The sequence below is a fragment of the Wenyingzhuangia sp. 2_MG-2023 genome (assembly GCF_030548295.1).
Classification (GTDB): Bacteria; Bacteroidota; Bacteroidia; order Flavobacteriales; family Flavobacteriaceae; genus Wenyingzhuangia.
On sequence record NZ_JAUOSB010000001.1, the window covers coordinates 403,699 to 461,369 of the forward strand.

A 57,671-nucleotide genomic window follows, 5' to 3' on the forward strand; every position below is an offset into this window, starting at 1 on the left:
ACAAAGGTGATTTTACCTTTCAGACATCGAATTAAAAAAGTAACTTTGCCCCTTTAAATTGAAGCACAACATGTACAGAAGTCATACAAACGGAGAATTAAGAATTGAAAATGCAAACCAAGAAGTTACCTTATCAGGTTGGGTTCAAAAATCCAGAGATAAAGGATTTATGGTTTGGGTAGATTTACGTGATAGATACGGAATTACACAACTTATTTTTGATGAAGACAGAACTCCCAAAGAAATTCTTGACAAAGCTAAAACATTAGGTAGAGAGTTTGTGATTCAAGTACAAGGTACGGTAATAGAACGTGAAGCAAAAAACAAAAATATAGCTACGGGTGAAATTGAAGTTTTAGTAAAAGAACTAACTATTTTAAACGAGGCTAAACTTCCTCCTTTTACCATAGAAGATGAAACAGACGGAGGTGAAGACATCCGTATGAAATACAGATACTTAGACATTCGTAGAAATCCGGTAAAAAACAACCTGATTTTTAGAAGTAAAGTTGCTCAAGAAGTTCGTAACTACTTATCTAATCAAGATTTTATTGAGGTAGAAACTCCTTATTTAATCAAATCTACTCCAGAAGGAGCACGTGATTTTGTTGTACCTTCTAGAATGAATCAAGGGGAGTTTTACGCATTACCACAATCTCCACAAACTTTTAAACAATTGTTGATGGTAGGTGGAATGGATAAATACTTTCAGATTGTAAAGTGTTTCCGTGATGAAGATTTACGTGCTGACAGACAACCAGAATTCACACAAATTGACTGTGAATTAGCTTTTGTAGAGCAAGAAGATATTTTAAACATTTTTGAAGGAATGACTCGTCACTTACTAAAAAAAGTGAACAATGTAGAAATTGGAGACTTCCCTAGAATGACGTTTGAACATGCCATGAAAACTTATGGTAATGACAAACCAGACATCCGTTTTGGAATGGAGTTTGGAGAATTAAACACCGTGGCACAACACAAAGAATTCAAAGTATTTAACGATGCTGAATTGGTGGTGGGTATTGCTGTTCCAGGAGGAGAAAAATATACTCGTAAAGAAATTGACAAATTAATTGAATGGGTAAAACGTCCACAAGTAGGTGCTTTAGGAATGGTCTACGTAAAATGCAATCAAGATGGTTCTTTTAAATCGTCTGTAGATAAATTTTACGATCAAGAAGATTTGGCTGCTTGGGCAAAAGCTACAGGAGCTAAACCAGGAGATTTAATTTGTGTATTGTCTGGACCTGCAAACAAAACTAGAGCACAGCTTTCTGCATTACGTATGGAATTAGCAGAACGTTTGGAATTGAGAAAATCTAACGAATTTGCTCCTTTATGGGTCATAGATTTTCCATTATTAGAATGGGACGAAGATTCTGAAAGATTCCATGCCATGCACCACCCTTTTACTAGCCCTAAAAAAGAGGACATGGCTTTGTTAGATACCGATCCTGGAAAAGTAAGAGCTAATGCTTATGATTTGGTTTTAAACGGAAACGAAATTGGAGGAGGATCTATTAGAATATATGATAGAACTACACAAGAAATGATGTTTAAACATTTAGGATTTACTCCAGAAGAAGCAAAAGAACAGTTTGGATTCTTAATGAATGCTTTTGAATATGGAGCACCACCACATGGAGGTTTGGCTTTTGGATTAGATAGATTGGTTGCTATATTAGGAGGTCAAGAAACTATTCGTGATTTTATTGCCTTTCCTAAAAACAATTCAGGTAGAGATGTAATGATTAACGCACCTGCAACAGTTACCAATGAAGTTTTATCAGAACTAAATATAAATATTACAGTTCCAAAGGTATAAGTTGTAATAAAACTTATAGTTCCTTAATTTTATAAAATTCTTTAAAAGCAATTGGATCTTATATTTTCAAGAAATAAGTAAGATTTTAAATTTGCTTTTAAAGAATTTTTCATCCCATAAAACACGAAGATTATGTTATCAGAAACTATAGAAAAAGCACTAAACAAACAAATACAATTAGAAGCCAATGCCTCAATGAAGTATTTAGCTATGGCCACTTGGGCAGAAGTAATTGGTTACAATGGTGTTGCTGGCTTTTTTTACAAGCAGTCCGAAGAAGAAAGAATCCACATGCTAAAATTGGTGAAATTTGTTAACGAACGTGGAGGTACTGCTAACATCCCTAGTTTAGACGCACCTAAAAGCACTTTTAATGATTTACACGACCTTTTCACTATATTCCTAGAAAGTGAAGAACAAGTTACAGAAAGTATCAATCATTTAGTTTTTCAAACCTTAGAAGAAAAAAACTATACTGTTCATAATTTTTTACAATGGTACGTAGCTGAGCAAGCAGAAGAAGAATCTTTAGCTAGAACTATTTTAGATAAATTAAAAATTATTGGAGACGATAAAAGTGGTACTTATTTATTTGATAAAGACATTGAAAGTATTGTTGCTCAAACAGAAATTAACGCCAAAAACGAATAGTTAATTTAGATTTACTTAAAATAAAACATATATTTGCGCTGATTTTAAGACAGTTAATCAGTGCAAATTATGTTAGATAAAAGAATTGAAAAGGTTATAACCCCAGAATATACGGGATGTTGCTTTGCATATTTAGCAAAAGACAAAAAGAAGAAGTGCTGCAAAAAATATAAAAAAAAGGGCAAAGACCACTGTAAAAAATGCCCTATACAAGCATAAAGTAGTTTGTCTTTGTTCGAGTTATAAATACTATCTTAGCCCACCGAAAAAAACAAAGGCCATGCCTAAAAAAAAGAATATATTAAATCAATTTTTGATTTGGAAGTATAAACACATTTCTCCAGAAAACTTTTTATACATTCTTAGTGTAGTTGTTGGTTTTTTAGCGGGTATAGGTGCAGTTACACTTAAAAACTTAACTCACTTTATTTTTGTGTCTTTAGAGACTGGGTTTATCAAAGAAATCCACATTGGTTTTTATTTCATTTTTCCGATTATTGGACTGTCTCTTACCTTATTAGTCATCAAATTCATCATTCGCAAAAAAATAGGTCACGGTATTCCTTCCACATTGTACGCAATATCCAAAAGGGAATCTATCATGTACCGTTATCAAATGTGGGCATCTATCCTAACCGCTCCACTAACCGTAGGGTTTGGAGGATCTGTAGGTTTAGAGGGACCTACCGTAGCAACGGGTTCTGCTTTAGGATCTAACTTTGCAAGATTGTTCCATTTAGACCAACGCTCTAGAACTTTACTTGTAGGTTGTGCAGCAGCCGGTGCTATGTCTTCCATTTTTAAAGCTCCCATTGCAGCTATTGTATTTGCTGTAGAAATATTTAGTTTGGAACTGACCATGATTTCTATGATTCCTTTGCTATTGGCTTCTATTTCAGCAGTAATTACTTCTTATTTATTTTTAGGTGATGAGGTGTTATTACACTTTGAAATTAAAGATAGTTTTGAATTGAATGACATTGGCTTTTACATTCTTCTAGGAGTTGGATGTTCTTTAATTTCCATCTACTTTACCAAGGTTTACTTTTGGGTTCATGATTTCTTTAAAAAAATAGAAAACCCCTGGTACAAACTACTCTTAGGAGGAAGTTTAATTGGGGTAATTGTCTTTTTTATTCCCCCACTATTTGGTGAGGGTTTTGAAACTATCAACGCAGTTTTAAGAGGAGATGCTTCGCATATTTTAAAAAACAACATTTTTAACACCAACGCAGATACCATTTGGATGGTTGTTGGTTTGCTTATAGGGCTTATTATTTTTAAAGTAATTGCTATGGCTCTAACATTTGGGGCAGGAGGAATTGGAGGTGTTTTTGCTCCAACACTATTTATTGGTAGTGTTACAGGTTATGTGGTTGCAACCATTGTAAATCAATTTAAGATGGTAAGTCACACGGTTTCATCTAGCAACTTTGCCATGGTAGGTATGGCTGGCTTGATGGCAGGTGTGTTGCATGCTCCACTAACAGCTATTTTCTTAATTGCTGAAATTACAGGAGGTTATGAATTGTTTGTTCCTTTAATGATTGTATCTTCTATCTCATTTCTAGTTACCAAAAAATTTATTCCTTTTAACATTTATACAGCAGAATTGGCTAAAAAAGGACAATTGATGACTCATGATAAAGACAAAAATGTCTTGATGATGATGGATATTGACAAAGTTGTAGAAACTGATTTTATTTTAACCAACCCTAAAATGACTTTAGGACAACTCGTTCACAAAGCAATTGTAAAATCGAAACGAAACAACTTTCCTGTAGTCAACAAACACAAAGAGTTGGTTGGAGTTTTACACATGGATGACATTCGCCCAATCATGTTCAATACTGAATTATACGAAACCACTTTTGTTTCAGATTTAATGACTACTCCATTAGATGTAATCAATTACGATCAAGATTCTATGGAAGTTATTATGGATAAATTTAAAATAACCTCAGCGTGGAATTTACCAATCATCAAAGACGGAAAATACCACGGATTTATTTCAAAATCAAGATTGTTAAACGCTTACAGAAGAAAATTAATCATGGCAAGTGATTCTATTTCTTAAAATAATCAACCGCTAAGTCTGGGTGATCTGTAAAAACCCCATCCAGATGCAGTGTAGTTGCCACCTCTAACAATTCCTCAAAAGAAGAAAAATCGACCAAATCATCGGCTCTAAAAGTAAAAGCATGTACTTTTAAATTCTGCTGATGTGCCAATGTCACTATTTTGTGAAAGTCTGGAATCTTTACCTTGTCTTTTCCATCAATGATTTGCTTGTACCAAGGACCTATTCCATCAGCATATACAGCAATTTCTTTGATCATTTGCTGTGGTGTTTTGTCTTTAAAAGCTTCATCCAGATAACCTATTTCAAGCAATTGCACTAAAAACAAATCTGACTTGTATTCCTGCCTGATTTTTTTCAATTCTATCGCATCAAAACATTGCAATATACAGTTGTCTTTTCTAGTTGTATATCCATAAGTCTCCAACACACTCAACACTATTTCAGAAAGATTTTTTCCTTCATTTTCATGAAACTGAGGTTCTTTTATTTCTACGTAAATTCCAACATTTTTTCTCATTGACTTGTTCAATCCTTGAATCATTTCTATTTCATCTTGCAGCCTATGAAGCTTGAATGTTGATGTATGTATCGGAAATCTATCATCAAAAACTGCTTCCTGAGTCTTTGTATTGAATCTCTCTGTCACTTGTAACGTTTCTAATTCTTTCCAGGTAAAATCTATCACATAAAATTTTCCATCTTCTCTTTTTCTATCTGGAAAAGCATGAGCAACATTGGTCGTAGTTTCTAAATGAATATCATGAATTACCACAGGCACATTGTCTTTTGACAACACTACATCTTGTTCTAAAAAATCAGGTTGCATTCCATAAGCCAATGCTTTTGCAGGCAATGTATGTTCTGGCAAATAAGCAGATGCACCTCTGTGCGCAATAACAATCATATTAGATTTATTTTTTGTTTGACGACAAGACATTAACCCTCCTAAAATAGCCAAAATAGAAACACACAAACTAACTTTAAACTTCATTTCTTCTGTATCTTTACATTGCGAGTTAAATTAGCTAATTTCACAAACAATTGTAACACTACTACATGAAGATTCTATTAAAAATACTGCTTATTTTGGTGATTGTACTTTGGACTTCTGGTGCTTTTTTTCATTTAACAGGTAACCCCTTAAGCTCAAAATTTATTGGTTTTGGAGTTATTGTATTGACCTTAATCCTAATGCCTTTGTTTATTTACCATAGATACAACGGAAGAGATTTGACCAAATATTCACTTAAGCACAACGACCCAAACGCCAGCAGAATTGACGATTAATTTTTATTTCTTTTAGATAAAAAAAAGTCCATTAACAACTGTGCACATTCTTCTTCTCTAACTCCAGAAATAATTTTTGTTTTAGGATGCAATTTGGTGTTTAGTTTTGTAAAACCTCTCTCCTTATCAGTCGCTCCAAATACAATTTTTCCAATCTGTGCCCAATAACTTGCTCCAGCACACATCTGGCAAGGCTCCAACGTTACATACAAAACACATTCTTGTAAATATTTCCCTCCTAAAAAACTTGAAGCTGCTGTAAAAGCTTGCATTTCTGCATGTGCTGTAACATCGTTTAGCTGCTCAGTCAAGTTGTGTCCTCTAGCAATGATTTGGTCATTCATCACAATAACAGCTCCCACAGGAACTTCTCCCTTTTCCATAGCAAACGAAGCTTCTTCTAAAGCTTTTTTCATAAAATAATCATCATCAAAAGGGCGTATCATAAAAATCCTAAAAAGATTGTGTGGAACGAAGCTACTTTATTCAAACATAAGTTGCAAGGACAATTCTCAAAATCGTAATTTTGTTGTCGTGAAAGAAATCCTAAACGCCATAAATTCCCCCAAAGACTTAAAAAGTCTTAGCCTCCTTGAGTTAGAACTATTAGCTCAAGAATTAAGAGATTTTATCATCAATATTGTCTCTACTAAAGAAGGGCATCTTGGTGCTAGTTTGGGTGTGGTAGAGTTGACCATTGCATTGCATTATGTATTCAACACTCCCAAAGACAAATTAATTTGGGATGTAGGTCATCAAGCTTACGGACATAAAATTCTTACCGGGAGAAGAGCACAATTTCACACCAACAGGCGTTTGAAAGGAATTGCAGGTTTTCCAAATATTTCTGAAAGTGAATACGATGCCTTTGGAACGGGACATTCCTCCACTTCTATTTCTGCTGCTTTAGGAATGGCTATGGCTGCACAAATTCAAGGCAATACTGAGCAACAACACATTGCTGTTATTGGAGATGCCTCTATTGCTTCTGGAATGGCCTTTGAAGCATTGAACCACGCGGGAGTTACGAATGCCAATCTTTTGGTAATTTTAAACGACAATGCCATCGGTATAGATCCTAGTATTGGTGCTTTAAAAGATTACTTTACACAAACAAAAAACGGAAAATCACCTAAAAAAGACAATATTTTTGAAGCTTTGAACTTTGATTATTCTGGCCCTATTGACGGACATGATTTGTCTAAAATAATTGCTGAATTTGAAAGACTCAAAAACATCAAAGGTCCAAAATTTTTACATCTAGTTACCACCAAAGGAAAAGGATTAAAAAAAGCTGAAGAAGATCAAATTACATATCATGCACCAGGAAAATTTGATGCTCTAACAGGAGATAGAATAGCTTTAGCTCAAGAAAACACCCCTCCAAAATACCAAGATGTTTTTGGTTATACCATTATAGAACTGGCAGAACAAAATGATAAAATAGTAGGAATTACACCTGCCATGCCTACAGGAAGCTCTTTAAAATATATGATTGCCAAAATGCCCAATAGGGCTTTTGATGTAGGAATTGCAGAACAACATGCTGTTACATTAGCAGCAGGAATGGCCAAAGAAGGACTCATCCCTTTTTGCAATATTTACTCTACCTTTTTACAAAGAGCTTACGACCAAGTGATTCACGATGTTGCTTTGCAAAAACTGCCTGTTGTTTTTTGTTTGGACAGAGCGGGTTTGGTAGGACAAGACGGAGCCACACATCATGGGGTTTTTGATATTGCTTACTTGCGCTGTATTCCAAATTTAATTCTCTACGCTCCTATGAATGAGATAGATTTAAGAAACATTATGTATACTGCTCAAAAAGGCTTGAAGCTCCCTATCGCCATCCGTTACCCTAGAGGAAATGGTGAAACTATCAACTGGAAACAACCTTTTGAAGAACTTATTATAGGAAAAGGAAAAATCCTAAAAAAAGGCTCTAAAACTGCCATTCTAAGTATTGGTACAATTGGAAATCATGTTAACTTAGCCATTGATAAATTACCAGAGGAAAAAAAAGCAGAGATAGGACACTACAATATGCAATTTATAAAACCGTTAGATACTAAATTAGTACAAAGTATACTCAACCAATATCAAACAATTATCACTTATGAAGATGGTGTTGTTAGCGGAGGTTTTGGATCTAGTATTATTGAATATGCAGTGCTCAACAACTTTAAAAACAACATTATTATTAAAGGAATTGAAGATGTTTTTGTAGAACATGGTAAAACCCAAGAGTTAAGAGTGCAAACACAGATTGATGAACTATCTATACTAAACACCATATTATTTACTTTATAAAAATGAAAATTATTTTTACAAGGCATTTACCATTCCATTCTATTAGCAAAGTAAATATTTACGCTCTGCTTTTTATTTTATTTGTTAGCAACTCTTCTTTTGCTGCACATACTTATCATCAACCAGACACCGTACCAGTACCTCAGACAATTACAAACATCAAAAAGAATATTAAAAAAGTCTTTTCAAAACAGAAAAAAGATTCACTAGCAATTGTCAAAAAAGATACGATTAAAAATATTTTAAAGGAAAGTGTAAAAACAAATTATTGGACAAAAACAAACAAACCAAGTATTCTTTTTACCCAAACTTCTTTTCTAAACTGGATCAAAGGAGGTAACAATACCATTGCTGGTATTGCGTCTTTTGCTGGTGACTATAATTATAAAAAAGGACAACTTTTTTGGAAAAATGGTGTTTTGATAAAATACGGTTTGAGTAAAGAAAATGATTTGGATCATTCTTTAAAAACAGACGATATAATCGATATTAAATCTGCTGTCGGATATAAAAAGAATATTGAATCTAAGTGGTATTATTCCGGAGATTTTAACCTTACAACGCAAATAGCAAAAGGATACAATGACAAACTAAAAACAACTGTAATCTCTAACTTCTTTGCCCCTGCTCGTATGCGTTTAGGTGTTGGTGCTGTTTATAACGATGATGAAGACAATTTTAAATTAAACATCTCTCCACTAACAAATCAGGTAACTTTTGTATATGATCAAGACTTGGCAGATAAAGGTTCTTATGGGGTTACACCAGCAGAAAAGGACAGTGATGGAAACATTATTAAAAAAGGAGAAAACATCTACTCAGAATTTGGTACTCTAGTCACTGTAGAATACCAAACTACCGTTATGAAGAATATCAAGTTTCAACTAAAGAGTTCTTTTTATTCAGATTATCTTAATCGATTTGGAAATGTAGATAGTGATGTTCAGATAAATTTAAACATGAAAGTGAACCAATACATTCAATCTACCATAAGCTCTCATTTACTTTACGATGATGATGCTAAAATTCTTCAAGATGATGGTACACAAACAGGTCCTAAAATACAGTTGAAACAAATTTTAGGTGTTGGTGTTACCTACATTTTTTAGTTAACTACAATTATTTTCTTTGTATAAGATTTACCCTCGTTAGTTATTCTAACAATGTACAACCCTGATCGGGAAGGAGCTTCTAACTCTTGAAGAGATCCTTTTTCTGAGTCTAATATATCTTTTGAAATTACTTTTCCCGTAGCATCATATACCACAATATCAATCTCACCTGCCACATTCTGAACAACTACATCTAATTTTCCAGTTTCAATCAGCTCTGTTTTCAAATAAATACTCTTTTCCAAATCTGACTTATCTCCTAAATCTGTTTCCAAACCATCGTCTTCAAAACTAGCTGTAAAAAGTCCTCTACCATAAGTAGATGCTAACAACGTATTGTCTGAAGTACGCATATCAAACTTGGTTACTTTTACATTGGACATTCCATTTTGAGACTGTACCCAATTTGGTGATTCCGAAGAAAAATTAGACGTTCTCCAAACCCCTAAATTGGTACCTATCAACACTTCATCTTCATCAAAAGGATTCATTTTAATTGCCTTTACAGGAATATCTGGAAAATCTCCATCTTTTTCCTGCCAAGTAATTCCACCATCCACTGTGTAATAAATATTGTTGATTCCGTAATTGTGCAAGGTAACCAATATTCTATTTTCATTAACTCCAAAATCAATATCGGAAATAGACCCCACATTAATTTCTTCATCAACATCTATATTTTCCCAAACAGGAACACCTGTATCTATGTTAGAGATTTTTAAAAGAACTCCTGACTCTGTACCCACAATAATTGTAGAAGAAGCTGTTGTATAAGGAGAAACTCTGATCGCTGTTGGATCATCTACCAATTCAGAATTGGTAAAATTCCTTCTAGTTGGGGAAGTTGTTAAATTTGTAAATCTTGAAATTCTAGGTGTAGAACTTGTACTACCATCCGTATATAAAATATCTAGATTGTCATCTAAATCTGCAATATTATCAAAGCTACCACTTTCATCATCTTCAGCAATCTCAACAACCTCACTTGAATTCCTTAAAGGCAGCGTATACGCTCCATAAGTATTGTAAACATAGGATACTATTAGATACGCTCCATCTTTGTCTATAAAACTCTGCACTCCATCTCCTCCATAAATATCCTGAAAAGAATTGATTCCCGAACTTGCACTGGAAACAAACAAAGAACCGTTGTCTTGTGCTCCTCCTAAAAACATTTCGTTGTCTTCATCTTGCCCTATAGCTCCTGAATAAAACTGGGTGATGTTGTAATTATTGTTTCTACTAACTATTGCCGTTGTGCTTGTTGGAGCAGAACTTAGATTTGAACAATAATAAATACCTCCGTCATTGGCAAAAACTCCTTTATTAGCATCCAAAGGACTAAAAGCAACCGCATGATGATCTGCATGCACAAGCGAAATGTCAAAATCAGCCAAATCGTTATTATTAGACCATTTCGAGATTTGTGACCAAGAAGTTCCTCCATTGTTAGATCGGAACAAGTCAATACCTCCTGCATAAACTACGGCATTGTTTGTAGGATCTACTTCTATTGTTAAATTGTAAAAAGCTTGATCTCTAGCAAAATCATTGGCAGAAATATCAGCATCTACATCGTTAGGTTTTCCAATGCTTACAAAATTAGTTCCATCCGTAGTTTTTACCAACTCTACACCATTACCAACAATTTCTGCCAAAACATATACAATATTTGCATCCGTTTTAGAAACCGCCAATTCTACCCTACCTCCATTTGAAAAAGAATATTTTTCTGTAAAATTTTCTCCATCTGTAGTTCTAAAAACCTTTCCTCCACCATTTCCATAAGGATTGATTTTAGTTGCACACCATAAGGAATTATCCGCAGCAATTTCTACATCGCTAAAAACATAAGGAGACGTATTATCTCTACTTGGACTTGCATCACTATCAGGAGCATTAAAAGACAATCTCTCAACCCTATTGCCTGTAAGTTTCCACCAGCCTGACAATTGGTAACCAACATTATCGTAATCAAATCCACCATCTACAGAAAAAAACAACTCCGTTGTTCCTCCATTGTTCCAAGCTACAATCTGATTGAAAAAATAAGGTCTACTTGCTTCTGCAGGAACCGTTGAGTCTGGTTCTATTTCTGCATCCAAATCAACCGTCCATAATTTAGACCAAGTACTACCTCCATTGGTTGTGTACCAAACTCCATTTCCTGTACCATCATTTCCTGTATAAGCTTCTCCCGTACCAACGTACCATGTATTAGAATCATTGGGATCTATAGCATAACACGATACTGACAAATTCTCATCTATCCCCACTTGAGACCACATCGAATTTGCATTCGTAATATCATCATTTACCCACAAACCTCCAGAAACTCCACCCGCAAACACTCTTTTACCTGATGTATCATTTGGATCGTAAAAAACTACTCTTGTTCTTCCTCCAATATTATTTGGACCTCTCTCTATCCATTTGTTTTCTGAATCTTGACCAGGCACCGCAGAAAAACGAGCTACAGTCTTCTTTTGATTTTTAATTTCTTCCAAATTTTCAGGATACGTTTTTCCTGTGTATGGATTCATTTCTAACAAATACTGAAGGTCGAAATAGCGATTGGGAGGAATTCCTCTTTTTTTTCGTTCTTTTTTAGATAGTTTTAACCTTTGTTGAACTGGGTGATTTTCAATAAGCTCTCTAAATTCACGTTTACTTACATGTTTTGCATCATACACAACAAATGCCACGGAAACAACAATAAGAAATGATAATGTGTAAAGTAGTCTTTTTTTCATACGAGGAATGTTGCGAACATGTTGTTTTTAAACAATAACTCCGCTAATTTTTTTATGGATTAAAATAGCAAAACTATCAGACATACTTGCTACATAAGAACAAATATTCATAATACGTTCGTAAAGACTATCGGATTGGTTTTTAAACTCCTGAGGCAACATTATTAAAATTAACTTATCGTAGCTAGATTCTTTTCCCAAATAATAACGATGCACTGCGTTGATGAATACATCCAACAAATCTGCAATAACCTTGTAACCAGCAACTTCTTTTTCTATCACACTACGACTGTTGTAAATTTTATCAACACTCAGTTTGATGATGTCATTTATTTGAGCTTCATATTTACACTTATCTAACAACGATTTGTCAAAAGTTCCATTTAGAATAGCCTCTTCATTTTCAATAAAAATAGTAGCAGCTTCTGTAATGAGCGTGCTTATTGCCAAAGCTCTTAAATAACTTACTCTATCTTTTTTCAACTCAAGAGAGTTGTATTTTTTCTTGTCAATTTTATCTTGAACAATCTTAATCATATACTCCAAGGCAAATTCCTCATCTACCAAACCTAAATTGATTCCATCTTCAAAATCGATAATGGTGTAACAGATATCATCCGCTGCCTCTACCAAATAAGCCAAAGGGTGACGGTAATAAGAAATGTCTTTTCCCTCTCGCATTCTTTTCAAACCCAACGTTTCTGCTACATCTACAAACTTCTCTTTTTCTGATTGAAAAAAACCGTATTTTTTATCTACAATATGCTTGGTTTCTTTTTTAGGCAATGATTCTTTGGGATATTTCATAAAAGCACCCAAGGTTGCATAAGACAATCTTAATCCATCTTTTACACCGCCAACATCTTGCGTTAAAATTCTAAATCCATTAGCATTCCCTTCAAAATCGATCAAATCTTGCCACTCTTTTGGAGTCAAAGCTTCTTTGTATTTTTGGCCGTTTCCTGTATTAAAATATTCACCTATAGACTTTTCTCCACTGTGTCCAAATGGAGGATTCCCAATATCGTGAGACAAGGCTGCTGCTGCCACAATAGTTCCAAAGTCGTTGAATGTGTATCCTAATTGTTTTAAATAGGGATGTTTTTCCAACAATTGCTGTCCTACAATTCTTCCCAAAGAACGTCCTACCACAGAAACCTCCATACTGTGAGTCAATCGTGTGTGTACAAAATCCGTATCAGAAAGTGGAATTACTTGTGTTTTATCTTGTAGACTTCGGAATGCAGATGAGAAGACAATTCTATCAAAATCTACTTCAAACCCCAACCTTAATTCATCTTGATCTTTTCTAAAACGACCATCTATATCGCCTGCTCTCTTAAGAGATAATAATTGTTCCCAGTGCATGTTTAAAATTTGTATGAAAGTCCTCCCAAAGCTTGAAAACCTTGAACTTGATAATTTATATAAGATTCATAATTATTACTCAAAAGATTGTAAACATTTACGTGTACATTCAACTTGTCGTTAATTTTATAAGCGGTTTTTAGATTGATATCTACAAATCCATCTACATCTACTTTTTCTAATTCCACAAAATCTTTTCTTCCTCCAACAAAATTAAGTCCCAACTGTCCAAAAAACTTTCCTTTGGTGTAATTTGCGTAGGTCTCTACTGTAAAGTTAGGCAAATTCCATGCTTCATCTTCTTGATCTAAACTGTAGGAATTAAAAACTCCTGTAACTCCTCCGGTAAAAGCTTCATAAAATTTAGACTCTATGGTTCCTTTAAAAGAAAACACATTTACATCGTCATAAATAGCACGAAAGCTATTTCCCATTTGATACGCCAACACAGAACCACTTACATCATTATTATGCACAAATAACACTTTGTCTTTTGTTTGTTGATAACTGATTTCTGTATTGTAAGACACCGTTTTGGTCAGTTTTCCTTCCAATCCTAAAAATACATCAACAGGTGTTTGAGACGTTTTTATTGTTTGCGTAGGTGAAATCCATGGATTTTGTTTGACCAAACTTGCGTATGAATTTTGATTCAATTCACTACGGATTCCCGCATGCATTGTCATGATATTTTCTAACAGTAAGATATCCGTTTGGATGTTTGGCAAAAATATAAAATTAGATTTTGATGCTTCTTGATCTATATTGGCAAACAAACCTAAAGCCGCACGCAATTGAAAACTCTTCGCTTGGTATTCATATTTTGGAGTCAATCCTACATTGATAAAACTATAATTTACGGCAGCATCCCCAGCATAATTCTGATCAAAACTTCCGTTCAAATATTCTAAATCTACTTGTAATTCTATAAAATCTTTGAACAAAGATTTGTCTAAAACCGTACCTATGCCCAATTTAATTTCAGAACTATTGTAGTCATCCGAAAAAAACTGAATGGAAGGTGTTACACTTTTCACTGCTGCTTTGTTAAAGGACAATGCTCCAGAAAAATCAACCGTATTGTACAATTGCATTACCTCTTGATTTTCGTAAATACTTGCTAAAATATTTTCATCCAATCCGTACCAATGAATTTGATTTCTATTGTAATTCAACTTCCCTATCCAATCATAATTTCTATCTTCTTTAGCCAAAAACACACCCGCATTTGCATTCCACTGTCCATTATTTACTCTTTCATCTTCTATTCCTTTCTGTGCATTGTAACTAGATAAGTCTACTCCAAAACGATATCCTTTTCTAGAAGTCTCTGGTCTCAACATCAATTCAAATTCACCATTCCCATACAAGCCCGCAGCTCCGTACACATAATTTGCGTAATTGGGTGCTTTGTCATCATCAACTGAAACATAGACTGCTTTCTTAGCTACTGGAACAAAATCCGAAGGAACTTCTTTGGAATTAATTTTATACGTAACTTTTTTCTTTGGAAATTCTTGCGTAGGATTTGGAGTGCTTTTTAATTTAAACACATTAGACAGTGTGGGGCTGAATGAAAATTCTACCACCACATCTTCTTTTTTTATTTCTGTAGATTCTTCTTCTTGGGCAGACATACTTATGGTTCCCAAAAATAGACTCGCTATTAGCAATTGTTTTTTCATCTTAAAATTCATTTGCTGTATCGATTGTAGGTTGACTCTTTGTTTTTACTTCTTCTTTACTTTTTGAAGATTCTGCATTCTTAGTTGCTTTGTATTTTTCTAATAACACGGCAGCCTCATTAATAACATCTTTGTATTCTTCGGCATTTTTAATTACGTTGTTCAAAATAAAATCAGCTTGAAAATCATCTTTCAACTCATGAAAGTTTTTTGCCATCAACAACAAGCCTTTTACTCCCCAATATTTATAAGATTGGTAATTACTAGCTAGCAATTGTACTTGTTCGTTAGACTTTTCATACTTTTTATCTTGATACAACCAAAGCGCTTTGTAATAATGAGCTTCTGCTTTCACCTCTCCTTTACCAATGGTTTCTAATTCTTTATAAAACACTTTAGCTTTGTCATACTGTTTCAAGAAAACGGCACTTCTTGCTCCATACACATACGCATCTGCCACAGCTTCTTTACTACTTTTTGTGTTCTTTAAAACCTTGTCTGTATAGGCTAACACTTGTTGATGTTGTTCTTTTTTGTAATAATACTTCATCAAATTACTTTGTGCATACACAATACTTTCTGTATTGGTTGCCTCATTTTCTATCTGCAACAACAACCTACTTGCTTGCTCCCATTCTTCGTTTTCTAAATAAATTTGAGACAATCTGTTTAACGAAACTTCCGTATACTCATTGGTTTTCACTTTTAAAACCTCTAAATATTCTGGTGCAGCTCTGTCTTTAGCTCCAATATTGTAATACGATTGAGCCAAATAAAAATGAGCCGTCAATGCATAAATTCCGTTCGGGAAATTCACCAAATACTTTCTACAACTAGTGATAGCTCCACCCAAATCATTCGATACATATTTATTTTCAGCAGCTTCAAACATGGTTTTATCAATATCTGAATCCGTAATATTTACAAACTCTAATTGCTTTACCCATGTTGCATATACATCCACTTGATCCATGTCTTTATACACTTGTTCTGCAATTTTCACCGCTTGCACAGCCTCTGCAGTACCCGGATATTGCGCTACCAATTGTTTCAAAACAGCTAAAGAGGCTTCGTTCTCATTCCCATTAAACAACACAATTCCTTTTTTTAATTTTGCTTTGGCTACTAACGGACTCTTTGGATATTTTTTCACCAAATCATCATATGCCTCTATTCCTAATTTGCTTTTATTTTGATTGACATACAAATTCCCCAATTGATAATACGAATCATCCAAATAAGCAGAAGACGTAAAAGTTTGTTGCAATGTTTTTAGTGTTTCTATCTTCTGATCGTTGCGACCTAAAAACCCATATGATAATGCTTTTTGGTACAATGCATAATCCACCTGTTCCTTTTTTTCAGCAATTACTTGATTGTATTTTTCCAAAGCTGGCCAATAAGTTTTACTCACAAAATAACAATCGGCTATTCGTAACAAAGCGTTTCTTCTTTTGGCTTCATCATTTGTAAACTTTAAATATTCTTCAAAATAAACAATGGCTTTTTCATATTTTTTCTGTTGATACGTTGCATAAGCCAAACCATACAATCCATCTGCATATTCAGACAATTCATGATTTCTGGCAGGCCCCACAAAAGTCTGATACGCATACGAAGCATTTTTAAAATCATTCAACTCCGCCAACGTTTCAGCTTTCCAAAACAAGGCTCTACTTTTTAAAACCTCATCAGAATACAAACTTGAGGCTTCAGAAAAATAAGTCAATGCTTTGTTGTATTTCTGTGTATTGAACAATTCAAATCCTTTTTCTAACACCACCAATTGGTAAAGCTCATCTTTCAACAATCTACGTTTCTTATAATAATCAATAGCTCCTTGATAATCTTTAAATTGCAAATAAGCATTCACAATTAATTTTTCCATGTAACTAGTTTCTGCACTATTTGGATAGGCATCTACATAAGCTTGCAAAACGTCCGACGTACTTTGGTAAGGATTTCCAATTTCGTAACTCAATTTGGCATAATTCAAAAAAGCATCTTGTTGTATCTGAACATCAAAAGTCATTTCCGAAGCATTTTTAAACGCATTTAAAGCCTGTGTTTTTTGATTTTTATTTAAATAACAATCTCCCAAATGATAATGAGCGTTTTGAGAAACTGCTGTTTTTTCATCAGTAATTTTGTTAAAGTTTTCAATGGCTTTGTCATAATTTGCTAACTTGTAATAAGCATATCCCAAAAAATAATAATCAACCTCTGTCAATCCTTTTTTAAGATTCCCTCTGTACTGCAACAAATACGTAACTGCTTTTTGATAATCACCTTCGTAAAAATAACTTTCTCCTAAAATTTTAGCCATCTGAGATTGTTCTGTACCTCTAGATCTTTCAAAATTTGATTCTCCTAAAGCAATCGTTTCTTTGTATTTTTTCTGATGGTATAGAATTACCAAGTTCTGGTACGCAATCTCTTTTTTGTATTTTGATTCGTTTTTAATTTTATCAAAATTACCCAAAGCAGTATCGTAATCCTTATTTTCTAAAGCAATGTTTCCCAAATAGTAATAAGCTTCCTTTTGGTAAGCACCACTTTTGGTCATCGGAATTAAATATTGCTTTGCTTTAGAGTAATTTTTACGTTTGTAATTGGCAAAAGCCAACTTGTAATTGTAATTATTTTCCTGACTTGCTGTAAGTGATTTTACATCTATTTTCTCAAACCATTTTAACGCTTTGTCTTCCTGTTTCTTATCAAAATAATAATTAGACAAGCCTAACAAAAGTGCTGTTTTATTGGTAGTAAACGGATGTTCTTTCAAATACATTTCCATTTTGGATCCTGCATCCAAGTTATTCAGTTCCAAACCAATCAACAATTCATATTCTTTTACGGTTGCCAGTTGGTAGTTTTCTACCAAAACTTTTTCAAAATAAGTAGCCGCTAATGTGTAATTTTCGCTATCAAAAGCAAGTAGGGCTTTAGAATACCATTTTAATGATTCTTTTTCTTTGTAACTCTGTTGTGCAAATAAAATGTTGGAGCTCAAAAGCAAAAACCCTAAGTATTGTAAAAGCTGTTTTTTCATAAGTTCTCTCTATTTTCAGTAATTAAAAATAAATAATATCCCTGTTAATTAACGGAATATGCTGTTATTTATTTGAACAAGATAGAAACGTTTCTTAAAACCCTGATTATTTTAGGATTCCCCTATTTTTAAATATGTTTGTAAAAACAAAAAAATCATGTCACAGCCTGTTTTATACCTAAAAGATGCCCATATTTTTCAAGACAGTATATTGATTTTGAAAAATGTAGATTTTGAAATTCAGCCAGGAGAGTTTTTTTATTTGATTGGAAAAACAGGAAGTGGAAAAAGTAGTTTGCTAAAAATTCTATACGGAGATTTGTCTCTAACTAGTGGAATTGGTGAAGTAGTAGGTTACGATTTGCCATCATTAAAAGAAAAGCAAATTCCTTTTTTAAGACGAAAAATTGGAATTGTATTTCAAGACTTCAAATTGCTAAACGATAGAAATATTCACGACAACTTGTTATTTGTTTTAAAAGCCACCGGATGGAAAGACAAAGATAAAATGAAAGCTAAAATTAGTGAAGTTTTAAGCAAAGTTGGTCTAGAAGAAAAAGGATACAAAATGCCCTATCAAGTTTCAGGTGGTGAACAACAACGTATTGCCATTGCAAGAGCTTTGTTAAATGATCCTGAACTAATTATTGCAGATGAGCCTACTGGGAATCTAGATCCAAAAACATCTATGGAAGTAATGGAGTTGCTGAATGATATTCATAAAAGTGGGAAAACTATTTTAATGGCAACGCATGATTATGCTTTGATTTTAAAATATCCTCAACGTACTTTTAAAGTAGAAAACGGAGAAGTTTTTGAAGTTGCACACCAAACACAATCTAACACAACAAATCCATAATTTTTTGTGCGTTTGTCTTGGTGTCAAATATTTTTAAAGCTTCTTTTCTAGCTATTCTTTCTTCATCAGAAAAAGGCAAAGACATGTAAAAATCTAGTTGTTTTTTAATTTCTAAAGTGGTATTTCCTTCAATACACAATGCTTCTAATCCTGTTTGTTTGATGATTTTTTCATTAGCAATGATAAACCTACTTTTAACCAACGTATTCAACAATTTAAGCTTGATTCCCGTTACTTGAAAAGTGAACAATAAATTTACATTTGCCGAAGCCATTAAGGAATCCAGTTCACATTCTGTATTCAAATCATTAAACGTTACATTGTTTAGTTGTTTACAAGCACGAAACACTTCTTCTTCTTTTGTATTGCTTGCAATGATCAGTTTGTGATTTGTGTTTTTTACAATTTCAATAGCCCACAATGCAGACTTTACATTGTCACTCACACGCAAATCTCCATGCCAAAGCACAAAGTCTTTCTGAGGTTTTAAATCACTAAAATGAGTATCTGAAAAAACAGGAATGTAACGACATTTTGTTCCGAACAATTCTGAAAAATAGTTTTGTTCTAATGGTGAAATAGTCAAAATATGATTGCATCTAGACAATACTTCTTGGTGTTTTTTTAATTTGAAAGCCTCTAATTTGAAAAATATTTTTTTAAATAAATTTCTTTCGCTTTCTGCCAAACCATGGTAATAATCATGCTCTATATTATGCATTCGAACCAATGTTTGCACATCAACTTTAGATTGATTTTTAAAAAAAGAAACAGAGTGCAAACCTTCAAAAAGAATAGGAAATTTTGCTTCATCTAATCTTTTCTCTAACAAATGGTGTTCTCTAGATTTTACAATAAATGGAGTGCTAGATAAAAAAGATTTCCAAAAAGATTTTCTAGGATAGTAAAAGACTTCTTCACAATATTTTTCCAATTCAATCTGTTCTCCCCTACCATACTCAAACGTATGCAAATATATTTTTATTCCTAATTCGCTTAATGCCTTTATTTTGTAAAAAACGTCTATCACACCACCGTAATTTGGAGGATAAGGAACATCAAAAGAAACCACATGTAAGGCTTTTGTTTGATTTGTAGATTTGTTTGTGGTAGAATTCAAATACTGTACTTTTAGAAAACTAAGATGGATGTTTTTTTAGAAGGAAACAAACATTTTTTCAGAAAACAGACATCCAAAAAGGGATTCTTTTTTCATACTTTTAATCAAAATATACAATGACTCCTAAAAACAAAAATATTTGCATCATTACTTCGTCTTTAGGTCATGGCGGAGCTGAAAAAGTTGCTGCTTTGCAATCGCAAATGTTACACAATTTAGGTTGCCATGTTTTTGTGGTTTCTATTATGAATCCTATTGAATACAAATATGCAGGAAAACTCTTAAATCTTGGTGCCCTAAAAGACGAAAAGGATGGATTTTTTCACCGAATGAATCGTTTCATCGTCTTTAAAAAGTTCTTGCAAAAAAATCATATCGATTTGATCATAGACCATCGATCTAGAAATTCTCTTGCTCGTGAATTGTTGTTAAAACATCTTGTGTATCAAAATATCAAAACTGTTTTTATGGTGCATAGTCACAACTTGCTAAAGTCTTTTCCTAAAAACAAAATAATTGCAAACTATCTGTATCCTAAAAACACAGCATTTGTTTCCGTATCAAAAGGCATCAAAGAAAAAATTAAATCTAATTATCAATTAGACAATGTAAGCACTATTTACAACTCTTTCCAACTTAGTTCCAATAACAAAGTTGTTGTAAAAACGAATAAGAATTACATTTTATTTTTTGGAAGATTGGATGAGGAAGCCAAAGATTTAACGTTTCTAATTAAAGCTTATCACAAATCTATTTTACCTGCTCAAAACATTCAATTGTATATTTTAGGTGACGGTCCAGATTTGCATAAATTAATTGCTTTGGTTACAACGTTAGAATTGACCCAATACGTAGTTTTTAAATCTGCAACCACCAATCCTTTTCCCATTGTGAAAAGCGCAAAACTCACTGTACTGACAAGTAATTTCGAAGGATTCCCTATGTCTCTGGTTGAATCTTTAGCCTGTGAAACACCTATTATTTCTGTAGATTGTGAATCGGGACCGAGCGAAATTATCATAAACAAGCACAATGGATTGTTGGTCAAAAAAGACCTAGACACTTTTACAAACGCATTAAATCTCATGATTTCTGACAATGAACTTTTAGCTTTTTGCAAAAGCAATTCCTTACAAAGTATTGAGCATTTGTCTTTTGACAACATTCAACAAGAGTGGGCTAAGTTTCTGGAAAGCATTCTGTAAACTACAATTTTTCTTTTATTTTTTTCAATCCTGTAATCACAAAAGAAGGCAACTTTAAAAATATTTTTTTTCTAAAAGACAAATGCTTTCCGTCAATTTTAGCACACAGTATTTTAAATTTCTCCCTCTTCTTATTCTCTTTACAAATCAAAGCCAAAGAATACCTATTCAAGTCTAATATTCTATAAAATGCTTTGTTGTTTGTCTGAACATGATCATAATCTTCAAAAAAACAATAAGAATTTAAACAGACCTTGTTTTTAGACAAACTATTTTCGGCAGCTCTTAGCAACACCGTTCTTTTGCTAGAAAAAACAATGGGGTATTTTAACCCTAATCGAAACCAAAATTCTACGTCTTCATAATTGGTATATCTAATATCAAAACCGCCCAATTGAGAATACAATTCTGCAACTACAACAAAAGAAGAAGGATGTAAAATAGAATGATGCAAACTCGCATTAAAATAATCAACTCTTTTTGCTTGATCATTAGAAACCGCGTACACGTGTTCTATCAACTTCTCTTCTTTCTCGTAAGAAGTTCCCAATGCATAAATAGACTCCTCAGGAAAAAGACAAATCATTTTATGAATTTCTTCCAGATGATTTTCAAGCCAAAGATCATCTCCGTCTAAAAAAGCAATATGTGTTCCTTTTGTTTGTTTTGCTCCAAAATTTCGAGCATTGGAAACTCCTTTATTTTCAATAGTAAAAACACGAATTCTAGCATCATTTACCTTTGTAATTTCTTGTAAAGAATCATCTGTAGAACCATCATTTACCACAATAATTTCAGCAGGCTTTAACAATTGGGCACAAGTACTCTTTAAAGATTCATAAATGTATTTTTCTTTATTATATACCGTAATTACAACAGAAAAAACAACAGGATTTATTTTCATTTACAATGGTATTCAATCTTATATATCTATTTTATCATCTAAAATCTCTATTCCTTTTTGCATGATCAAACTATTTGGAAACGTAATGGTTTGTCCTGTATCTGTTTTTATAAAAAAATAAAACCCTGTAATATCCATCACTTCTCCTATCAACTCAAAATCTTTGTCTAAAATTCTAATTCTACTCCCTATTCTTACAGGATGATTGAAAAATAAAATTACACTGGCTGTAAGATTGGACAATAAAGACCATTGCGCAAAAAAACCTACTCCTAAAACCGCCAAAACGGAAGAAATAAAAATAGACAACCTGTTAAAATCTACTCCCCAAATAATGGCAATTAATGCTCCGAAAAGCACATAAACAATCATATAACTCAGAATAAAAATAACTTTCCTTCTATTGATGTCAATTGCTTTTACAAAGCTAAATTTCTTAATAGCGCTTTGGATAAAAAAACGAACCAACAACATGATTGCAAAAGCAATCAAACTAAGCAACAATTCTTTTTTAAATTCAATAAAATCCTCCATATATCTTATCCTTAATCTATTCGTTTTATTAATTAAACTACTCTATACAATTTTTCAAACAACAAGGTTTTTAACTGCGTATAACTCATCACTTCTTGCAAAGCCTCTACACGTTTTTCTTCGTCTGTAATTTCATGCATCAACTCCTTAACTTTTAAATCTATCAAAACCCTACGCAAGTTCAAAATTACATCTTGCACCAATTTCTGCAACACATCTGTTTTTTGAGCCACTTCTATTTCTTTAGATTCCCAACGGCTCAATGTATAACGTTCATCATCCATTAAAATATGAGTAACTTCTCTAGATATTTCCTGATCCGGATGGCTTGTCAATTGATCCAAAAGCAACTTTTCTTCTTGGTTAATTTGATAACTAATCTCTTTGTATATTTTTTGAAAAATTGGATGTGTAAATTCAATTTCATCGTCTTGCAATTGCAAAAACAATTCATGACAAACCGTATTGGTATACTCTTCTTTTACCATAACTACTTTTCCATTTTTATCATGTTCCTCAATCCAATCTACAAAAGACACTTCATGATTTCCATACAATAGTAAAATTTTAATGATTTCACTTTCGTACAATTCCAATTCATTGGTTTTAGGCAAAGCTTTGGCAGACGCTTGTCCTTTGGTTCCTTTTACACCCGATTCTTGAGCCAGCATCATTTCCTGAAAAGCAGCATCGTCTGGCATATCTCCGGTTGCATTTGATGAAGAAATTCCGCCTGTAACTTTATTCTTATTAGAAGAAGCAATGCTCATTCTTGGCTGTGCAGTACTTGGTTTTCGTTCTGCATCTCTGGATTTTTTATCCATCATTTGAGCCAATTCATTGAACAAAACCGTTTCGGAAATATCCATCATTCGCACACACTCTTGAATGTATATTTCTTGTTTAATGCTGTCTGGAATTTTAGAAATACTCATCACAATATCTCGAATCAATCCTGCTTTTTTAATCGGATCGTTCTTCGCTTCTTCCATCAACAAAGAAACTTTGAAACTGATAAAATCTTGTTGATTGTTTTCTAAATACTCTTTTAATTCTTCTGTTGTTTTTTTCTTAGAAAAAGAATCAGGATCGTCTCCATCAGGAAAAGTCACTACTTTTACGTTCATTCCCTGTTCCAAAATCAAGTCAATTCCTCTAACAGAAGCTCTCAAACCAGCTGCATCTCCATCAAACAGAACCGTCATGTTAGGCGTTAACCTTTTTACCAAACGAATTTGATCAGGAGTCAGAGCAGTTCCTGAAGAAGCCACCACGTTGGTAATTCCTTTTTGATACATGGAAATTACATCCGTATATCCTTCTACTAAGTAACAATTATCTTCTTTAGAAATTGTTTTTTTAGCGTGATAAATACCATACAAAACTTTGCTCTTGTGGTAAATATCGCTTTCGGGTGAGTTTAAATACTTGGCTGCTTTTTTATCGTTGGTTAAAATTCTACCTCCAAACCCCAAAACACGACCACTCATACTATGAATAGGAAACATAACACGACCTTTAAATCGGTCATACTGCTTTCCGTTTTCTTTTACAATGGTAAGTCCTGTACTCTCTAAATATTCTAAATCGTATCCGTTTTTTAGAGCCGTATCTGTAAAAGCAGACCATTCATCTAAACAATACCCTAACTGAAACGTCTCAATGGTTTCATCTGTAAAACCTCGTTCTTTAAAATAACTCAACCCAATTGCTTTTCCTTTTTGGGTATTTTGCATTAAATTGTTAAAATATTCTTGTGCATATTTAGAAACCAAATACATACTTTCTCGCTCATCAGCCGCTTCTTTTTGCTCATCAGACTGTTCCGTTTCCTCAATAGCAATATTGTACTTATCTGCTAAAAATCTAATGGCTTCTGGGTAAGAATAATGTTCGTGTTCCATTAAAAAAGAAATCACATTTCCGCCTTTACCCGTACTAAAATCCTTCCAAATTCCTTTTACAGGAGACACCATAAAAGAAGGTGTTTTTTCATCTACAAAAGGACTCAATCCTTTGTAACTACTTCCTGATTTCTTCAACGTAACAAACTCCCCTATCACCTCCTCTACACGAGCAGTTTCAAATACGCGATCTATGCTTTCTCTTGAAATCATTCTTATGGTGATTTTATGATTTTATTGGATCAAAATCCGATTTCAAAGATAAGAATAACAAATCATTAAAAATCACCCATAATTATTCACCTTATATTAAAAAAAATAAATTAAATTGTAGCTATAAAAACATAAAATTTAAAAAATGAGCAAATTTGATGAGTTATTAGAAGTTTACAAGAGTGAATTTACGAAAACACTAACAGAGCCACTAGATGAAAAATTTTTAGAAAAAGTAACAAAAGGTCTAGGTCCGAGTATCTATAATGTAGATGCAAGCAAAGTATCTAGTTCTGATAAAAAAGAACTTGAAACAGTAAAGAAAAATTTCTTGATTAAAAAATTAGGTCTTGAAGATTCGCCAGCTTTAGACGAAGCTATTGACGAAGTTGTTGAAAAATTAGGTAGTTCTAATAGAAATAAATACAGAGCTATTGTTTATTATTTATTGGCAAAAAAATTCAACAAAGAAGAGATTTACAACTAAAAAAAGCACTTTCTTATGATTGATGGAATTATTGATGCTATAAAAGGACAAGCTCTTGAAGCATTGACCGATAAATTAGGACTTAACGGTCAACAAGTAGACAATGTATTAGACAGTTCAAAAGAAGCTGTTGAAAGCACCGTAGCTGAAGAAGCTAAAAACAATGGAGTTGACACTATGTTAAACCTATTTTCTGGGAATGACAACAGTAGTTCTGCTAACAATTTATTAAGTAGTTTAGGCGGAAACTTAATTTCTAGCTTGACTAAAAATGGCTTTGATTCTAACATGTCTTCTCAAATAAAAGACATTGTTTTGCCAATACTTATGAATTATCTTTCTAGCAAAATTGGTGGTGATTCCTCTAATTTATCTGGAATGCTTGGAGGTCTGTTAGGATCTAATTCTAAATCTGACAGTCTCTTGGGGAGTTTAGGTTCTGGTTTCGCAAAAAACCTATTCAAGTAAAACTAAATAAAAAAGGGCATAAACAATATTGTCTATACCCTCTTTTTATTTTAATGTGTTATCAAGACTACTTATCCTGCTACACTTAGATGATTCAATAACTTCTTATCTAACTTACTATCTATGTAACTTTTTGTTACCTCAAAAGAAGACTCATCAGAACTAGGAAGATCAAACATTGCATCTGTAAAAATTGCTTCACACAAAGAACGCAAACCTCTTGCTCCTAATTTGTATTCTATTGCCTTTTCTACAATAGCATCCAATGCCTCTTCTTGAATTGAAAACTCAATTCCATCCATATCAAACAACTTGGTATATTGCTTGATTAGTGAATTTTTAGGTTCTGTTAGTATTGCTCTTAGAGCTATTTTATCCAAAGGATTCATATAACTCAAAATAGGCAAACGTCCAATAATTTCTGGAATCAACCCAAAACTTTTTAAATCTGTTGGAATGATGTATTGTAATAGATTTTTTTCGTCAACCCTATCTTCACTTAACGAAGCTCCAAAACCAACTGCTTGTCTATTTAGACGCTTGCTAATGTTGCGTTGAATACCCGCAAAAGCTCCACCTGCAATAAACAGAATATCTTTGGTATTTACTTCCGTAAATTTCTGATCTGGATGTTTTCGCCCTCCTTTAGGAGCCACATTTACAACCGTTCCTTCTAACAACTTTAACAAAGCTTGTTGCACTCCCTCTCCAGAAACATCACGTGTAATGGAAGGATTGTCTCCTTTACGAGCTATTTTATCTATTTCATCAATAAAAACAATTCCTCTTTCTGCACTTTCCACATCGTAATCTGCTGCTTGTAACAAACGGCTCAAAATACTCTCTACATCTTCACCCACATAACCTGCTTGTGTCAATACAGTAGCATCAACTATAGCAAACGGTACATTTAACATTTTTGCAATGGTTTTTGCTATCAATGTTTTCCCTGTCCCAGTATCACCTACTAGAATCATGTTACTTTTTTCTATCTCAACCTCTTCTTCTAAAGTATTGGGCTGTGTCAATCTTTTGTAATGATTGTAAACCGCAACAGCCATTGTTCTTTTTGTCTGATCTTGACCAATAATATATTGATCTAAAAAAGCTTTGATTTCTTTGGGTTTTTTAACTTCAAATTTTTCTTTATCATCATCTCCCAATTCATCCTCTACAGCTAGCACTTCCTCAGACAAGATTCCATGAGCTTGCTCCACACAACTATCGCAGATATGTGCATCTACTCCTGCAATCAACAGATTTGTTTCTTCTTTTTTTCTCCCACAAAAAGAGCACTCCATTCCTTCTTTTGACATTTTATCTGCTTTTTTAAGCAATCTGCTCTTTACTTATTTATTTCTTGTAAGAATTTCATCTACCATTCCGTATGCTTTTGCTTCATCAGCTTTCATCCAATAATCTCTATCTGAATCTTGTGATACTTTTTCAAAAGATTGTCCTGAATGATTGGCAATAATGGTATACAATTCTTGCTTTAATTTATTTATCTCTCTTACTGTTATCTCCATATCAGTAGCTTGTCCTTGTGCTCCGCCTAAAGGCTGGTGAATCATGACTCTTGAATGTGGCAAAGCAGAACGTTTTCCTGCAGCTCCAGCACACATTAATACAGCTCCCATACTTGCAGCCATTCCCGTACAAATAGTAGCAACATCTGGTTTGATGAATTGCATTGTATCGTAAATACCCAATCCTGCATACACACCTCCACCTGGAGAATTGATGTATATAGAAATATCTTTGGTAGCATCTACAGACTCTAAAAACAACAATTGTGCTTGAATCACATTTGCTACTTGATCATTAATTCCTGTACCTAGAAAAATAATTCTATCCATCATCAAACGAGAAAAAACATCCATTTGAGTAATGTTTAGTTGACGTTCTTCCATAATGTATGGCGTTAATGAACTAACAATTTTATCGTAATGTGTACTACTAATACCTTGGTCTTTTATCGCAAACTTTTCAAATTCTTTTCCGAAATCCATGTCTTATTTTCTTAATGGTTACAAAGGTAAATATACTAAAGTTAAGTTTAATTCAATTCTTAAAAAAATAGGGCTTTCAAACCCATCTGATTTTACTATTTTTGTTACAATTAGCGATCAAATCCATTTACTCATGAAGTTTTCTCAATCTTATCTGTTATTGTTTCTTTTTTTATTTCTTACATCTCAAAATTCTAACAGTCAAGACAAAACAATTCTAAATCAATTTGATGAACTTTATAAAAAATCTAGTACTTACGAAGATTACAAGGTTGTAAAAATTCAGAAATACAATCAGTTAAAAACTACAGTTGTTGATTCTTTGCAATCTCAACAAACTATCATTTCAGAAAAAAATCAACTCATCAGCAACAACAATCGTCAGATTACAGAGCTAAAACAAAAACTTTCTAATTTAGAAAATGAACTTAACAGTACTCAAGAATTAAAAGACAGTCGCTCTCTGTTCGGTATTCCTGTCAGCAAATTTGCATTCTCTTTAATCCTGTTTTTCTCTCACACTATTTTAATTATTTTGTTAGCTTTCTTTGCTTACAAATACAAAGAGAACTTTAGCGTAACGAGCAAAGCGGTAACAAATTTAAAATCATTAGAAGAAGAATTTGAAGATCATAAAAAATCATCTTTAAAACGTTTTCAAGAAGTAAACAGAAAGCTTCAAGACGAGCTAAACAAACAATGGCGAAAAGAAAAGTAAGCTATTTTACTTACAAATAAATCCTTAAGTCTTGTTTGCCTATCTTTGCAGCTAGAAACTTAGGAAATTATGTCTTTTGAAAATTTAAATCTCAACACTCAACTTCGCAACGCTATAGCAGATTTAGGCTATACGGAACCTACCAAAATACAAGAACAAGCATTTTCTAGCATCATGTCTGGTAGAGATGTTGTAGGTATTGCCCAAACAGGAACGGGAAAAACTTTTGCTTATCTCTTGCCTATTTTGCGCATGTTGCCCTTTTCAGAACAAAAACATCCTAGAGTATTAATTGTAGTGCCTACTCGTGAATTGGTGGTTCAGGTTTTAGATGCTTTGGACAAGCTAACGCCTTACATCAACATTCGCTATGGAGGAATTTATGGTGGAGCCAATCTAAACAAACAAAAAGAAATGATTCACAATGGATTGGATATTTTAGTATCTACTCCAAGACGTGTTATTGATTTAGGAATGGTTGGTGCCTTAAAACTAAAAAACATTCAAAAACTAGTCATTGATGAAGTGGACGAAATTTTTAATCTAGGTTTTAGATTGCAATTGATAGACATTATAGATTTGTTGCCCAAAAAAAAGCAAGCCATCTTGTTTTCTGCAACCATGACCGAGGAAGTTTCTGAATTGATTCAAGAATTTTTCAAAAACCCTATCAATGTAGAATCTGCTGCATCAGGATCTCGTTTGGAAAATATTGAGCAAATTGCTTTTGAAGTTCCTAATTTTTATACCAAAATAAATCTTCTGAATTATTTATTGCAAGAAGACGAAGACATGTCTCGCGTGTTGGTTTTTATAAAACACAAATATTTGGCCGATTTGGTTTTTAACGAAATCCAAGGAATGGCAGAATATCCAGAAGAATCATTTGCTTTGATTCATTCTAACAAAACACAAAATTACCGTTTGCGTTCTGTTGAGAATTTTAAAGAAGGTAAACACCGTGTTTTAATTACAACGGATGTATTGTCTAGAGGTGTAGACATTCCAAATATAACACACGTTATTAATTTTGATTTGCCCAAAGAAGCAGAAGCTTATATGCACCGAATTGGTAGAACAGGTCGTGCTGAAAATGAAGGTTTTGCTCTTTCTTTTATCACTAAAAAAGACGCTGAAATTCTAGAGGAAATAGAAACGTTGATGGATTATGAAATTCCAAAATACGAAATGCCCGAGGAGATTTTTATAGAAAGTAAATTATTAGAGGAAGAGGTGGAAATTGATGAAATTACTGCTTATCAAAAATTAGGATCTAAAGAATTTGCTCCTGGACCAGCTTTCCATGAAAAGAAAGAGAAAAATCAAAAAGTGAATTTAGGAGGTAGTTACCGTAGAATTATTGCTAAAAAATACAAAAAACCACAACGTAGGTATCCTAAAAAATAGCTAGTTGACAAATGAGATTTCTTTTACATCACAAAAGAAATCTCATTTTCTTTACTATTAAACACAAATATAGCTCCTTTCTGTTTTCCTAAAATCAATTTACCAATAGGTGAGTTGATGGAAACCACCATAATGCTTTTTTCTGCAACTACAATTTGACCAACACTTGTAGCTAAAAAGTAATTCAATCCAGAAGTTGTACCAACCAAACTCCCCACTTGCGCTTTCTTTTTTACAGAAACATCTATTTTTTGCAATACATTTTTTTGAGTTAAAACCGTTTGGTATTGTTGACCTAATTTTTCCATCTCCAATTGTAACATGGCTCTTCCTGTTTCATGTTTATCACCGGCGGAGCTTTTGGTTTCACTATTTAAATCTTCTTGATAATCTTGGATTGCATTCTGAATCTGCTGTAATTTTCCATCAATCAACCGAATACATTCTTGTAATATTTCTTGTTTACTCACCTTCATAAATCTAGTTTTAATTGAATGTATTGTTTTATTGTCTTAATTTCTTCATTGTCTAAATTATTGATAGAAATTCCTAAAAGACGAACCGAGTTTTCCAATTCTTGTTGAAACAAAAGTTCTTTTACAATTTCAAAAATCTTGTTTTCATTCTGTACAAAACCTTCCAACGTTTTGCTACGCGTTATTTGCGAAAAATCGCTGTATTTTATTTTCAAGGTAACAGTTCTTCCTTTTACTTGATTTCTCACCAATCTTTTTTCAATTTCTTGAGATAAGATTTTCAATTTCTCTAAAATAAAAATCTCAGAAGTCAAGTTCTCTAAATACGTATGTTCCGCTCCTACAGATTTTCGGGTTCTAGAAGGGCGAACAGGACTGTTGTGAATTCCTCTTACAATATTATAATAATGTTCCGCCGAACTTTTAAAATGCTCCTCTAAAAACTCTATACTTTTACTTTTTAAGTCAGCACCCGTAAAAATTCCCAAACGATACATTTTTTGAGTCGTTACTTTTCCTACTCCATAAAACTTTCCAATCGCTAATTTTTCTAAAAAAGGAACTACCTCGTCTGGTGTAATGGTTTTTTGTCCGTTAGGTTTGTTTACATCCGAAGCTATTTTTGCTACAAATTTGTTGGGAGCAATTCCCGCCGAAGCATTCAAACCTGTTTTTAAAAATATTTCTTGACGAATCAATCTTGCCATTTTACTTGCAGATGTTAGCCCTTTTTTATTCACTGTAACATCCAGATAAGCCTCATCTAGAGACAAAGGTTCTACCAAATCTGTGTATTCATAAAAAACAGCTCTTACCTGATTTGATATTTCTTTATAACGGGCAAAATCAGAATTCACAAAAATCAATTCAGGACACATTTTTTTAGCCAAAGAACCTGGCATTGCAGATTTAACTCCAAATTTCCTAGCTTCATAACTTGCTGCAGATATCACCCCTCTTCTTCCATCACTACCAACAGCAATAGGCTTTCCTCTCAAATCAGGATTGTCCAATTGAGCAACAGAAGCAAAAAAAGCATCCATATCTACATGAATGATTTTACGTGTTTTAGATAATGGATTCTCCAAATATATTACGTTAAATAAGGCTTAGTTTTACAAAAATAAAAAATCCCTAAGAGCATTGTCTGCCATTAGGGATCATTTGTTTAAAAACACAGTGACTATCCTTCTAATTTCTCAGACAATTCAAACCAACGCATTTCTTTAAATTCTATATCGTCTATAATTTTTTGAAGTTCTAATGATTTTTTATCAACAGCATCTCCTTCTATTTTCCCTTCTGCAAACTCCGCTTCAATCAATGCTTTTTTTCGTTGTAGTTTGGCAATATCACTTTCTAAGTTGATGTATTCCTTATTTTCTGCATAACTCAGCTTTGCACCTGTTTTTGGTTTTTCTTTGACTGCTTCTATTTTTGTAGGCACAATTTCTTGTTCTTCTGAGGTATCCGAGTTTTCATAAGCTCTAAAATCTGAATAGTTTCCAGGAAAACTTTCTATCACACCGTTTCCTCTAAAAACAAACAAACTATCTACAATTTTATCCATAAAATAACGGTCGTGAGACACTACTACCAAATTTCCAGGATAATCCAACATAAAACTTTCCAATACATTTAGCGTTACAATATCCAAATCATTTGTAGGCTCATCCAAAATTAAAAAATTAGGATTCTGAATTAAAACGGTACATAAATACAATCGTTTACGCTCTCCACCACTTAATTTTTCTACAAAATCGTATTGTTTCTTTTTGTCAAACAAAAATCTTTCTAGCAATTGACTTGCTGATATTTTTTGTCCTTTTGCCAGAGGAATAAATTCCCCAAACTCTTTGATGACTTCAATAACTTTTTGACCTTCTTTTACCTGAATTCCAGATTGATGGTAATATCCAAATTTAATGGTTTCTCCAACTACAATTTTACCACTATCTACATCCGTATTTCCTGTTAAAACATTTAAGAAAGATGATTTTCCTGTTCCGTTTTTCCCAATAATTCCAATACGTTCTCCACGACCAAAGTTGTAATCAAATTGATCCAACATCACCATGTCTTCCCAAGCTTTAGAAACTTTGTGAAATTCCACAATTTTGTTCCCCAAACGCTCCATATTTATTTCTAACTGCACTTTGTGTTCTGCACGTCTAGCTCTTGCTTTTTCTTTGATGACATAAAAATCATCTTGTCTAGATTTGGATTTTGTGGTACGTGCTTTTGGCTGACGTCTCATCCAATCTAACTCTTTTTTAAATAAATTTTTAGCTTTGGCTTGTACGGTTTGCTCTAGTTCTATTCGCTCTTCTTTCTTTTCTAAATAATACGAATAATTTCCTTTGTAACTATACAACTGCCCATTGTCCATTTCTATAATTTCGTTACAAACACGTTCCAAAAAGTAACGGTCGTGCGTCACCATAAACAAGGTAATTTTTTCTTTGGCAAAGAAAGATTCTAACCATTCAATCATTTCCAAGTCCAAATGGTTGGTTGGCTCATCCAAAATTAGCAAATCAGGTTTGCTAATCAATACGGTTGCCAAAGCCAAACGCTTTCGCTGTCCACCAGACAATCCACTTACTTTTAAATGTAAATTATCTAATTTTAATTTGGTTAAAATTTGTTTGTATTGTGTTTCAAAATCCCAAGCGTTGTATTGATCCATCATGTCAAAAGCCAATTGATATCGGTCTGCATCGTCTGGATTTTCAATAGCCTTTTCGTACTCTTGAACTATTTTTAAAACCTTACTATCCGAAGCAAAAATTACTTCTTCTACTGTTTGATTTTCGTCAAAAGCATCTTCTTGAGAAAGGTACGAAATGTGTAAATCTTTACGAGTTACCACTTGCCCCGTATCCGGAACGTCATTCCCTGCAATAATTTCTAACAAACGAGTTTTTCCTGTACCATTTTTGGCTACAAAGGCTATTTTTTGGTCTTTGTTAATTCCAAATGATAAGTTTTCAAACAATACACGTTCTCCAAAAGCTTTAGAAACGTTTTCTATAGATAAGTAATTCACACAAAAATATTTTGTACAAAAGTAGTTGATTAAGTTGAGAGTATGCTAAAAAGCTACCAAGCTTGTTCAAAAGTATTTTTATTTGTGTACAAATCTTTTAGCAATTCGTTTGCTCCCACATTCTTGTAAATGCTCATCACTTTCTGTGGCCATGTTTTTCTAAAATTGTAAGAATTTGGTCTACCTCCAATAGTGTAAACAAATTTTCTATTAAGAGAATCGTCAAACAAAATACCAACACCGTGCTCAGCAATCTGTTGATCTAACAAAGCTCTAGCTTCTCTATAAGCTTTAATTCTACTTGTTTCCGAAATAAATCTACTCACAAAATCCGTTACATTTTTCAAATTGGCCTGGGTAAGCTCATCCGGACGTCTTATAAAATAATCCAAGTCTTTTGTGGTTCCTGCAATTCCCTGTGGTCGATAATCTTTTTTTAAAGACGGAGGTCTGTTTTCCCAAACAATACTCGTTTTTGATGTTTTGGCCAACTTGGTTCTATCAATGATTGTTTTTTTGGTAAAAATGTTCTTTGGCATTTTTAACGCAGGCAATTCAGCTTCATTACCAGAAGCATTCAGACTTAAAAAATTTCCAGTAATTTTTCCCACATAACCTTGCCCCCATCCAGACTCTAATGACAGAATGCTCAAAACAGCTCCTGGTGGTACACGGTGTTGCACACACAATTCTGTTATGGGCAATGCCAAACGTTTGTAAAACTCCTTTACGTGGTTGTATTTTCTATACTTAAAATCTTTCCTAACCGTTATCTTTTTTGCCGGCTTTGGATTTAATTCTCTAAGTTTGATTATTTTAGTTTCTGGAGGTGTTGTAAGTCCTAAACAGACAAAATAAAACATACTCAACACACCAAAAATGAAAAAATATTTTTTAGGGCTATTCATAAAATCTTTTTAAAAAGAGCGCAAAGGTACGGAAAATTGATAAAACACATTTTTAATACTTATCCTTTTGGCTATATTTACATTTATGAAGCCATTAATTTCCGTAGAAAACCTAAATATCGCCTTTCAGAACCAAGATACTGAGAACCAAGTTGTTTTTGATGTTAATTTTGAAATTTTCCCAAATCAAATTGTGGGTATTGTTGGAGAATCCGGAAGCGGAAAGTCTGTTACCTCTATGGCAATGATGGGGTTGTTGCCCGAAAAAATTACTCAAGTTTCGGGAACTATTCGATACAACACAATCGATTTGACTTCTTTAGAACCCAAAGAACTTAGAAAAATAGTAGGTAAAGAAATTAGCATGATTTTTCAGGAACCTATGACTTCTTTAAATCCAAGTTTGACATGTGGAGAACAAGTTGCAGAAGTTCTGGAGCTACACACCAATTTGACCAAAAAAGAAATCAAAGCTGATGTTTTGGAATTGTTTCAAAAGGTAAAATTGCCTAGAGCAGAAAAAATGATGGGCCAATATCCGCACGAACTTTCTGGTGGGCAAAAACAGCGAGTTATGATTGCCATGGCCATTGCTTGCAAACCAAAATTGTTGATTGCTGATGAACCCACAACTGCTTTGGATGTAAGAGTACAGCATGAAATTATTTTACTTTTAAAAGAATTGCAGCAAGAAACCGAAATGAGCATTTTGTTTATTTCTCATGATTTGGCTTTGATGGCTGAAATTGCAGATCAAGTTATTGTAATGCAAAAAGGAAAAATAGTAGAACAAGGAAAAGTACAGGATTTGTTTTTACATCCAAAAGAGATTTACACCAAAGCATTGCTAAACGCTAAACCCAAATTAAACATCCGACTAAAAGAATTGCCCTCTGTGGCCAGTTACCTTCAAGAAAACTTTAAAGAAGAAGTGTATTCTGAAACGGAAAGAGCTGTATTTCATAAAAAAATATACAGTCAAAAACCTTTGTTGTCTGTTAAAAACTTAAAAACCTACTACACCTCTAAAAACAACTGGTTTACCAAAGCCTCTGTTGTAAAAGGAGTTGACGGAGTTTCTTTTGATGTGTACCAAGGAGAAACCATTGGATTGGTAGGTGAGTCCGGAAGCGGAAAATCTACCATTGGAAGAACTATTTTAGGACTAGAAAATGCCACCGCTGGAGAAATTTGGTACAACGGAATCAACTTGCTCTCCTTAAAAAATTCCGAAAGAAAAAAATTCCGACAAGAAATTCAATTGATTTTTCAAGATCCTTATTCCTCCCTAAATCCAATTCTAAAAGTAGGAGCTGCCATTTTGGAGCCTATGGAAAAACACAACATTCTAAATTCTAAAAAAGAGAGAAAGGCATACATATACAACTTACTAGAAAAAGTAGGTTTAGAAAAAGAACATTACGATCGTTATCCGCACGAATTTTCAGGAGGACAAAGACAACGAATTGGAATTGCCAGAGCGCTTGCCCTACAACCCAAACTTATTATTTGTGACGAATCTGTTTCTGCTTTGGATGTTTCTGTACAAGCTCAGGTATTGAATCTTTTAAATCAACTAAAGCAAGAGTTTCATTTTACTTATATTTTTATTTCTCATGATTTGTCTATTGTCAAATTTATGTCTGATCAGTTAATTGTCTTAAATCAAGGAAAAATTGAAGAGATTGGAGATGCAGACCAATTATACAACCAACCACAAACAGCCTACACCAAAGCTCTAATACAAGCCATTCCTAAAGGAATTTGATCGTTATTGTATCCTCCTAATAAATTGTATCTTGCACCCAAAAAAATAGGATATGTTATTTAGAGTATTTGCTGTTAGTTTGTTATTTTTCATTGTTTCTTGTCACTCCAACAAAACCGTGACGGGTACTGCCGAAATTTCTGCTATAAGTCCAGCCTCACTATACAAACAAAACCTCTCTCAGTCCTTTCAAAACTCTTCTATCAAAACGGTAAAAGTGGATGCTAAAATGTATTACAAAACTCAAAAATCCTCACAAAAATTAGGATTAAAAATGAGAATTGCCAAAGATGAAAAAATATGGATCAGTGGAGATTTTTTAGGAATTCCCATTGCTAAGTTATTGGTTGAAAAAGATAGTGTGCATTTTTACAACAAATTTGACAAAACCTATTTTAAAGGATCTTTTGAATTTTTACAACAAATCATTGGTTCTAAAGTTACTTACGAAACATTAGAACAATTGCTAATGGGAGATTTGATTTTATCCAATCGAAAATTTAAAAACTACGATTTAGAAATAAAAGACAATGCTTATTTTTTGTCAGAGTCTGAACCTCAAGACTACGCAAAAACAGCAAGTATTTATCCCATCATCTACAAAACCAAATATCAAAGTATAGAAAACAGTCTAAAAAACAATTTGTTTCAGGTTTTTTACAACAGTCACCAAAACATAGATAACTTTTTATTTCCTAAAAAATTAGAATTCCAAGCCAATAATCAAGGAAAATATTCTGTTATTTCTATGGATTACAGCAAAGTTTATGTGAACGAAGATTTGAGTTTTCCTTTTCAAATTCCTGACAGCTGTGACAAGCAAATTATTTTAAAACCCAAAAACTAATTTGTGAGTATGAAGAAACAAATTCTCTTTTTTTGCTACCTATTCTTAGCTTTCTCAACCTTTTCTTTTGGACAAACAGCCGAACAAAAGGAGCTAGAAAAAAAGCGAGAACAACTGCAACAGGAAATTGCCAGGGTGAACAACCTTTTGTTTAGTACCCAAAAAGAAGGAAAAAATCTACTCGAAACTTTAGACGATTTAAACACCAAGATAGACGTTAGATCCAAATTGATTCAAGCCATTGAAAACGAAGTTTCTTACCTAAAAAGTCAAATTTCTAAAAAAGAAAAGGAAGTTAAAAAGCTAAATGATGAACTTACTGCTTTGAAAAATGATTACGCTGCTATGATTTTAAAATCGTACAAAAGCAAATCAGAACAAAGTAAACTGATGTTTTTATTGTCTTCTGAAGATTTTTTTCAAGCCTACAAACGCTATCGATACATGCAACAGTATGCAGATTTTAGAAAAAAACAAGGAGATTCTATCATTCTAAAAACAGAAAAAGTAGCTGCCATTGCCAAAAAACTTGAAGGTCAAAAGTCACAAAAAGAAGAATTGGCTCAAAAAAACAAACAAGAAGCTGACAAAATTAAAAATGAAAGAGAAAATCAAAAAGATTTGATGCAAAAAATCAAGTCTAAAGAGAAAAAATATCTTTCGGAAATTAAGAAAAAACAAAAAGAAGATAGAGCTTTAGAAAAGGAAATAGAACGTGTGATTAGAGAAGCAATTGCTGCCTCTAATAAAAAAACAAAAACAACCACCTCTAAAAAAGTGGATGTCAACGCAAAATCAGAAGGATTTGCACTAACTCCAGAAGGAAAAGCACTGGCTACAAAGTTTGAACAAAATAGAGGAAATTTACCCTGGCCAGTTACAGAAGGAATTGTGACTCGTGCCTATGGAGTTATTCCACACCCTACACTTAGAGGAATTAAAATAGACAGTAAGGGAATTCACATTACCACTCGTAAAAATGCAATTGCCAGAAGCGTGTTTAAAGGGACTGTTTTGGCTATTCAATCCGTTAGTGGTCGTCATGCAGTATATATTCAGCACGGTAACTATATTTCGCTTTACAACAACTTAGACAAAGTGTATGTAAGCAAAGGACAAGAAGTGGTTTTAAAACAATCTATTGGAACGGTTTTTACAGACAAAGTAACCGGCAAAACTATTTTAAAATTTCAGATTTGGAAAGATACACAACGACAGAACCCAAAATATTGGCTTGCTAAAATGTAGCCTGTTTACAGTAGAAATTTTCTAAACAAAAACAACATCTTCATCCTCTACAGTAGGCTCATTGTTAAACTTTAAATAAACTCTAGACAAAGCCAGCACGTCTTGTTCACAATAACGAACAATTCTTGGCAAATCTTTTTCTTGATGATATACCGTTCCTACTTGACTACCGTCTATATCTCCTTTAGGACTAGGAACCTCTAATAAATAAGTTAATAATTTAAGAGATGTATAATGTTTGTAATCACCAAATTTCCATAGTTCCAAGGTGTCTAAATGAGGAATTTCCCATGGTTTTTTACCAAATAGATTTAGTTTACTTGGCAAATTTATACCGTGAATTACCATTCTACGAGCAATGAAAGGAAAATCAAACTCTTTGGCATTGTGACCACACATTAACTGTTGCGCTTGATTGAAATGTGTTTCTAATAATTTTTTTAAAGAAAGCAACACTTCTTTTTCATCTTCTGAAGCAAAGGAAGTAATTCTTAGTTTACCCGAAGCAAAATAACCAACCGAAATACAAACAATTTTTCCGAATTCAGCCCAAATTCCTGCGTTTGTATAAAACTCTTCTGCAGTAACGTCTTCGCCTCTTTTGTAGGCTGTTTTACCCGCAAACAACTCTTTTTCTATTTCCGGTACTTCTTGATATGAAGCATATAAAGGAACCGTCTCTATGTCTAAAAACAAGATGTTTTCTTTTGTTACTTTAAAATTCATAAGCTTTATTGCTAAAGTTAAGAAAGTAATGGGAATAAAAAAACCCACCTCTTCTGAGGTGGGTTTTTAAAAAGTTTTATTCTTAAAATTAGTTAATAGCTACAGTAGGTATAGTATAACCTGACCATGAAAAGATAGAGAAGTCAGCTCCAATACCAGCTTTAACAACCCCAGTAGCTTCATTAAATATAGTAGTATCTTCAGTTACATCACCTGTAATTGTACCTCCTACATTATTATCACCTACAGTACCCATTTTGTATGCGTTAGTTAAAGTTACAGAACCATTCCCAGAAGAATCATCTGTATCAATTAAATTACCAAACTGAGCTCCAGTTGTAGCAATAAAAGCAATGTTATTAATAGTTGCTTCAGTTCCTCTACGAATTTCAGCACCTGCTTTTAACTCAGTAGTTGTGTTAAAGTTTATGATAGTTACTCCTTCAAAAGTTGGAGTTGATCTTGGAGTTGCATTTTCATCAGATTCGTTAGAATCTCCTTCAATACCTCTTGGATCTTTACTTGCAGTATCAAAATCAGCTTCTCTTACACCAAAAGCGTTTGTAATAGTTCCTGTAAATCCTCCTGTAAAGTCAAACATATCATCTGCAATGTTTACACATAAGATACCGTTTAAATCAACAGTACCTCCAAAGAATTCAACACCATCATCAAAACCATACTTTACAACTAAGTGGTCTAATGTAGTACCAGAACCAACAGTGTAAAAAGAGAATCCATTAAATTCTGCATCTCCGTTAATTTTAGCTCCAGTGTACTCAGCAATTACGTAAGATAATCTTCCAGAGTTATCATCAGAAACTGCTTCAGCAGCTGATTCACCATAATTTAAACCAGCAACTTCAGATTGAACTGAATCTCCTTTGTTAGTTTGTGTTTTTCCAGCAATTACAATACCTCCCCAATCTCCAGCAGCAGGTGTTGCAGAATTAGAAGTAAAAAGGATAGGTTCAGCAGCAGTACCAACAGCCATAATTTTTGCACCTTGCTCAATAGCTACATAAGTATCTGTACGACCAGCATCAACTTTTACAGTAGTACCTGCTTCAATAGTTAATGTGTATCCATCTTTTACTAATAAAGCACCTGTTAATAAATAATCTGTACCTTTAGTTAAAGTAATATTACCTTCAACAGTACCATGTAAATCTCCTGCTACAACATCAGCATCTGAAGAAATAATTCCGTCTTTGATAGAACCTCCTCCATTACTGTCATCATCAGAACAACTAGTAAAAGTTAAAGCTGCAATTGCTAAAATTGATAAAATTGATTTTTTCATTTTAATAAAATTTTTATTTTGTTTTTGTTATAAATTTTGTTGACACAAAGTAAAGACAGACAATCACTTGTTTGAGTTAAGAACTTATTAAGTTCTTGTTAACTCTATCCGTATTTTGTAAAATTATCGTTAACCAAAAAAACATACCAAAAGGCATGTTTTTTTGGTTATTATAAACGTATAAATTTTTGTTTTAAAACTTATACCCTAAAGAAACTCCGAAGTCTACACCTCTCTTATATGACACATTTGTTAGTGGAGTATCTAAATTTCTAACTCTTTTAAATGATGGGTTTAAAATATTTTTAAGAGATATTTTTAAACTCATTTTATCATTAAAACTATGTTTTGCGACAAAGTCTAAAGTAGTAATTGCTTTTTGGATTACATCTTCTAAACCAATGGACCCAGAGTTTGTACCAATACTATATAGTTTATCTCCTTGATAATTTACAACCAAAGTAGCCATAGATTCTCTATCGTTTTTGGTAAATACATAAGAAATATCTCCATTAACAATAATTGGTGATGCTCCTTGTAGTTGTGATGTTGAATTTGTGGGTCTAAACAATCCTCTTGTTTTAAGATCTTGAGTTGTATGCATATAAGTAGCATTTGCTCCAAATTTAATTTTGCTAAAATCTTCACTTGTATCATCTCCAAAAGTAGCTAATGTTGTTTTGTATTCTACTTCTAACCCTACAACCTTAGCATCTCCAGTGTTTTCGTAAGAATATGCATTGTCTGATGCAGAATTTATTTCTATACGGTTGATTGAGTTTTGAATCATTTTTCCAAATACAGATGCTGAAATCAAACCTCCGTTTTCTGGAAAAAACTCATATTTAATATCTAAATTGTAGTTATCTGATGGTTGTAAGTTTCCATTACCTTGTTCAGTATAGTTAGCTCCTTCGTACACAAATTCTGCAATTTCTTTAAATTGAGGATATGTATAGGTTTTACTTGCGGAAAACCTAAATTGATTTTCATCGTTTAAACTATACTTTAAATTTAAAGAAGGTAAAATATATGTATTATTTAAAGTGGTTCCTGAGCTTGATAAGTTCGTGTCCCAATTAACATCCATTGTTATATCTTCTAAACGACCTCCAATACTAATAAAGAAGTTATCTGATAAATTATAATCCAAGTTTACATGGGCTGTGTTTACTGTTTTATCACCATCGTATGTAAAAGGATCTAAAGCATTACTAGCAAACCCCCTACCAGTTCTTACATCAAAGTCACCTCTATCTAAAGCTTGTTGATTTAACACAGCAGATAAATCATTCGGATCAAATAATTTAGAACTAGATAAAGCATTATGATCAAAGTACCAAGCTTTAAAGTCTCTAGTTGTATTTCTATAACTAGCTCCTAAACCTATAGATCCTTTTGTTTCTTCGGCACCTCTTTTTCCTAGATAAACTTTAGCAGAAAGATTGGCTACTAAATCATTTTCGTTTAAGTTTTGAAAATATCTACTATTTTCTCTTGCTGTACCTGTAGAAAATCTTGCTTTACCAGAAGGATCATCAAAAATAAGTACATTCTTTTTTCTATCTGGTTGATCATTTTTAACGTTGTTATATGCCAACCCTAAATCTAAGTCTAAATATTCACCAAATTCATTTTTAGAAATTAATTGATTTACTAATAATTTATCTTGACTTTCTGTTTGTAGCATTAAATTCACATCATTATTGTCATTAGTATCTCCGTAATAATCTTGTATTTTTTGACTATTAGAGTGAATAAAAACAGAGTTGAATAAAATTTTGTGATTAGAATTAAAAGCATATTCAAAATTACCCATTGCCAATTTAGAGGCTGAATAACTATATTCCTTAGCATCGTAAAAATTGGAACCTTGAGAAGTTGCATTTCTATGAGATACGTTAATTCCATCTTGAAATCTATAACTGTTTCCAAAAGAACCTACTAAAAAATATGAAAAAGAAGAATCATCTTTAAATCTATATTTTTTACCTCCATTTAACGAAAGACCTATTTTAGGTAAGGCAGTTGAAGCATTTGGAGAAATTTTACTTCCAAAATTATAATTTTTTAAATTAGTTATTGGCTGTTCTGTATTTGTTTGGATTCCTAAATAATTAGCTCCATCAATAGTTTTAAAATCTTTAAAAGTAGTTTGAGAATTGGCTCCTGTAGAAATTCCAATAGCAAAGTTAGGTTTAGTAGATGGTTGTTTTGTTTCTACATTAATGTTTGCCCCTCCTAAATCTCCAGTTACTCCAGACGAAAAAGTTTTACTGATTCCTACATTTTGTAAAACATCTGTAGAAAATAAATCTAAACTAATATTTTTGTTTGAAGGATTGTTAGATGGTAATGGCAAACCGTTTAATGTTGTACTATTATATCTGTCTCCTAATCCACGTACATAAACATCACTAGAACCTTGTTGTTTTGAAACTCCAGTAACTTTCGTAGTTGCCGCCGCCGCATCAGAAACTCCTTGTGATGATAATTGTTCTGCACCAACACTTTCTATAACTACAGTAGCTTCTTTCTGAACTTGCATCAAAGCAGATTCACTCTCTTTCGTAGTAACCGCAGTAATCATAACTGTGTCCAAAGCATCTGCTTGCGACTCCATTACTATAACAATTTTTTGTGTAACACCTGCTTTAACCACTATAGGTTTTTTTACAGTTTTATATCCTACAAAGTCGTAAACCAAAGTATAACTACCTGGATTTAATTGTAATTGATAAATTCCATCAAAATCTGTTGATGTACCCAATTGGGGGTTTCCTTCTACGTAAATACTAACAAGTGGCAATGGTTCTAAATCCATATCCTTATCTTGTACAGTTCCTGAAATAGTTCCTTTAGACTGAGCATACGTGAACACAGTCAATAAAGTAAAAAATGTAACTAATAAATTTCTCATTATCAATGCTATATTTGTTTAAAAGCTTGGCAAAAATCTATAATTAATACCTTACAGAGCCTAACATATCATTACTTTTGTGTTAACATACCGTTAAATAGATATGGATATTATGTTAACGAATCCTAAGCATTAAATGATTGTTAAAAAGTCTTTTGTATATTTAGAAAACATTAATTTTGTGACCTTAATAAAATAAAAATGGAAACAAATCAGATTAAGATACTTTTGGTAGACGATGAGCCAGATATTTTAGAAATTGTTGGATACAACCTTAAAAAAGAAGGTTACGATATTTACACTGCCAACAATGGGTTAGAAGCTGTAAATCAGGCTAAAAAAGTACAACCTCATCTTATTTTATTAGATGTAATGATGCCCGAAATGGATGGTGTAGAAGCATGTGAAAAGATTCGTGAAATCCCAGAACTAAAAGACGTTATTATCTCGTTTTTTACTGCTAGAGGAGAAGATTACAGTCAGGTTGCAGGCTTTGATGCTGGTGCCGACGATTACATCACTAAGCCAATTAAGCCAAAATTACTAACCAGTAAGATTAAATCTTTATTAAGAAGAATCAAAGATGGTGACTCTAGTACAAATAGTACAGACTTAGGTGGCATTATTATAGATCGTGATGAATACCTTATTATTAAAGAAGGTAAAAAAATTGTTTTGCCTAGAAAAGAGTTCGAACTTTTCTCTTTACTAACCTCTAAACCTGGTAAAGTATTCAATCGTGAGTCTATCATGAAAAAAGTTTGGGGTAGTGATGTTGTTGTGGGAGATAGAACCATTGATGTACATATTCGTAAATTGAGAGAAAAAATAGGTGACGATTACTTTAAAACAGTAAAAGGTGTTGGCTACAAGTTTATTTTAAATGAAAATTAAAAACTTTTTCTTTTTTTCTATCGCCATCGCATTCGTATTAATTGTATGTATAGATATAAGTCTTTTGGTTTTTATGCAAGTAACTTCCTTGACCATAAACTACAAAGCTATCTCTGTATTGTCCTTTTTTTTGTTTGTATTATTAGCAATTATTATTAATAGCGGTGTAGAAACCTATATAAATTTTAGGATCAACAAAATTTACAAGCAAGTAAGTACTCTTAAAAAGAAACGAATTGCCAACATCAATGTAAATGCAGATGAATTTGACTTTTTAGCTCGTGATATTTTAAAATACACTTATAAAAAGAAGAGAGAAATCAGCAAGTTGAATTATCGAGAAAATTACAGACGTGATTTTTTAGGAAATGTGGCTCACGAACTTAAAACGCCTTTGTTTACCGTTCAAGGTTATCTTTTAACATTGATAGAAGGTGCTGCGGAAAATAGAGAAATTAGAGATAAGTATTTAAAAAGAGCAAACAATGCTATTGAAAGGTTGAGTGAAATTGTAGGAGATTTAGATTTGATTACCAAACTAGAAACCAACGACTTAAAACTAAACATCGATACATTTAACATCATCAAAGTCATTCAAAAGGTTTTTGACTTGTTAGAAATGCAAGCCAAAAAGAGAAACATAAAACTAACATTAAACAAGTTTTACGACATTCCCGAATTTGTATTTGCTGATGAAGCCAAAATAGAACAGGTATTGATCAACTTGGTCATGAACTCAATCAAATACGGTAAAATTGGAGGAACAACCATTGTTTCTGTAGATTATGTGGATGATGAAAAAATTGTTGTAAAAGTTTCTGACAATGGTGAAGGTATTTCAAACACCGATTTGCCAAGAGTCTTTGAACGTTTTTACAGAGTAGACAAAAGTAGATCTAGAGACCAAGGAGGATCTGGATTGGGACTTTCTATTGTAAAACACATTATAGAAGCTCATGAACAAACTATAGATGTGAAAAGCATTGTAGGAAAAGGTTCAACATTTTATTTCACTCTTGAAAAATCATAAAAAAACGCTTAGATTCATTAAAATCTAAGCGTTTTTCTTTTAGATCAATCTTAGTTTTTACACCAAGTCAAATCCGATATCTTTTCTATAATTCATTTTCTCAAAAGAAATTTGATCTATTGTTTTGTAAGATTTATTTAACGCTGATGGAATATCATCTCCAAAAGAAGTTACTGCTAACACTCTACCTCCAGCAGATACAATCTCTCCATTTTGGTTGAATGTAGTTCCAGCATGATAGACAATAGAATCAACATCATTTTCTGTTCCTCTAATTACTTTTCCATTCTCATAAGCTTCAGGATACCCTCCAGAAACTACCACAACCGTAGTTGCCGTTCTAGGATCTACTTCATAAGATTTAGAAGCAATAGTCTGTGTAGCTACACCTTCAAACAAATCTAACAAATCCGATGTAATACGTGGCAAAACAGCTTCCGTTTCTGGATCTCCCATACGCACATTGTATTCAATCACAAAAGGTTCTCCATCAATATTCATCAATCCAATAAAGATAAAGCCTCTATAATCTATTCCATCTTTTTGCAAACCATTAACCGTAGGCTTTACAACTCTCTCTTCTACTTTGGTTAAAAAATCTTTATCTGCAAAAGGCACCGGAGAAATAGCTCCCATTCCACCTGTATTCAAACCTTTATCTCCTTCTCCAATTCTTTTGTAATCTTTAGCAGAAGGTAAAATTTTGTAATCTTTACCATCTGTCAATACAAATACAGACAACTCTATTCCATCTAAATATTCTTCAATCACAACCTTAGAAGATGCTGCTCCAAATTTCTCATTGGTCAACATGTCTGCTAATTCCATTTTAGCTTCTTCTAAATTATCAAGAATCAATACACCTTTACCTGCAGCCAAACCATCTGCTTTTAGCACAAATGGAGGTTGTAGCGTTTCTAAGAACGTTTGTCCTTCTGCTACAGTTTCTTTAGTAAAAGCTTCATATTTTGCCGTAGGAACTCCATGTTTGAACATGAATTTTTTAGAAAACTCTTTAGAACCTTCCAATTCTGCACCATCTTTTTTAGGCCCAATAACAGGAATATTTTTTAAATCTGCATCGGCTAAAAAGAAATCATGAACACCCGCTACCAAAGGAGCTTCTGGCCCTACAACTACCATTTCTATATTGTTCTCTAAAACCACTTTTTTTACAGCTTCAAAATCTGTTGGATTTATCGCAATATTTGTTGCAATTTTAGCAGTTCCTGCATTTCCAGGAGCCAAAAATAATTTTGATAATTTTTTGCTTTCAGATAATTTTTTTGCAAACGCATGTTCTCTACCTCCAGAACCTAAAATAAGAATATTCATCTTTTGTTATTTACCTTTTCCTTTAATGACCACGATTACGGTCAGTAATATTATTTTAATATCAGTCCACAAAGATAAGTTATCTAGATAAACTAAATCATAACGGGCTCTAATTTTCATTTGGGCAAATGTATCTGCATATCCAAAACGAATTTGCCCCAAAGAAGTAATACCAGGTTTTAATTTTTGAAGCTCTGCGTAATTAGGCATTTCTCTAATAATGTTGTCTAAAAAAATCTGCCTTTCTGGTCGTGGACCAACAATACTCATATCTCCTTTAAGCACGTTTACAAATTGTGGAAATTCATCAATTCTATATTTGCGCAAAATACTTCCCAATTTGGTAATTCTATTTGTTTCTTCGGCAGACAATAAAGGATCGTTTACTGGCGGAACCCCTTTCATGGTTCTAAACTTGTAAATATGAAACAACCGACCCGACTCACCAACTCTTTCTTGAAAAAAGAAAGGTCTTTCTCCTGTAGTTATAAAAATCAACAATGCTACAATAGGAACCAACCAAACCAAAACAGTGATTAGAATTAGGAAAGAAAATAGAATATCAAATATTCGTTTCAATATGTAGTTGTTTATCTATTAAAAATTTGTCCTATGATAGCTTCTGTAATCGCATAGGTTGGTACAACTCCTTTCATTCCCAATCCTCCTGAAGCCAATGTACTTCCTGAGTGAAGGGGATTGTCCGATGCATAATAGGCATATCTTACTTTTACATCTTTGGAAATATGATTTCTTATTTGCGAAGCTATTTGGATGGCTTTCTGATAATGTGCCCCTTCCATTTCTAAGCCCACAGAATTCCACGTTGTATTTTTAAAATAGTTTAGGATAAATTTATTTTGCAATGATGTACCCAAAACTGTGATCATATTTCCTGTAAAGGTGGACAAATTTAATTCTTTGAAATCATTTTCACTCAATTCATTGATAAAAAAATAATTATCTGCTGTTCCTTCTAAAATATGAGCCGTAGGAATCATAATATCTCCTTTTTGACCACATAGAATTCCTGCTTTCCCCATAATAGAAATAGACCTTACATCTAATTTTCTAGAATTCTCTTTTCCATAATTGTAAGGTTTCAGCAATTCATCCATCGTCTCAAAAGCTTGTTCACCAAAAGCGTAATCCATCACAACCAATACAGGAGCTGTTGCTTTCTCTTCTTGTGTAATAAAACTAGTGTCTATAATCTGTACATCTATATTTGCACCAGAAGTATCGTCTACTTCTATCAATCCTTTTTCCAATGCATAAGCCAAAACTTTACTTCTTTCTTGTTGCATATTAGAATCACTCAGCTTTTCGTACAAAGAAAAAACATCTTTATCTTGATAGTTTAACGCATCTTTTGCATACAAAACATTTAAAACGGAGTGCATGTTAGAACTTATGATATGAATAGGTCTGTCTAACATATTTTGATCATTCAAAACCTTCTTGATTGTTTTTGCCCAAATATTTCCATACACATGCTTCCCAACTTGATCTGCTAACATATCACTAAAACGAATCAAACGAAATTCATTGTTCAATTTTTCTTTAGCCGCTAAATTCCCCAACCAATAAATAATATGAAAAAAACGATCTGGGTCTTGGTTTGTTGCCAATTGAACGTAGGCTCTATTCAACTCATCAAAAGATCTTCCTAACAAATTAGACAAATACACAAACAGCAATTCTCTGTTTTCAGAAGAAATTTCTTGTTCAGACAAAACCAATTCTTCTAATTTGTCCCATTCATGAGATATTTCGTTCTTATATCCCACAAACATTCTGTTCAACAACTTGTGCGATTCTAAATATATAAAAGTCAAATGAGTCAACACATCATAAATATCAGATCGCCCTCGGGTAATTTCAATATTCATTTGTTCGTTATCTATTCTATAACAATTACGTCTTCTTTTGGGTGGAACTATTTTCTTAAAACTTGTTTCACTCAAGCCTTCTGTAGCCGTTAAATTGATAAATCTACACGTTTCAATCCCTTCTGGCAATCGATCTAACACATACAACAAACCTTGCAACTCAAACTTTTTTGGATCTGCAATAGATCCATAAATTTCTGGTTGTAGTTCTAGCAATGCATTTCTTAAAGACAAACCTGTAGACCCCATAGGCTTGTAATCTCCTCTATTAAACAAATGCAACATAGTTATGTACATTGTTTCTATGGCTCTTTTTGATTTTTGAGCTAAAATTCTTTCTTGTCTCTCCATAATAGATGGAAGTTAAGAATTCTAACTAAGATGGTAAAGAGGTATGCAGAGATTTAAACTTAAAGAACAGTTTTTTTAATCTAGACTCCACTTCCTCATAATTTGGAATCTTATTCCCCATATAAATAAACATGATATGATAAGATTGAGTATCGTCCTTAAAAAAGTCATGTTGATGCAAACGATAAGCTTCTCTTAAAAGTCTTTTGATTCGGTTTCTATCTACCGCCAATTTAAAATTTCTTTTGGGTACAGAAAAAGCAACTTTGGTCATTGCATTTTCAGAAGCTTCTACAGGAATATAAATCATTTTTATAGGAAAATCTTTGACAGACTTTCCCTCTATAAATAGTTGTGCAATTGCCTTTCTACTTTTTAATTTCTGATTTTTTCCTAATGTGAATTTCATATGACTGCAAAAGTACACAAAGACGGCATATAAATGTATTTTTAAAAAGAATATGCCACCGAAGCAGATACATTTCTACCCGCAGCACTTAACGAGGATCCAAATTCTTTGTAATACACATCAAAAATGTTCTGAAGTTGAAATTGTATTCTTAAATCTGACAATAAATAACAGTTAGAATTTAAATTGAAAACATACCAAGTTGGAGTCCCTTCTTCGTTAGGAGTTTCATCCAAATTGTCTATTCCTTCTATCTGATTGTACTCTTTCAGCTTTTTCTTACCAGAAAACCTACATTCCAAAGCTACATTGTATTTGGGTTTGTAAATTCCCATAGACACATTTCCGTATAAAGGGGGAATGGAAGACAAAGGTTGGTGAAAATCATAAGATTTTCCTTTGGTATAGGTCAGACTAACGTTGGATTTTAAATCTTTTAAAAGCTCGACAAAGGCACTCATTGTAGATCCGTAAATATATGCTTGTCCTAAATTGGTATTTGCTAATATTGCTTCATTTTCAAAAACATCTCCGTCATAAGTTATTGTAGTTCCAAATTCTGAAGATGGAAATCTAGAGATATAATCGTCCAACAACGTATAATATACGTTGATGTTAAAGTGATTTTTTTGTCTCAGCATTTTTTTAGCGTAACCCACCTCAGCACTGTACAAATGTTCTGGTCTTAAACGAGTATTAGGAACTGTTAAATTTCCTGATTTTGATCTAATTTTACCAACATCATCTACGTTTGGAGAACGGAAACCTTTGGATAAAATAAAACTAATCTTGTCACTTTCTACAGGCATGTAAATATAACCTATAGAACCTGTAAGAGCCGTATTACTCAAAGACAATTTATTGTTAGGAATCTTTACAGAAATGTTCTGATCCCATTCAGCAGTCAATAACGTACTTGTCAATCTAATCCCTACATTTAGTGTATTCTTGTTGTCTAATTTTTGTCTGTAAGAAGTATAAACCGCAGCACTACTGTACGTGCTTCCCCCATCAGGATAACGTGTATCAGCATTGTACATTGCTCCCACACCAACAATATTATTTCCAGAAATTTGTAATGTTTCTCCTTTTGCTTTAGAAGCTACTTTGTTATGTACCAATTCCAAACCATAATACATTTTTCTATCTCCTTTTTTGGTTAGTGATTTGTAAAAATCACTATTTAAAGAAAACACATCTACGTTTTCAAACCTTGACGTTCTATCCAAAGACCCAAACTGTCTGTTTATTCTAGACTCCGAAATATTTTGATACGCTAGCGTAATTGCACCATTTTTAAGGATAGACTTGTAGTCTTTAAAATTTGCTTGTGCAGAAACTAAAAATCTTTCTTGGGGTCCGTAACGCCATTCCGAAAATTTTAAATCTCCATCTTTTTCGTCATTCAATTTACCAAAATTAGGAATATCACTAGTTGTGCTGTATTGTCCATTTAGAATAATGTCAATATTTTCATGAAGCGGAAACATCAATTTTTGTAAAATATCCAACTGATGATATCCTGTATTTTTTTGAACATTCGGATCTGAATTTACAGAGCTATTCTCATAAAAACGATCTTTTGTGTTTTCCGAATATCGATATACTTTCCCCCAATCCTCATAACCATGAGTTCTGTTTTTTCCCATTTTAAGATCGTCAAACTTGCTAAAAGAAACATTGGTAAAAGAAGCCCATTTTTTTTGAGAAGCATATGAGCTAATGCTTGCACTTTGTTCATTGTTAACGGTACTATGTCTGTAAAACAAGTCATTTTTAAAAGTCAAATTCTTACTATAGTTTAGTTTTTTGGTATAATAATGCACTACTCCTCCTAGAGCATCGGATCCATAAACTACCGAAGTAGGTCCAAAAACCACCTCTGTCCTGTCCAACACAAAAGGACTCACTGTGATAGAGTTTTGCAAATGTCCTTGTCTGTAAATTGCATTGTTCATCCTCACACCATCCACTACTAACAAAACCCTGTTGGATTCCATTCCCCTTATAACAGGAGAACCTCCTCCTAACTGTGATTTTTGTACACGAACACCAGGAATATTGTTCAATAAATCTGCAGATGTTTGAGCAGAAAGATAGTCGATATTTTTCTTTGTTAAAATTTCTATTTGTTCTGGTATTCTTTGTTTTCTTTCTGCAACTCTAGACACCGAAAGCACCACACTTTCTAAATCTTCATATCTTGGGTTTAACAACACTAATTTATCAATATCTGATGTTGTTATTTGTAGTGTGTCGTAATTTTTATGGTAAACAAGTAACTTCTCAAGGTTATTCTTAACAGACAATGTAACCTCTCCATAGCAATTGCTAATTTTTTTAGTTCCTGTTTTTTTATTTTCAATGGTCACTCCTTCAATAATTTCATCGGTATACGCATCTATCACTCTTATTTTTTGCGAAAATAAGCTGATGGTAAAGAAGGACATAAAAAGAAACATTCTTAACATTATTCTAAAACTTTTGAAAGTATATCTATTGATTTTGGTCTTCTAAAAGAAGGAAGGTGAAGCTGATAATATTTTAACAATAGGTCCAAAACTACACCTCTTTGATTCTTATGAAACAAAGTCTGGTCTAATACATCAAATTTTATGCCCAATGCTTTGTTAAATAAAGCTAGGTTGTCTCCCTGCAAAATGTTTGCTCCTTGCCTTAACACGTATTTCCCTTCAGACAAATCAAAAAAGTAGCCTTTTTCCATACCCGTTTCATCCGGATAAAACCCCAAACATTTTGTCAGCTCTATCAAAAATTTTAAATGAAAATTTGCCACCTGATCATGGTGATCCAGCCAAAGTATGGCACTTTCTAAAAATTCAAACAAGACTTGATTCTCTCCTTCTTCTTCCCTTAAAACCGAGGTCAAAAATTCTGACAAGAAAAAAACAATAGATTGTTTTAAAAAATGTGTGTGCAATGTGTGAAAAAGATGAATCACTTTGGCTTCCAAAATGCTATTCAAGCTTCCTTTATTGTTATGAGAAGCGTTGATTTGCAAAATGGTTAAAGGAAGAAATTGAGATTTATTGATCTTTCCTTTTTTTTGTTTCAACACACCTCGCAATATGTACGATTTTACTCCTTCTTCTTCCGTATAGCATTTTACAATCAATCCATGATCGCCATACTTTACAGAATTTATAACAATAGCTTTGGTAGTTACTTGCATTAATTAACAATTGCTATTTTGGTCGTGGTATTTTCATTTCCATCTGGACTAGAAAGTAAAACAATATAGATCCCAGAAACCACAAAATTACCTCTTAAGTTTTTTTTGTTCCACACCACTTTACCTCCTACAGATAAATTGTCTGCACCAACATTTGTTTCGTAAACCAATTTACCTGATACTTCCATAATCTTCACATTAGTACCTTCTGGAATTCCTTCTCCATTTTTTGCTACAATGGTAATTTGTTCGTGACCAATTTTAGAACGAATTGCAGGATTTGGATAGGCTACTACTTCTGTAATTTCAGTTCCAAAAGGCTCATTTTGACTATCGTAAGACAAAACACCTTCATCAGTTACTATATATATAAAACCTGTATCTGCATCCAATTCCAAATCAATCACATTATTTGATGGTAATGGAGAATTTCCTGTATTAAAAATATCAAAGGTTGTTTGTCCGTCCGAAGAAGTATATACCAAACCAGCTCCTTCTGTAGCAAACCATTTGTTCCCAGCTTTATCTATCAAAATATCATTCACAGGAGTATCTCCTAAAAACTCTCTTGCTACTCCATTTTCTTCAATAATTAATTTAGAAGCTTCTCTTTTGGTGCTATTAAACAGATTGCCATAATCATCAAACACCATCAAACCAATACTTGTTCCTATCCAAACTTTATTACCACTATCGGACACCACCGAAAAAACTTCGGTAGAAATCAATCCTCCACTATTAGCTCCTCCATCTATAATTCCTATTGGTACGTCTTCCGTATCATTGGCATTAAACGCTAAAACACCACCATCTCTCGAACCTGCAAAAATGACATTATTTTGATCAACAAACATTTTATTAATACCAGAATTTTTTCCGCCGTTACCTGTGTAATTAGAAAAAGTTACGCCCGTTGTCCATGCTCCTTCCCCTCCATTTGCTTCACTTTCAAACTTAGAAAACAGCAAATTATCCAAACCTCTTGCATTTGCCACCCACACAAAGTCATTGTTATCTACAATTAAATCTGCTTGCCAATTTACTGAAGAGCTACCCCTATTGTAGGGAATAATACCTTCCGTATTGGTATGATTCCATGTTTTTTTATAAATTTTATTTTCTAACTCTACCACACCTTTGTCATAGGAAGCTACCAAAACCCTATTTGTGTTTTTTGGATCTACAATTGCCTTGGTATAGTCTATCAAATTTCCAACATTCAACTTTTCAATAAAGGTCCATTCATTACCATCAAAAAAATCCACCCCTTTACTTGTTTTTAGATTATCATAAGTTGGTGAAAACCCTCCATATGTCAACCATGTTTGATTTTCATATACACTAATAGACAAAGCATTGTTTTCGGAAGGTCCATCGGGATGAATTTCTAAATATTCTGTTTTATCATCCAAACTAGTTGTCAAAACCCCATAAGAACTTGTATTTACAAACAATGAATTGTCTTTTAAAATTGCTTTGCTCGTTGTAAAAGTATGACTTGTAGCTTCTGACAATTTTATTTGATTCATCAATGTAAATGTGCTAACATCATACAATTCAACCAAAGTAGTCATGGTAACTGTTAAGCTTGTTTCTAAGTCATCAACAGACAAATCTAAAATGGTTCCAGAAGTAGTTTTTAATGCCGTGTTAGGATTGTCTACACTGTAAATATTTTTTGCTATAGAGAAATAGATATTTCCATTTGACTGAATTATGTTTTCAATGCTTCCTCCAACTATTTGTGTCCAATTGTTAAAGTTTACAGGGCTCAAGCCAGAATTCAAATCAATACTATAAAGCCCTTTTGCAGTAGCAGCGTACAAAACGCTATTCAACACCGCCACTTCGTTGACCAAGGTAGCCAAACCATCTGTAGACAATTTGTAAGAATCTCCAAACTCTGTATTTTCTACATTCAACTCAACAATTCCAAAATCTCCATAAGCAAATTTCAAACCCTCTTTAGCATAAAATCCTTTGACTGATTTCGTTACTAAAATCAAATTGTCTTTGATTCCCGTAACAGGATAAACATCATCTGAAGGAGAAACCAATTCTATCATTCCACTTTCGTAACCAATAAGAGTATAGCCAGAATCTCCATCAAAACCAACACTAGAAGTTATTGAACCTGAGAGACCATTTACGGAGGAAAATTTTTGGCTAGAATTGTTATCCAAGTCAGTTCTAAACATGGCATTTTCTGTAATTGCCACCAATTTATTTCCTACTATTGTAAAATCTTTTACATTGTTATAAGAATAAAGATCTTGCCATTGACTAGAAAAATCTTTTTGAGCAAAAACAACACTGCTGATAAATATTAAAATAATATGTAGATATCTCATGCTTAAATCCATTTCTTTAAGTTGAATGGTAACAAATGTAAAACATAAAACATAAACTCAGATTGATTCGCACAAATGAATTACAAAGAAATTGAACGTAAATTTTTAGTAAAAAACCTTGATTTTATAAGCGATAGCTTTGAAAGCAATCGAATAGAGCAAGGATATTTAAACTCTGACAAAAATAGAGCTGTTAGAATCCGAATTACTAACAACACAGGTTATTTAACCATCAAAGGTGTTTCCAATAATGCTGGAACCACCAGATTTGAATGGGAAAAAGAAATATCTCCTGCCGAAGCAACACAGCTATTGGCTATTTGTGAACCTGGTGTTATTCAAAAAACACGTTATTTGGTAAAAAGCAACCAACATACTTATGAAATTGATGTTTTTGATGGAGACAATCAAGGCTTGATTGTTGCTGAGATAGAATTAAATTCAGAAAATGAGTCTTTTGAAAAACCCACATGGCTTGGTGTAGAAGTTACGGGAGACGTAAAATATTACAATTCTCAACTGAGTAAAAATCCTTACAAAAATTGGTAGAGATTAGACTACATGGTAGTAAATGGTAATAAAATGGCACAGGCTACCTAACAACACAAAAACATGAAAAATTGCATGGTTGAATTTAATTTTAGTTGCCGCATAAAAATATGCTCCAACAGAATAAAAGATTCCTCCAAAAAGCAACCAACGTTGACCCCAAACAGGTAAATTGAGCATTAACGGTTTTAAAAAGAAAACAATCAACCAGCCCATTATTAAGTAAGAAAGAATTGAAATTACTTTAAACCTACCAATAAAATACACTTTAAACACAATTCCTAAAACTGCCACCAACCAAGATATCCCAAAAACAATCCATCCTACTCTCCCCACTAAAACTACCAAACAAATAGGTGCGTAAGAACCTGCAATCAATACGTAAACAGCAGAATGATCTAAAATATTTAAATAATATCTCACTTTTTGATTGATGGCACTATGGTACAAGGTAGAAGATGCATACAAAACAATCATACTTACACCATAAATAGCATAACTAATAATGGCTGCGGTATTGTGAGAATGGATTGCCTTAAACATTAAAAATGGAAACATCACAACGCTTAAAACAAAACCGAGCGCATGTGTCCACACATTCCATTTTTCCTCATCTGCTTCGTAATATGTTACACTGAAATCCACTTGACATCTATTTATCAATAAGTTACAAAAAAACCTCAAATAAACCAATGTCAATCTTTAAGAAACGGAAATAAATCAACCATATTTAAGTCTGTTTTTTAACGAAAGTGTACTTTTGTGCAAAACAATATTTTTTAAAGGATATGGCAAGAATTTTAACGGGTGTACAAAGTACAGGAACTCCTCATTTAGGAAACTTATTAGGGGCAATTATACCTGCAATAGAAATGGCAAACAATCCAGATAATGAATCTTTTTTATTCATTGCAAATTTGCATTCTTTAACTCAAATTAAAGACAAAGAAACATTACGACAAAATACGTATAGCACCGCAGCTGCCTGGTTGGCTTTTGGTTTAGATATTAACAAGACTGTTTTTTATCGTCAAAGTGATGTACCACAAACCACAGAACTTACTTGGTATTTAAACTGTTATTTTCCATTTCAGCGATTAACCTTGGCTCATTCTTTTAAAGACAAAGCTGATAGATTAGACGATGTAAACGCTGGTTTGTTTGACTATCCAATGTTGATGGCTGCTGATATTTTATTATACGATGCAGAAGTTGTTCCCGTAGGAAAAGATCAATTGCAACATTTAGAAATAACTCGTGATGTTGCTAGTAGATTCAACCATCAAATGGGAGAAACTTTTGTGTTGCCCGATGCTAAAATACAAGAAGGAACCAAATACATTCCAGGTACCAACGGTGGTAAAATGAGTAAATCTCAAGGAAATATTATTGATATTTTTCAGGATGACAAAAAATTGCGCAAGCAAGTCATGAAAATTGAAACCGATAGCACTCCATTGGAAGATCCAAAAAACCCAGATACTTGTAATTTATTTGCTTTGTACAAAATATTAGCTAGCGATGAACAAATTGCCCAAATGAGAGCTAATTACGAAGGCGGAAACTATGGTTACGGACATGCCAAACAAGCTTTTTATGAATTACTGTTAGAAAAGTTTGCAACTCAAAGAGCCAAATACAACTACTATATTGAAAACTTAGAAGAAGTTGACAAAATATTAGTCATTGGTGCACAAAAAGCTAGTGCTGTTGCCAATAACGTTTTACAAAGAGTAAGAACTACTATAGGTTATTAAATACAAAAAGGGCTGATAATACATATTACCAGCCCTTTTGTTTTATAATTGTTGATTAAAAAAACGCAATGTATCTTTTATGTGTGTTTCCCAATAAACCCACTCATGTTTACCACTAAATTCCTCATAAACATGTGGAATATTAGCCGTCTCTAATTGTTGATGTAATGTTCTATTGTGCGCTATCAACAGATCATCCACACCACAATCAAAACGAACAGGAGGCAATAAAGTCTGATTTTTTTCCATCAAACTAAACACAGACTCATTTTCTATATTTTCTTGTTGATAATTCCCCAAACCTTCTTCTACAAACAATGCCATTTGTGGCAAATTTGTAATAGAACTATGTCCTGAAATCCCTTTAAATGTTTCTGGATATTTTGCTCCAATTCTTAACGCTCCATACCCTCCCATAGAAAGCCCTGAAATAAAAACAGGTGAATTGACTGTAACTACATCTATATTTTCTCTAACAGCTGTAATCACGTCTTCTGCAATCCATTTTTCAAAGTCTAAACTATTGTGAGGTAGGTAAGCCGAACCATCACCCCAAAGACCATCAGAGGGCATGGCAATAATCATCGGTTCAATTTCCTTATCCTCTATCATTTTTTGAGCAGTTCTATGAACTCCTGCTTTTTGAGACCAAATCCAAGCACTTCCATACACTCCGTGCATTAAAACAACCAACGGAGTATCTTT

The 57,671-nt window shown here is 33.1% G+C and carries 47 protein-coding genes (1 of these 47 running past the window's edge); 19 read left to right on the forward strand and 28 right to left on the reverse strand.

Translation table 11 applies throughout. The features are described from left to right. Positions 1 to 70 precede the first annotated feature (70 nt). The 3 genes from aspS to Q4548_RS01525 all read left to right on the forward strand — a co-directional run bounded on the left by aspS (position 71) and on the right by Q4548_RS01525 (position 4,556). On the forward strand, positions 71 to 1,828 hold the full coding sequence (gene aspS / locus Q4548_RS01515; protein ID WP_303450611.1) for an aspartate--tRNA ligase: 1,758 nt from the start codon (positions 71 to 73) through the stop codon (positions 1,826 to 1,828). 132 nt (positions 1,829 to 1,960) lie between these two features. Beyond that, positions 1,961 to 2,479, forward strand: coding sequence for a ferritin (locus Q4548_RS01520; protein ID WP_303450614.1), 519 nt, complete (start codon positions 1,961 to 1,963; stop codon positions 2,477 to 2,479). Positions 2,480 to 2,759: 280 nt separating this feature from the next. Continuing rightward, positions 2,760 to 4,556, forward strand: coding sequence for a chloride channel protein (locus tag Q4548_RS01525; protein WP_303450617.1), 1,797 nt, complete (start codon positions 2,760 to 2,762; stop codon positions 4,554 to 4,556). On the opposite strand, the gene glpQ is transcribed toward Q4548_RS01525, so the two are convergent. Continuing rightward, positions 4,546 to 5,553: a glycerophosphodiester phosphodiesterase gene (gene glpQ / locus Q4548_RS01530; RefSeq protein WP_303450620.1), complete on the reverse strand. Its 1,008-nt coding sequence runs from the start codon at positions 5,551 to 5,553 to the stop codon at positions 4,546 to 4,548. The two genes, Q4548_RS01525 and glpQ, sit on opposite strands and share 11 nt — an antisense overlap. 65 nt (positions 5,554 to 5,618) lie before the next feature. On the opposite strand from glpQ, the gene Q4548_RS01535 reads away from it, so the two are divergent. Beyond that, entirely contained in the window at positions 5,619 to 5,849 is a 231-nt protein-coding gene (locus Q4548_RS01535) for a hypothetical protein (RefSeq protein WP_303450622.1), read from the forward strand. Here Q4548_RS01535 and Q4548_RS01540 read toward each other — a convergent pair. Next, a complete protein-coding gene (locus Q4548_RS01540) occupies positions 5,846 to 6,295 on the reverse strand; it encodes a nucleoside deaminase (RefSeq protein ID WP_303450625.1) in 450 nt (149 codons plus the stop codon). The genes Q4548_RS01535 and Q4548_RS01540 overlap by 4 nt on opposite strands. A gap of 88 nt (positions 6,296 to 6,383) precedes the next feature. Between Q4548_RS01540 and Q4548_RS01545 the strand changes: the two genes are divergently transcribed. Together Q4548_RS01545 and Q4548_RS01550 are read left to right on the forward strand one after the other, a co-directional pair. Further along, complete coding sequence (locus Q4548_RS01545; protein WP_303450628.1) at positions 6,384 to 8,159, forward strand: 1-deoxy-D-xylulose-5-phosphate synthase; 1,776 nt, start codon at positions 6,384 to 6,386, stop codon at positions 8,157 to 8,159. A 2-nt stretch (positions 8,160 to 8,161) separates the two neighbouring features. Further along, entirely contained in the window at positions 8,162 to 9,268 is a 1,107-nt protein-coding gene (locus Q4548_RS01550) for a DUF3078 domain-containing protein (protein WP_303450630.1), read from the forward strand. Here Q4548_RS01550 and Q4548_RS01555 read toward each other — a convergent pair. The 4 genes from Q4548_RS01555 to Q4548_RS01570 are packed head-to-tail and all read right to left on the reverse strand — an operon-like array spanning position 9,265 to position 18,129. Next, positions 9,265 to 12,024: a T9SS type A sorting domain-containing protein gene (locus Q4548_RS01555; RefSeq protein WP_303450632.1), complete on the reverse strand. Its 2,760-nt coding sequence runs from the start codon at positions 12,022 to 12,024 to the stop codon at positions 9,265 to 9,267. The two genes, Q4548_RS01550 and Q4548_RS01555, sit on opposite strands and share 4 nt — an antisense overlap. 27 nt (positions 12,025 to 12,051) lie before the next feature. After that, entirely contained in the window at positions 12,052 to 13,392 is a 1,341-nt protein-coding gene (locus tag Q4548_RS01560; protein WP_303450634.1) for a deoxyguanosinetriphosphate triphosphohydrolase, read from the reverse strand. Positions 13,393 to 13,394: 2 nt separating this feature from the next. Beyond that, positions 13,395 to 15,077: a hypothetical protein gene (locus tag Q4548_RS01565; protein WP_303450637.1), complete on the reverse strand. Its 1,683-nt coding sequence runs from the start codon at positions 15,075 to 15,077 to the stop codon at positions 13,395 to 13,397. 1 nt (position 15,078) lies between these two features. Then, on the reverse strand, positions 15,079 to 18,129 hold the full coding sequence (locus Q4548_RS01570; protein WP_303450639.1) for a tetratricopeptide repeat protein: 3,051 nt from the start codon (positions 18,127 to 18,129) through the stop codon (positions 15,079 to 15,081). Between the two features lie 157 nt (positions 18,130 to 18,286). Between Q4548_RS01570 and Q4548_RS01575 the strand changes: the two genes are divergently transcribed. Next, positions 18,287 to 18,988, forward strand: coding sequence for a cell division ATP-binding protein FtsE (locus tag Q4548_RS01575; RefSeq protein WP_303450641.1), 702 nt, complete (start codon positions 18,287 to 18,289; stop codon positions 18,986 to 18,988). On the opposite strand, the gene Q4548_RS01580 is transcribed toward Q4548_RS01575, so the two are convergent. After that, a complete protein-coding gene (locus Q4548_RS01580; protein ID WP_303450644.1) occupies positions 18,969 to 20,108 on the reverse strand; it encodes a hypothetical protein in 1,140 nt (379 codons plus the stop codon). The two genes, Q4548_RS01575 and Q4548_RS01580, sit on opposite strands and share 20 nt — an antisense overlap. A gap of 116 nt (positions 20,109 to 20,224) precedes the next feature. Between Q4548_RS01580 and Q4548_RS01585 the strand changes: the two genes are divergently transcribed. After that, complete coding sequence (locus Q4548_RS01585) at positions 20,225 to 21,313, forward strand: glycosyltransferase (protein ID WP_303450647.1); 1,089 nt, start codon at positions 20,225 to 20,227, stop codon at positions 21,311 to 21,313. A gap of 1 nt (position 21,314) precedes the next feature. On the opposite strand, the gene Q4548_RS01590 is transcribed toward Q4548_RS01585, so the two are convergent. Genes Q4548_RS01590 through dnaG form a run of 3 tightly spaced genes read right to left on the reverse strand, consistent with a single transcriptional unit; the run spans position 21,315 to position 24,868 of the window. Continuing rightward, positions 21,315 to 22,217 (reverse strand): glycosyltransferase family 2 protein, encoded by a 903-nt coding sequence (locus Q4548_RS01590; RefSeq protein WP_303450649.1) that lies wholly within the window; start codon positions 22,215 to 22,217, stop codon positions 21,315 to 21,317. 18 nt (positions 22,218 to 22,235) lie between these two features. Then, positions 22,236 to 22,751: a mechanosensitive ion channel family protein gene (locus Q4548_RS01595; RefSeq protein WP_303450652.1), complete on the reverse strand. Its 516-nt coding sequence runs from the start codon at positions 22,749 to 22,751 to the stop codon at positions 22,236 to 22,238. Between the two features lie 32 nt (positions 22,752 to 22,783). After that, complete coding sequence (gene dnaG, locus Q4548_RS01600) at positions 22,784 to 24,868, reverse strand: DNA primase (RefSeq protein WP_303450655.1); 2,085 nt, start codon at positions 24,866 to 24,868, stop codon at positions 22,784 to 22,786. Positions 24,869 to 25,013: 145 nt separating this feature from the next. On the opposite strand from dnaG, the gene Q4548_RS01605 reads away from it, so the two are divergent. Continuing rightward, complete coding sequence (locus tag Q4548_RS01605; RefSeq protein WP_303450657.1) at positions 25,014 to 25,355, forward strand: DUF2853 family protein; 342 nt, start codon at positions 25,014 to 25,016, stop codon at positions 25,353 to 25,355. Positions 25,356 to 25,370: 15 nt separating this feature from the next. Continuing rightward, positions 25,371 to 25,823: a hypothetical protein gene (locus Q4548_RS01610; RefSeq protein WP_303450659.1), complete on the forward strand. Its 453-nt coding sequence runs from the start codon at positions 25,371 to 25,373 to the stop codon at positions 25,821 to 25,823. 71 nt (positions 25,824 to 25,894) lie between these two features. Here the strand turns inward: Q4548_RS01610 and clpX are convergent, their stop codons facing one another. Together clpX and clpP are read right to left on the reverse strand one after the other, a co-directional pair. Further along, on the reverse strand, positions 25,895 to 27,139 hold the full coding sequence (gene clpX, locus Q4548_RS01615) for an ATP-dependent Clp protease ATP-binding subunit ClpX (RefSeq protein WP_303450661.1): 1,245 nt from the start codon (positions 27,137 to 27,139) through the stop codon (positions 25,895 to 25,897). Positions 27,140 to 27,172: 33 nt separating this feature from the next. Continuing rightward, positions 27,173 to 27,835 (reverse strand): ATP-dependent Clp endopeptidase proteolytic subunit ClpP, encoded by a 663-nt coding sequence (clpP, locus tag Q4548_RS01620; protein WP_303450664.1) that lies wholly within the window; start codon positions 27,833 to 27,835, stop codon positions 27,173 to 27,175. A gap of 133 nt (positions 27,836 to 27,968) precedes the next feature. On the opposite strand from clpP, the gene Q4548_RS01625 reads away from it, so the two are divergent. Next, entirely contained in the window at positions 27,969 to 28,553 is a 585-nt protein-coding gene (locus tag Q4548_RS01625) for a hypothetical protein (protein ID WP_303450667.1), read from the forward strand. Between the two features lie 69 nt (positions 28,554 to 28,622). After that, a complete protein-coding gene (locus Q4548_RS01630) occupies positions 28,623 to 29,960 on the forward strand; it encodes a DEAD/DEAH box helicase (protein WP_303450670.1) in 1,338 nt (445 codons plus the stop codon). Between the two features lie 23 nt (positions 29,961 to 29,983). On the opposite strand, the gene Q4548_RS01635 is transcribed toward Q4548_RS01630, so the two are convergent. The 4 genes from Q4548_RS01635 to Q4548_RS01650 form a co-directional block, all read right to left on the reverse strand. Further along, positions 29,984 to 30,436 carry a 3-oxoacyl-ACP synthase gene (locus tag Q4548_RS01635; protein WP_303450673.1) on the reverse strand — a complete coding sequence of 151 codons (453 nt, stop codon included), beginning with the start codon at positions 30,434 to 30,436 and terminating at the stop codon, positions 29,984 to 29,986. Continuing rightward, positions 30,433 to 31,524, reverse strand: a complete 1,092-nt coding sequence (dinB, locus tag Q4548_RS01640; RefSeq protein WP_303450676.1) for a DNA polymerase IV — start codon at positions 31,522 to 31,524, stop codon at positions 30,433 to 30,435. Before dinB ends, Q4548_RS01635 begins: the two co-directional genes overlap by 4 nt. 95 nt (positions 31,525 to 31,619) lie before the next feature. After that, positions 31,620 to 33,485, reverse strand: a complete 1,866-nt coding sequence (locus Q4548_RS01645; RefSeq protein WP_303450678.1) for an ABC-F family ATP-binding cassette domain-containing protein — start codon at positions 33,483 to 33,485, stop codon at positions 31,620 to 31,622. A gap of 53 nt (positions 33,486 to 33,538) precedes the next feature. After that, positions 33,539 to 34,393, reverse strand: a complete 855-nt coding sequence (locus Q4548_RS01650; RefSeq protein WP_303450681.1) for a hypothetical protein — start codon at positions 34,391 to 34,393, stop codon at positions 33,539 to 33,541. An 85-nt stretch (positions 34,394 to 34,478) separates the two neighbouring features. On the opposite strand from Q4548_RS01650, the gene Q4548_RS01655 reads away from it, so the two are divergent. Genes Q4548_RS01655 through Q4548_RS01665 form a run of 3 tightly spaced genes read left to right on the forward strand, consistent with a single transcriptional unit; the run spans position 34,479 to position 38,256 of the window. Beyond that, positions 34,479 to 36,161 carry an ABC transporter ATP-binding protein gene (locus Q4548_RS01655; RefSeq protein ID WP_303450684.1) on the forward strand — a complete coding sequence of 561 codons (1,683 nt, stop codon included), beginning with the start codon at positions 34,479 to 34,481 and terminating at the stop codon, positions 36,159 to 36,161. Between the two features lie 52 nt (positions 36,162 to 36,213). Then, positions 36,214 to 37,008 carry a DUF4292 domain-containing protein gene (locus Q4548_RS01660; RefSeq protein WP_303450687.1) on the forward strand — a complete coding sequence of 265 codons (795 nt, stop codon included), beginning with the start codon at positions 36,214 to 36,216 and terminating at the stop codon, positions 37,006 to 37,008. Between the two features lie 9 nt (positions 37,009 to 37,017). Beyond that, a complete protein-coding gene (locus Q4548_RS01665; protein ID WP_303450691.1) occupies positions 37,018 to 38,256 on the forward strand; it encodes a murein hydrolase activator EnvC in 1,239 nt (412 codons plus the stop codon). Between the two features lie 21 nt (positions 38,257 to 38,277). On the opposite strand, the gene Q4548_RS01670 is transcribed toward Q4548_RS01665, so the two are convergent. The 3 genes from Q4548_RS01670 to Q4548_RS01680 form a co-directional block, all read right to left on the reverse strand. Beyond that, the gene (locus Q4548_RS01670; protein WP_303450693.1) at positions 38,278 to 38,982 is read right to left on the reverse strand and encodes a 3'-5' exonuclease; all 705 of its coding nucleotides are present in this window, start codon (positions 38,980 to 38,982) and stop codon (positions 38,278 to 38,280) included. 88 nt (positions 38,983 to 39,070) lie between these two features. Further along, complete coding sequence (locus tag Q4548_RS01675) at positions 39,071 to 40,285, reverse strand: hypothetical protein (RefSeq protein ID WP_303450695.1); 1,215 nt, start codon at positions 40,283 to 40,285, stop codon at positions 39,071 to 39,073. A gap of 193 nt (positions 40,286 to 40,478) precedes the next feature. Then, positions 40,479 to 43,205, reverse strand: coding sequence for a TonB-dependent receptor (locus Q4548_RS01680; protein WP_303450698.1), 2,727 nt, complete (start codon positions 43,203 to 43,205; stop codon positions 40,479 to 40,481). A gap of 201 nt (positions 43,206 to 43,406) precedes the next feature. On the opposite strand from Q4548_RS01680, the gene Q4548_RS01685 reads away from it, so the two are divergent. Next, a complete protein-coding gene (locus tag Q4548_RS01685) occupies positions 43,407 to 44,099 on the forward strand; it encodes a response regulator transcription factor (RefSeq protein WP_303450701.1) in 693 nt (230 codons plus the stop codon). Further along, positions 44,089 to 45,129 carry a cell wall metabolism sensor histidine kinase WalK gene (locus Q4548_RS01690; protein ID WP_303450704.1) on the forward strand — a complete coding sequence of 347 codons (1,041 nt, stop codon included), beginning with the start codon at positions 44,089 to 44,091 and terminating at the stop codon, positions 45,127 to 45,129. Before Q4548_RS01685 ends, Q4548_RS01690 begins: the two co-directional genes overlap by 11 nt. Positions 45,130 to 45,186: 57 nt before the next feature. Here the strand turns inward: Q4548_RS01690 and purD are convergent, their stop codons facing one another. From purD to Q4548_RS01725, 7 genes are read right to left on the reverse strand one after another with little or no spacing between them, the layout of a single operon-like run. Then, on the reverse strand, positions 45,187 to 46,464 hold the full coding sequence (gene purD / locus Q4548_RS01695) for a phosphoribosylamine--glycine ligase (protein WP_303450707.1): 1,278 nt from the start codon (positions 46,462 to 46,464) through the stop codon (positions 45,187 to 45,189). 6 nt (positions 46,465 to 46,470) lie between these two features. Further along, positions 46,471 to 47,043: a sugar transferase gene (locus Q4548_RS01700; protein ID WP_303450710.1), complete on the reverse strand. Its 573-nt coding sequence runs from the start codon at positions 47,041 to 47,043 to the stop codon at positions 46,471 to 46,473. Positions 47,044 to 47,054: 11 nt separating this feature from the next. Further along, complete coding sequence (locus Q4548_RS01705; RefSeq protein ID WP_303450712.1) at positions 47,055 to 48,707, reverse strand: DUF6909 family protein; 1,653 nt, start codon at positions 48,705 to 48,707, stop codon at positions 47,055 to 47,057. Positions 48,708 to 48,732: 25 nt separating this feature from the next. Next, positions 48,733 to 49,116 carry a ribonuclease P protein component gene (rnpA, locus tag Q4548_RS01710; RefSeq protein ID WP_303450715.1) on the reverse strand — a complete coding sequence of 128 codons (384 nt, stop codon included), beginning with the start codon at positions 49,114 to 49,116 and terminating at the stop codon, positions 48,733 to 48,735. 41 nt (positions 49,117 to 49,157) lie between these two features. Next, positions 49,158 to 51,566, reverse strand: a complete 2,409-nt coding sequence (locus Q4548_RS01715) for a TonB-dependent receptor (protein ID WP_303450717.1) — start codon at positions 51,564 to 51,566, stop codon at positions 49,158 to 49,160. 20 nt (positions 51,567 to 51,586) lie between these two features. Further along, a complete protein-coding gene (gene recO, locus Q4548_RS01720; RefSeq protein WP_303450720.1) occupies positions 51,587 to 52,309 on the reverse strand; it encodes a DNA repair protein RecO in 723 nt (240 codons plus the stop codon). Beyond that, positions 52,309 to 54,660 carry a hypothetical protein gene (locus Q4548_RS01725; protein ID WP_303450723.1) on the reverse strand — a complete coding sequence of 784 codons (2,352 nt, stop codon included), beginning with the start codon at positions 54,658 to 54,660 and terminating at the stop codon, positions 52,309 to 52,311. Before Q4548_RS01725 ends, recO begins: the two co-directional genes overlap by 1 nt. Positions 54,661 to 54,735: 75 nt before the next feature. Between Q4548_RS01725 and Q4548_RS01730 the strand changes: the two genes are divergently transcribed. Beyond that, complete coding sequence (locus Q4548_RS01730; protein WP_303450726.1) at positions 54,736 to 55,209, forward strand: CYTH domain-containing protein; 474 nt, start codon at positions 54,736 to 54,738, stop codon at positions 55,207 to 55,209. A gap of 3 nt (positions 55,210 to 55,212) precedes the next feature. Here Q4548_RS01730 and Q4548_RS01735 read toward each other — a convergent pair whose 3' ends face one another. Beyond that, positions 55,213 to 55,854, reverse strand: a complete 642-nt coding sequence (locus Q4548_RS01735) for a hemolysin III family protein (RefSeq protein ID WP_303450728.1) — start codon at positions 55,852 to 55,854, stop codon at positions 55,213 to 55,215. 143 nt (positions 55,855 to 55,997) lie between these two features. Here Q4548_RS01735 and trpS point away from each other — a divergent pair, with 143 nt between their 5' ends. Next, entirely contained in the window at positions 55,998 to 56,966 is a 969-nt protein-coding gene (gene trpS, locus Q4548_RS01740) for a tryptophan--tRNA ligase (RefSeq protein WP_303450731.1), read from the forward strand. Between the two features lie 42 nt (positions 56,967 to 57,008). Here trpS and Q4548_RS01745 read toward each other — a convergent pair whose 3' ends face one another. Then, positions 57,009 to 57,671 carry the 3' portion of an alpha/beta hydrolase family protein gene (locus Q4548_RS01745; RefSeq protein WP_303450733.1) on the reverse strand. Its footprint extends 138 nt past the window's final position, so the window shows 663 of its 801 coding nt (coding positions 139–801); the start codon falls outside the window, past its right edge; the stop codon is at positions 57,009 to 57,011.

Bases quoted from the DNA above. Each gene is read 5' to 3' on its own strand.
- Q4548_RS01610 (WP_303450659.1), top strand. From the start codon at position 25,371: ATGATTGATGGAATTATTGATGCTATAAAAGGACAAGCTCTTGAAGCA.
- Q4548_RS01655 (WP_303450684.1), top strand. From the start codon at position 34,479: ATGAAGCCATTAATTTCCGTAGAAAACCTAAATATCGCCTTTCAGAAC.
- Q4548_RS01590 (WP_303450649.1), bottom strand. From the start codon at position 22,217: ATGAAAATAAATCCTGTTGTTTTTTCTGTTGTAATTACGGTATATAAT.
- Q4548_RS01690 (WP_303450704.1), top strand. From the start codon at position 44,089: ATGAAAATTAAAAACTTTTTCTTTTTTTCTATCGCCATCGCATTCGTA.
- Q4548_RS01670 (WP_303450693.1), bottom strand. From the start codon at position 38,982: ATGAATTTTAAAGTAACAAAAGAAAACATCTTGTTTTTAGACATAGAG.
- Q4548_RS01665 (WP_303450691.1), top strand. From the start codon at position 37,018: ATGAAGAAACAAATTCTCTTTTTTTGCTACCTATTCTTAGCTTTCTCA.
- Q4548_RS01540 (WP_303450625.1), bottom strand. From the start codon at position 6,295: ATGATACGCCCTTTTGATGATGATTATTTTATGAAAAAAGCTTTAGAA.
- clpX (WP_303450661.1), bottom strand. From the start codon at position 27,139: ATGTCAAAAGAAGGAATGGAGTGCTCTTTTTGTGGGAGAAAAAAAGAA.
- Q4548_RS01650 (WP_303450681.1), bottom strand. From the start codon at position 34,393: ATGAATAGCCCTAAAAAATATTTTTTCATTTTTGGTGTGTTGAGTATG.
- Q4548_RS01635 (WP_303450673.1), bottom strand. From the start codon at position 30,436: ATGAAGGTGAGTAAACAAGAAATATTACAAGAATGTATTCGGTTGATT.
- Q4548_RS01680 (WP_303450698.1), bottom strand. From the start codon at position 43,205: ATGAGAAATTTATTAGTTACATTTTTTACTTTATTGACTGTGTTCACG.
- trpS (WP_303450731.1), top strand. From the start codon at position 55,998: ATGGCAAGAATTTTAACGGGTGTACAAAGTACAGGAACTCCTCATTTA.
- Q4548_RS01575 (WP_303450641.1), top strand. From the start codon at position 18,287: ATGTCACAGCCTGTTTTATACCTAAAAGATGCCCATATTTTTCAAGAC.
- dnaG (WP_303450655.1), bottom strand. From the start codon at position 24,868: ATGATTTCAAGAGAAAGCATAGATCGCGTATTTGAAACTGCTCGTGTA.
- Q4548_RS01660 (WP_303450687.1), top strand. From the start codon at position 36,214: ATGTTATTTAGAGTATTTGCTGTTAGTTTGTTATTTTTCATTGTTTCT.
- Q4548_RS01675 (WP_303450695.1), bottom strand. From the start codon at position 40,285: ATGAAAAAATCAATTTTATCAATTTTAGCAATTGCAGCTTTAACTTTT.
- Q4548_RS01595 (WP_303450652.1), bottom strand. From the start codon at position 22,751: ATGGAGGATTTTATTGAATTTAAAAAAGAATTGTTGCTTAGTTTGATT.
- glpQ (WP_303450620.1), bottom strand. From the start codon at position 5,553: ATGAAGTTTAAAGTTAGTTTGTGTGTTTCTATTTTGGCTATTTTAGGA.
- Q4548_RS01525 (WP_303450617.1), top strand. From the start codon at position 2,760: ATGCCTAAAAAAAAGAATATATTAAATCAATTTTTGATTTGGAAGTAT.
- aspS (WP_303450611.1), top strand. From the start codon at position 71: ATGTACAGAAGTCATACAAACGGAGAATTAAGAATTGAAAATGCAAAC.
- Q4548_RS01555 (WP_303450632.1), bottom strand. From the start codon at position 12,024: ATGAAAAAAAGACTACTTTACACATTATCATTTCTTATTGTTGTTTCC.
- Q4548_RS01570 (WP_303450639.1), bottom strand. From the start codon at position 18,129: ATGAAAAAACAGCTTTTACAATACTTAGGGTTTTTGCTTTTGAGCTCC.
- Q4548_RS01725 (WP_303450723.1), bottom strand. From the start codon at position 54,660: ATGAGATATCTACATATTATTTTAATATTTATCAGCAGTGTTGTTTTT.
- Q4548_RS01520 (WP_303450614.1), top strand. From the start codon at position 1,961: ATGTTATCAGAAACTATAGAAAAAGCACTAAACAAACAAATACAATTA.
- Q4548_RS01685 (WP_303450701.1), top strand. From the start codon at position 43,407: ATGGAAACAAATCAGATTAAGATACTTTTGGTAGACGATGAGCCAGAT.
- Q4548_RS01565 (WP_303450637.1), bottom strand. From the start codon at position 15,077: ATGAAAAAACAATTGCTAATAGCGAGTCTATTTTTGGGAACCATAAGT.
- Q4548_RS01730 (WP_303450726.1), top strand. From the start codon at position 54,736: ATGAATTACAAAGAAATTGAACGTAAATTTTTAGTAAAAAACCTTGAT.
- Q4548_RS01560 (WP_303450634.1), bottom strand. From the start codon at position 13,392: ATGCACTGGGAACAATTATTATCTCTTAAGAGAGCAGGCGATATAGAT.
- Q4548_RS01705 (WP_303450712.1), bottom strand. From the start codon at position 48,707: ATGGAGAGACAAGAAAGAATTTTAGCTCAAAAATCAAAAAGAGCCATA.
- Q4548_RS01585 (WP_303450647.1), top strand. From the start codon at position 20,225: ATGACTCCTAAAAACAAAAATATTTGCATCATTACTTCGTCTTTAGGT.
- recO (WP_303450720.1), bottom strand. From the start codon at position 52,309: ATGCAAGTAACTACCAAAGCTATTGTTATAAATTCTGTAAAGTATGGC.
- Q4548_RS01630 (WP_303450670.1), top strand. From the start codon at position 28,623: ATGTCTTTTGAAAATTTAAATCTCAACACTCAACTTCGCAACGCTATA.
- Q4548_RS01715 (WP_303450717.1), bottom strand. From the start codon at position 51,566: ATGTCCTTCTTTACCATCAGCTTATTTTCGCAAAAAATAAGAGTGATA.
- purD (WP_303450707.1), bottom strand. From the start codon at position 46,464: ATGAATATTCTTATTTTAGGTTCTGGAGGTAGAGAACATGCGTTTGCA.
- Q4548_RS01535 (WP_303450622.1), top strand. From the start codon at position 5,619: ATGAAGATTCTATTAAAAATACTGCTTATTTTGGTGATTGTACTTTGG.
- Q4548_RS01605 (WP_303450657.1), top strand. From the start codon at position 25,014: ATGAGCAAATTTGATGAGTTATTAGAAGTTTACAAGAGTGAATTTACG.
- rnpA (WP_303450715.1), bottom strand. From the start codon at position 49,116: ATGAAATTCACATTAGGAAAAAATCAGAAATTAAAAAGTAGAAAGGCA.
- Q4548_RS01550 (WP_303450630.1), top strand. From the start codon at position 8,162: ATGAAAATTATTTTTACAAGGCATTTACCATTCCATTCTATTAGCAAA.
- clpP (WP_303450664.1), bottom strand. From the start codon at position 27,835: ATGGATTTCGGAAAAGAATTTGAAAAGTTTGCGATAAAAGACCAAGGT.
- Q4548_RS01625 (WP_303450667.1), top strand. From the start codon at position 27,969: ATGAAGTTTTCTCAATCTTATCTGTTATTGTTTCTTTTTTTATTTCTT.